Source organism: Drancourtella sp. An57, from assembly GCF_002161525.1.
GTDB lineage: Bacteria > Bacillota > Clostridia > Lachnospirales > Lachnospiraceae > Sellimonas > Sellimonas catena.
In genome coordinates this window covers 1-57,671 of the sequence record NZ_NFHY01000006.1, presented here as the reverse complement: position 1 = coordinate 57,671, position 57,671 = coordinate 1, and the positions used below count along the sequence as shown (strand labels likewise).

Sequence of the window (57,671 nt, the reverse complement as noted above, 5' to 3'; positions counted from 1 at the left end):
ATGCTCCGCTCTGGGCATACTTTTCAGGATCTACCCAGGAAAGGATTCTCTGAAGCCGGAAATTGCCGCTGGACTCCAGAAGTCTTCCAAGGATCTGGCCTGCAATCAGCCCCCCGATTACAATTACAAAAAAAGCAATCGCAATTTTCTTCGTCCTTGGATACGTTACAAAAAAGATGACTGCTGCAATTCCAAATACGATAACCGCAGTACTCAGATTCTCCGTCAGGACGAATACACCTGCTGCGGCAAGTCCTCCATACAGAAAAATCCTGAACGCCCCTTTTTTCGTATAAGCCTCTTTTCCAAGAGAGCATATGATATAAGGGATAAACAAAATCACGGCGATTTTGGTCACCTCGGACGGCTGCAGCTGCTGCCTGAAAGGAAGCTGAATCCATCTTCTCGCCCCATTTGCCTCAATTCCCAGCGGTGTCTGAACAAGCGCCATCAAAATAAAGGAAATCACATAAAGAGCCTTGGCGTATCTCGCATAAAGATGATAGTCAATCTTTGTCACCACGTACATCACGACAAGTCCCAGAGCGCTGATCATCAGCTGCCTTCTGAAATAGTACGTACCGTCCCCGTCATAGTCAATCTGCGCCGAATAATAGCTTGTACTATAAAGCATAATCAGTCCAAAACAAAGAAGAAAGATCAGCACAGCTACGAGCCCGTAATCAAAATAGGAATATTCTACTTTACCTGTCATTTTCTTCTGGCGTATCATTCGTTTTCTTTTTAGTCTTTGACGTTGATCCATATCCATTCACTCCATATTTTTCATTTATACTGCCCCGATGATTTCTTATTATATCCGTATTGACGCGGAAAAACAACCTTCTCCCGGAAATGAATTGTAACTTTCACTTTGTTTTCCCATATGATAATCTTAGAAAAAAGATTGAAAGGAGTTTCAGAATGCAGAATTATTATCAGCGCCCTCCGTTCCGCCAGCCTTATAAGAATCAGGATCACACGGGAAAGAGCATCTGCGGCGCGAAAGAAAATCTGAAAAAAGAGTTTCCTGTTGCAATGGCTTATGTCCCGTGGCAGCGCTATATGGAACCTTACCCGGTTTGCAGGGCCTTTATACGGGGGACTATTTTCGAGGAGCTCGACAAACCGTTTCTTGGCAAAGGAGGCTGCTGTTCATGAAAAACTTTCCTTCACGAAAAGAGCTTTTAAACCATATTAACACTGTCAGCTTTGCTGTAAATGACATTCAGCTGTATCTCGACACACATCCGGATGACGAAGAAGCACTCGCCTTTTTTCACAAATATAAAGAGCAGCGTATCAAGGCGCTGGAAGAATATGCAGCATGTTATGGTCCTCTCACCATTGACAGTACGGACGAATCATGCGGGGACCGCTGGAACTGGATCAACGAACCATGGCCATGGCAGGAAGGAGGATGCTGATTTATGTGGAATTATGAAAAACGTCTTCAGTTTCCGGTAAAAATTTCAAAACCGGATCCAAAAGCGGCCCAGATTATCATCAGTCAGTTCGGAGGCCCTGACGGAGAGCTTGCAGCATCCATGCGCTACCTCTCTCAACGGTATACCATGCCTTACAAAGAGGTTACCGGAATTCTGACCGATATCGGGACCGAAGAATCCGCTCCGATTTCTTATTTCTTTTTTGTCTTTCTTTGTCTTTTTCCGTCTAAAAATGTCGTATTTATATTTCCCGGCTTTTCTATATTATAATAGAACATTATGGTGTTGTCTCAGATGTAAGAGAAAGGAGAATCATGGAAAATCTTTCGCAGCTGATTCACAGGCTGGGTATCAATGCCACTTACCGCGGGTATCACTACCTCTACAGAGCAGTCATTCTTGCCCTGTCCAATGAAGAGTATCTTCTTTCCATCACAAAAAAGATGTATCTTGATATCGCTTCTTATTATCATACTCCGGTAAGTAATGTAGAACGAAACCTCCGTACAGTAATCACGATTTGCTGGGAACGTGGAAACAGAGAGTTTTTAAGTCAGATTGCATCCTATCCTCTTGGCTTTAAACCTTCTGCCGGAGAATTCATTGATATCCTTGTTGCTTATTGCCAGGAACATAACATCAGACATTGATCCGGTTACATATTGTTCATGCTTTTTTCAAATCAGAAACATATTTTTTTCATATTCTTCCTGTATATTAAAACACATAGAAAGCAAAACCTTTCTAAGTAAACAATTTTCTTTTTCATAATTCAGCCGGTACATTTTGTACCGGCACTCCTCATTTTTGGACCTCTTTTTCATATCTTCTCTTTTTTATTCATAAATTTCTACAAAACAGTTAACAGGATGATTTTTTTTGTCTTATTGCATGTATCTTAGAAAATCCCGAAAAGATCTGGAAATGGAGCGTCTTCACCCGGGAAGCACACTTCTCCGGCATGAATCCGTTCTGAGATCCCTTGCCGACTCCATGTCTCTCCCCGTCCTGAAAATCTACCGGGAAGTCGGATCCGGAGATACGATCTCCGGCCGTCCCGTAATGAAACAGCTGCTTTCCGAGGTAGAACAGGGAAAGTGGGAAGGTGTCCTGGTTATGGAAATTGAACGTCTGGCAAGAGGCGACTCTATCGATCAGGGGATCGTAACACGGACTTTTCAGTACAGCGGCACGCGGATTATAACCCCGTACAAAATCTACGAACCGGAAAATGATTTTGATCTGGAGTATTTTGAATTCAGTCTCTTCATGTCCCGCAGAGAGTATAAAACAATCAACCGGCGGATGCAGGCCGGAAGGCTCGCCAGTATCAAAGAGGGAAAATACGTCGGGAATATTGCCCCGTACGGATATGACCGTATTCGTCTTCCCGACCGGAAAGGTTTTACACTCTGCCCGAATCACGAATCTCCTGCTGTCCGTCTGATTTTTTCTCTTTACGGCGAAAAATCCTTCACTATTTCCGAAGTTGTCGGTGAACTGAACCGTTCCCGCACTTACCATCCCCGGAAAGCCCCTGCATTTACCTATTCCTCCGTTCACGATATACTGGATAATCCTGTCTATATCGGGAAACTTCGCTGGAATTACCGGAAGACTTCGCCAAAACTGAAGGATGGAATTCTTACTGCACACCGGCCAAGGCAGAACGACTATCTCATTGTCCAGGGTCTTCATCCCGCCCTGATCTCCGAAGACCTGTTTTTTACTGTTCAAAAGCGACTTCATCCTTATTCGGAGCAGAAGAACTCGCCCATATGGAAATGATCTGTGCCATTGTCCATCAGCTGACAAGAAACCTGTCCCCGGAAGAAATTGAGCGTTCCGGATTTGCCACATATTATGTGGACCATACACTGGCTCTCTGGCCTCAGGCCGCAAGCGGAATGCCATGGACCGCCACTGTATTCCAGTCCAAAGGGGATCCGATCACAGATCTTCACGAAAACCTTGCAGCAGAGCAAAAAGCCCGTACAACTTATGATAACATTCTCCGTCTGATCGATGATCCGGATATCATCGCCCCGATCCGTTTCTTAAGAGAACGCGAAATTGTTCATTATCAACGTTTCGGCGAATCACTCCGCATTGTAACCGACCATCTCGACAGTAAGAACTTCTATGCGTTCAACCCGGAATTTGACAATCCGGCCTGCCGGTCCTGACCGGGGACATGGTGCCGGAAGCATTTTTCTCTCAAAAAAACGGGAGTGTGTTGTTTACACACTCCCGTCTCCATACCAGCCGGAGGCACCTTGTTATTTCATCAGCTTTTTAATCGTCTCACACAGTTCGTCTACACATTCTACATTCCCTTCCTGGATATCCTTCACCACACAGGAATGAATATGTTCAGAAAGGAGTGTTTTATTAAATCCATTCAACGCTGCCTGAATGGCCTGAACCTGAACAAGAATATCAATACAGTACCGGTCCTCTTCCAGCATCTTTTTAACTCCACGCACCTGTCCCTCTATTCGGCTCAGGCGGTTGACCAGATCCCGGTATTCTTTTCCTTCCCTGTGTTTTTTCTTCTCTTCTTCCATCCTGTTTCCTCCGCTTCTTTTCATTCGGCCTGCTTTTTTCTTCGGATCAGTCCTGCAATTATACCCTGACCCGGTATATAATCATACTACATTGCAGATGACCGTTTGTCAAGTAGCTCTCCTTTATTTCGGACGCGAAAAAACGCCGGCATTACTCTGGCGGCGTCTCTTCCTTTTAGCTTAACTGTTCTGTCAACGTGACATCCACTTCTTTTTCGTTGTATTCTCCCTGACCTGCCGGGAACTGTACCGTCAATGTCACGGTCTCGCCAATTCTGTAGTAACTCAGCTGTTCCTGAAGGCTTTCCATATTGTTGATACCGGATCCTTCTATACCGGTGATAATACAGCCTTTGGTAATTCCTGCTTTTTCTGCTCCTCCATTTTCCATTACTCTGGAAACATAAACACCTTCCGGCATTCCAAACTGTTCCGAACTCTGAGAATCTACATTTGTACCTTCGATGCCGATATATCCTCTCTGAGCTTCCGGAACCTGCGTTCTCGTCTCTTTATTCATCAGACCGGTAATGATATCTGTCACATCGGAAATTGGAATCGCATATCCCATACCTTCTACAGCTGAGGCATTTACTTTCACCGTATTGATTCCAATTACTTCTCCCCGGATATTAAGAAGCGCGCCTCCACTGTTTCCCGGATTGATCGCGGCATTTGTCTGGATCAGTTTGCTGTCAAATCCCTCCATCTCGATCTCTCTGTCCTTGGCACTGACAATTCCGTTTGTCACGGACTGTCCATATCCAAGCGCATTTCCGATTGCAATGACTTCTTCTCCAACCTGAAGTTCATCAGAGTTTCCCAGTACGGCAACTTTAATACCATTCTTTGTTTCATCGCCGATCTGACGGATCGGAACAGCTACCACCGCCAGATCTTTTGTGGAGTCTGTCCCTTTGACACTTGCCTCCACACTTGTTTCATCATTGAACGTGACTGTCAGTGTTGTACTTCCCTCCACTACATGATTATTTGTAACAATCATCAGTTCCGAATTATTTTGACCGACAATAATACCGGAGCCGACACTTGTCTGTGTTTGTTCTCTTGTTCCTCCGAAGAAATCCTGTACCTGCTGTACACTCATATTCTGAATGGAAACAACAAACGGCATGGAATTGGCTGCGATCTGTGTGATATCAGATCCCTGCAGCTCTTCCCCCGAATCCTCCTGTGTCTGTACTGTCTGTACCTGTGCCGAATTCTGTGAACTTCCGTTTCCGGTTCCAAGTATTCTTCCCGATATATAATTTACACCCTGAAAAGTAAGACCTCCGACAACCCCAAACAGGACAGCAAGGCCCGCAACTTTCCCTACAACAGCCTTATTTACTTTCTTCTTCGGTCTTTTCGGGTTCTCGTTCGAAAACGATCCGTTCCCGGATGGTTCCGGCCCCGGATTGTAATATTCATACTCTTGATTCATAACATTTATCCCCTTTCCAACAGGTTACCCATTACTTTTTCTTTCCGATAGTCAGTCTATCGAAAAAATGTGTATAATTTGTGATCAATTCATAAAAAAAGGCTGAATTCCCATTTTGCGGAAATTCAGCCTTTTCTCTATTCGACTGTTACAGATTTTGCAAGATTTCTCGGCTTATCCACATCACAGCCCCGTCCGACTGCCACATAATAGCCAAACAGCTGCAGTGGAATGATGGCAAGAGAATTTGTAAAATACTTGTTGGTCTTCGGAATATAGACCACATAATCTGCCGCTTTTTCCACATCGCTATGCCCCTCATTGGTAACCGCCATGACAAAAGCTCCTCTTGTCTTGACTTCTTCGATGTTGCTGATCATCTTCTTGTACAGATTTTCCTGCGTCAAAAGCGCTGTGACAAGTGTTCCGTCTTCAATCAGCGAGATCGTTCCATGTTTCAGCTCGCCGGCTGCATATGCTTCGGAATGAATGTACGATACTTCTTTCAGCTTTAATGACCCTTCCATGGAAATCGCGTAGTCAATGCCTCTGCCTATGAAGAAAATACTTTTTGCCGCCAGATAACGGTTGGCAAATTTCTGAATCCTGTCTTTGTTGTTCAAAAGCATCTCAACCTGAGCCGGAAGCTTCTTCAGATCCTCAATCATCTCCGCAAGTTCGCCTTCCGAAATCGTTCCTCTTACATGCGCAAACTTCATTGCCAGAAGATAAAGCGCAATCAGCTGGCAGGAGTAAGCTTTCGTTGTTGCAACTGCAATCTCAGGTCCCGCCCATGTATACATTACGTTGTCAGCCTCCCGGGCGATGGAACTTCCTACCACATTTACAATTCCAAGTACCTTGCAGCCTTTTTCTTTTGCCTCTCTCAGTGCGGCCAGAGAATCGGCCGTCTCTCCAGACTGGCTGATTACAATAACAAGTGTCCCATCTGTCAGAATCGGATCGCGGTACCGGAACTCGGACGCCAGATCTACTTCTACCGGAATTCTTGCCATTCCTTCAAAAATGTATTTGCTTGTCATTCCCGTATGGTACGCGGATCCACATGCCACAATCACAATTTTCTTTACTGCGCGGATTGCCTCATCATCCATTCCAAGCTCTTCGATTTCGATCCTGCCATCTTTGATCCTCGGAGAAAAGGTGTCAGCGATCGCTTTCGGCTGTTCGTACATCTCCTTCAGCATGAAATGTTCGTATCCGCCTTTTTCCGCCGCGTTCGCATCCCAGTCAATATGGACCGGCTCTTTTTTCAATGGTTCTTCATCTACCGTGAAAAACTCCATATTTTGTTCGGTAAGCCTTACAATTTCCTCATTTTCAATGAAATAAACATCTCTTGTATATTTTAATACTGCCGGCACATCAGAAGCAATAATACTTCCTCCGTCCGTATGTCCGACAATCAGCGGACTGTCCTTGCGGACCGCATATAACTCATTCGGATGATCTTTAAAGATAATTCCAAGGGCATAGGAACCTTCCATCCGGTGCATAATCTTTGTCACTGCTTCCAGCGGATTTCCTCTATAGTAATAATCCAGAAGATGTGCAATGACCTCGGTATCTGTCTCTGATACAAACCGGTATCCTTTACTTTCAAGTTTCTTTTTCAGCTTCAGGTAATTCTCAATAATTCCGTTATGTACAACTACAATTGTCTCTTCACTGTTCAAATGCGGATGTGCATTTGTATCGGACGGTGACCCGTGTGTCGCCCAGCGTGTATGTCCGATCCCCAGTGTACCCGGAAGCATCCTGCCATCATGTGTCAGTTCACTCAATACCTTAAGTCTTCCTTTCGTCTTTGCAACATTGATAAATTCTCCATCAAAAACTGCAATTCCTGCAGAATCATATCCTCTGTATTCCAGCTTTGACAGTCCGTCCAGCAGAATCGGTGCAGCCTCTTCTTTTCCAATATATCCAACTATTCCACACATACTTCTCCTCCATTTTGCACAATCAACCGTTTTTTTTATACTTTTGTATCACGTGCACTATTTTATCATCTTCCGGAATAGATGTAAAGCATTATTTTTGTTCCTTCCACGTTCGAAAATTACACCAAAACACAAAACAGCAGGAAAAATCCTGCTGTTTTTGTATCTTGACAATTTCCTACAGATCAATAAAGTCTATGGAAAAATCATCGTCATCATCATTATTCTGCTCGTTGTTCTTTTTACTACGTCTGGATTTTTTAGACGGCTTTGTATCTTCATAATCCTCTTCAAAGTCATCGTAATCCGAATCATAGTCACTGTCTTCATCGGACTCTTCTTCATCCTCGTAATCGTCTTCGAAGTCCTCATAGTCGTCGTCATAATCCTCAAACTCTTCGTCTTCGGACTCGTCATACTCCTCGAAGTCTTCGTCACCGTACTGCTCAAATTCATCGAACTGCTCTTCAGGCATCTGAATCTCCGGAAGATTTTCCGCGCTCTCTCTGCTCTCGCTTCTGCGCTCCGGTCCTCCCGGTCCGTCGGAACCTTTTTTCTTTGTCAGTTCATCCAGTTCATCATACACATCATCCAGTTCCAGATTTCTGCGGTGAAGCTTCACTGCCAGAATAATAATCAAGAGAAGCAGAACAAGGAATGCAAATCCGGCTCCGATCATCACTACATCCACATGATCCTGTACAAACGTCGAAACTCTTCCGAAAATACCGCTGTCGGAATTTGTACCTGAAGCCGTTGTTGTTACATCATCACCGTAGTACTGATATGTCTGATCGGTAGAATCATAACGGTAAAGCGCACGGTCTCCGGATGCATTCAGCGCGTTCATCAGATAGTATCTACTGTTTTTGCTGTCCTGCCATGCCGGCAGTGTCTGTGTATCGGAGATATCCAGCTCTACTTCCTGATATCTTGCCGGAAGTGTCACATCTCCTCTGTCACCGAGCAGAATCAGTGTACTGCCGGAAGTCAATGTCACAATCTGAATCGGGGAAGCTGTATTATCTTCGGAATTATAAAGGAAAAACGCTCCGTCATTGTTTCCGTCAAGAAGATAGACCAGCTGTGCACTGCCGTTTTCCTGTGAAGCTCCCGTAACTGTCTCTCCGCCAACTGTAATATCTGCGGAAACAAATCCGGCCGGAAGCTCACTGTCAGGGTAGCTGCTTGCAACTGTGTATTCCGTATCATTGACTGTCAGGGTAACTCCGCTCGCCTGAGCAGTAGTAGAGGAAGATGCAGCCGTTCCGTCTCCTTCTACGATCTGAACATCTGAATATCCCGGAGGATCAAGCAGGTTCAGCGTATCGCCGTTCGCGTCCGTAACTTCCGCGCTCTCCTGTTCCAGTCTGGTCTCACCCTGGATCAAAGCCTCAAACTGCATGTCAAAATCGAGCCGGCTTCCGTCTACAGATCCGGAGTAAACAAGCGTCCCGTCTCCCTGATCTGTCACATTATCATCTCCGCCCACATACCTCATGGCTGTGCTGTCGTAACTCATCGTAAGATCGACCTGGCTGAGATTTCCGTCACGATTCACCACGCTTCCTGTTATGGTGAAAGTCTCACCGACACTGATTCCCTCCAGATCTGTAAAGAAAATCAGCCCATCCGCCGCGTTTACAGCCAGACTGGCACATGGTACTACCAAACATACTGCCAGCAGCATGGCTGCCAATCGTTTCATCAATTTCATATTTGTACCTCTTCTTTCGTCTCAGATTTTATTTACATACATAAGATTATGATACACGTTTTATTATAAAATGTCCAGAAATTCTCTTATCAATTCCCTTACATTTTCCTTAACTTTCTATTGCTCCATTCCCGCAATTAATCTTGCATACATTTCTCTGAGTCCAAACTCGGGTTTCCATCCAAGCCCGCGGAGTTTTCCTGCGTCCAGATGCATTTTCACATCAGGGGCATAGCCGAATGTTCTTGCGTCTTCCGGTATATCAAAAACAACCTTTGATTTCCCTCCTCCGAATTCTTCTGCCACCATTTTTGCCATATCTGCAATGGTAGTTGTCGTCTCCTCGTTGCAGATATTATACGCCTGACCGTTTTCCCCTTTACAGAGAAGAAGTGCGAGAGCCCTGATCACGTCTGTCGTATAACAGTAGTTTCCGTTTGATTTACCTTCTGTATGAAGTACGATATCCTCGCCCTTTACCGCGCTTCTTGCGAACTGGGCGTAGACACGGTTGTCACTTTTCAGCACACCCGCTCCGAATGTCTGGGCAAGTCTGGCAATCCGTACCGGAACTTTGTATTCATCCGCATAGGCAGCACAGAGACATTCTGAAATCCGTTTCCCTTCCGAATAGCTGCTCCGCACATTCAGAACATCAATATACCCCAGATCCTCTTCGGTCACTCTCTCAAGTGAAGGATCCGGCCTCCCGTACATTTCCATTGATGACAGATAGACCATTCCTTTGCACTGTTTCTCCTTTGCAAGTTCCAGAACATGTTTTGTTCCCCGGTAGGATGTCTCAATGGTCTCCACCGGCTGATCCACAAAAAGCTTGGAAGTTGTAACGCTTGCAGTATGGAGAATATAATCAATGTCATCCGGAACTTCAAGCGGTTTTCTTAGATCTCCTTCTACCAATTCCAGATGAGGATTCGTCAGGGCCGCCTCAAATACTTCCTCCGCTTTTTTTCTATTCCGGATCATTCCAATGACAGAAATCTTTGTATCATGCGTTTCGTTGTATCTCAAACATGCTTTTACCGTAAGCGAGCCGATCAGTCCTGTGGCTCCGGTAATCAGAATCCTGCTTCCGGCCAGTTGTTGAAAAAATGGATCTTCTGTGATCCGTTCCATATCTTCCCGAATGATCTGATTCATGATATTCCCTCCGTTTCAAACTCCAAAAAGCTGTGAATTTTCATCCGCTTCAATTAATGCCTTAAACGTATAATAATCCATCGGCGTAGTGATTTTAATATTCTCCATCGGTCCTTCTACAAGATGAAGATCGCTTCCGTAAAAGGACATCATAGATGCCGAATCAATAAATTCTCTTCCTTCTTCTTTCGCCTGTTGATGCCTTTTCAGAATTTCATCCAGATAAAAGCACTGCGGAGCTCTTGCCAGCATACAGTCTGAACGCTCAATGATCTGCTCAACTGTTTTTTTATCACTTGATCTGAAAATTGTCTCAATTGCCGGAGCTGTAGTAATCGCACTCCCGGTTTCCACAACTTTCTGTATACAGTTTGAAATCAGCTCCTTGTTGATCAAAGGTCTGACTCCATCGTGGATCAGGACAATTGCTCTGTCCCCGTCCGCAATTTCTCCGGCAGCACAAAGTCCATGGTAAATGGACTGCTGCCCGGTTTCTCCACCCGGCACAATTTTTTTCACTTTGTCAAGATGATACTTCTCTGTCAGATCTTTCAAAAAAGGAATCCAGTCTTCCACACAGGCAACCGCGATTCCGTCGATTTCACTGTGATTCTGAAAATGCTCCAGTGTATATACGATAATTTCTTTTCCATACAGCCTTAAAAACTGTTTCGGAAGGGCCTTGCTGTTCATTCTTCTGCCGATTCCTCCGGCAAACACTACTGCAATATGTTTCATCTTTCTACCGCACCTTTCCTATCTTTTTCCAAGCCGTTTTTTCAAAAATATAAATCTGACATATACTTTGGAAATACTCAGAAGCGCACTGTATCTGCCCTTTACGAACAGACGGACGACTCCTTTTTTGGTCAGCGGCAGATTCTGATCGGCTCCCTTTTTCTGCACGTCATGGAACACCTTGCTCTTTTTGAGTTTCCGCATAAATGCTGCCACTTCTTCCTGAGACATATCATTGTCTTTTCTGCTGAGCAGCATCAGAAATTCAATCAGATATTCCGCTGATCTTCTGATCCAGTCCGAATGAAAATCGTCACTTTCTTTCAGATGCTGGAACAGACCGTATTCCGCTTCTGCCGACAGCAGTCCGGAATAAAGCATGTTCCGGTTGAATTTCTTGAATGTGCTGTGTTCGAAACGCTGGAAATACCGGTAGCCTATATGCGGATTCAGCACCTGTCTCCGTGCGAGCCTGAAGATCTCATAATTGAGTACACGGTCTTCGAATCCGCATTTGATTTCTGTATTGAATTTCAGATGATGCTCCTGCCACCAGCTTCTTCTGTACATTCCATTCCAGATATAACTGAAATAGCGTTCTTTATCCGCAATGGCATAATACCTGGCAGCCTTACTCTGATCGAATACTCTTAACTTTTTGAATACATTCGCACGTTTTTCCACGTATCCGCTTTCAAAAGATTCTTCAATGCTGCATCCGTATTTCACAACATCTGCGTCATATTTTTTTGCAAGCGCATAGTTCTCCGACAGCACATGGTCTGCCAGTTCATCATCATTATCAATAAAAACCAGGTACTCTCCTCCTGCGTGCTCCACCGCGAAATTTCTCGTGGCACAGATTCCTTCATTTTCCTTATGAAATACCCGCACTCTCGGATCATCCTGATACCGGTCACAGATGTTTCCACTGTTGTCTTTTGACCCGTCGTCCACAAGAAGCAGTTCCATCTCTTCTATATCCTGATTCAAAACACTTTTGATTGCGGTCTCCAGATATTCTTCGGAGTTATACACCGGCATGATCACACTGACTTGTATTCTGCTCATTTTCTTTCCTCCAGATTATTCGTATTTGCGGACTGTCGCTCTTAATTTTCTTTCCAGCAGGGTTTTATAAAATCTGGCAATCATTGTAACCGTTCTGTCATGTCCCTTTACAAATTCATGCAGAATGACCGCTTTCTTCCGGTCCTGTGCCCAGATTCTTTTAAAGAGTTCGCGGCTCATCCCATACTGGAATGCCGGCACATCATGAAGCTTTCTGATATAGCCTGTCCTTTGTTTCATATTCCAGTTACAGTTTCTATGATACAGCTGCACAAGAACCGGAATCAAATGATGCTTGGCACTGCTCAAAAGTGCTTTGTCACTTTTCCGGTCAATTCCCATTTTTTCCAGTACTTTCTCTTCAATCACGGCCGAACGGACCAGCCCGTTCAGACTTTCAATATTAAATACACTGGATGTACTGGTAGCATATCTCTCATAGTGTTTAAAATATACACCGGTGTTAGTCGCAAAACGGTTTACACAAGCCAGGAACTCAAGACAAAAAGCAGTATCTTCCTCTCCCTGTTTGAACTCGGTTCTGAAATGAATCTGATGCTTCTGGATCACTTCCCTCCGGAACAGCCCGTCCCATACAGGGGAAAATACATTCTTATCCCTGAGTTCGAAATATGCTTTTTTCAGTTCTTCACGGTCATAAAATTTCTTCTGCAGTTCTCTGACATCCTTTTTCAGAAGATTCCCGTTTTCATCGATCGTCTCCGCAATACGGCCTGATTTTACAAGATCCGCATCGTATTCTTTTGCCACTTCATAATTGTCGCTCAGCCACCCCGGAAGACAGTCATCATCCTGATCGGCAAATGCAATATACTCTCCTCTGGCTGCATTCAGACCGGTATTCCTTGCCCCGCATATGCCCTGATTTTTCTGATGGATCACTCTGACTCTCGGATCCATCTGCGCAAATTCATCACACAGTTTCGCAGAGCCATCTTTTGATCCGTCATTAACCAGAATCAGTTCCAAATCATCCAGGGACTGATCCAATATTGTTTTTACCGTTGTTTCTAAAAATTTTTCGCCGTTGTACACCGGCATGATTACACTTACTTTCATCATCAATCTTCCTCTGGATTTACCTGTTTTGAATTCTGTTTTTAACTTCCTGAATCATCACTTTTATAAAATCCCGTTTCCAGATTACGTATATGATATACATACACAGATACAGAACGGTTGAAAGCCAGGATTCTATATTCCAGCTCAGAAGAATAAATCCTCCTGCCAGAACACATTCGGCAGTCATGTCTTTCCACAAAGAGAAACAAAGAGTTTTTGCCAGCAGGCTTTCTCCGATACAGCAGCGGATTCCCATCAGTACCGGAAGCATTGCAATCGCCAGTGTCAGATTATCCAGCACATAAACCGAAATTCCGGTTGCCACCAGTGTAATCGCCACGGAAATCCAGTTGATAATCATAAACTCTTTTTCTTTTCTCAATGCTTTTAAATATGTGCTGATCAGCAGCGTTAATTTGCTTTCAAATACACACATCGGGAACAGCAGTGCCATATACCGGAGACTTTCCGCATATTTCGGAAGCCACCAGGACAGTATGACACGCGCCGGATAATAGATAATCAGAAGTCCCAGAACGAAAATCATCAGAATATTTCTCATCTTCACATAAATTTCAACATAATGATTTTCATCCATGTTTTTCAGCATCGGATAGATTACAATGCTGACAGCACTGATAAAGGCAAGCAGCAGATTAGATGCTGTAATTGTCAGTGATACCCTTCCGAAAACTTCAACGGACCAGTGGTTCTCTATCGCAAATCTGACAATACCGACAAGGAGCTGGCCTGCAATATTGGCAATCATCAATTTAATACCGATGGACACATTATCCCATGCCTCACGGATCCCGCCTGCCCAGTCAAGCATTTTCCCCTTCACGATATCTTTACATTCTCTTGAAAGCAGAACAAGAGTCAGACCTCTTGCAAACAGATCTGCCCCTATCAGTATCTGAAAGCTTCTGACACCCGCAATAAGAAATCCGATCACCAGAAGCGCGTATACAATTTTTTCCAAAAGGTAGTTTCTGGCATAGTCTACAATTCTGTTTGTCGTCTGCAGAAGATACTGAAGAAATGTCCTCGGAATCTGAAGCACACAGCATAATGCCACTGCCAGAAGGACCATTTCCCGGTTTGAATCCTCGCTGAACAGAATTGTACAACCTGCGAAAACCGCTGCAAGCACAATTTCAAAAATTGTCAAAAGCCAGAACTGTGAGTGAAAATAGCCTTTATCCAGCTCTTCATACTTTTTCCCGCCAAACTTCAAATATACTCCGTCTGCCCATCCGAAGTGGAAGAAACCGACATAAGATGCATAAAACAGATACAGCTGCCAGTATGAATATTCTTTCACTCCAAGTATTTTCGGAACAAACAGCACCAGAATCAAAGAAACCAGAGTGTTTGTCCCGTTTGCCACTACGGAATATGATAGGTTTTTAATTAGTTTTCCTGTTTTCATATCCTACGCCCTTTTTTCGTTGTCTATATTCTTTCAGAAGCTGCGGAATTTTTAATACCACTAAATAGCTGACAATCATATAAATAAACAGATTTACAGTTCCAACCGCAACATATGCAGAAAAGAACTTTTCTTCTATGGCCTGAATAACCAGCGGATACGCAAAGATCGCATATACAATCATCGGGCCTTCCGACGACTGTTTCTTCACGAAGTTATAAAAGAATCCATAGAATACTCCCAGATAGAACTGTACAATATAAAGTCCCACATAGCCAAAATCATTAATATATCTTCTCAGCGAAGTAAATACATTCCCTTCCACACCGTTAAAACTGATAAATTCCAGTGCCATGTTCATGCTGACATCACTCATTCCCAGTTTATTCAGCACGGCATAAACTCCGTACAAAGTTTCACTTCCAACGATCTGTGAAACCGGAATATGATTTGCGATGTAATGATCCAGAGACGGAATCGAAAGTCCCGTATAAAACGCGATCGTATCCACAATAGAAGCCAGATTAAACCGGTTTGCAGCCATCCCGAGGAAAATAAACAGTACAAGGAAAAGCGCAAGCGCTCCCCCGCCAACAAGAGCAATCTTCCAGATATTAATACTTTTCCAACGGTTCTTTTTACTGCACATCAAAAGATACAGCATGAGATAGTACGCAATCCACTCGATGGCAAATCCACGGGTCACTGTTCCAACCGCATAGATGCCAAATCCCAGCACAACGGGAACGGCATAGAGACAGTCAGTCTTTTTGAATCTGCGGTACACAAAATTGTGGAGAGCCGCCCATCCGAAAATATAAGATAGCGCCTTTGAAAAAACAAGAATATGATTCAGCCCTCTGCTTCTGCTGTAGCCTTCCTGCAAGGTCATTCTTCTTGCATAGGTCATCATTGCTCCGTATCCTTCCGCATTTCCGCCCTGTACTGACAATGCATAAATTGTACGGAAGGCGTATAGAAGAAATACACACATAAGAAGAATAATGACAATCGTGAGTCCCGTCGGTATCTCAACTCTGTCCAGACGGATTTCCGGCTCTTTCTTAAACAGGCACCCGCAGACTTTTTTTGAAAAGACCTCTCCAGCCCCGAATATAAGAAGCGCGGAAATAATAATAAATACCGTCACATATGACAGGGAAAACTGCCATTTTGACATATAAACTACTGCTACTCCGGTACTGATCAAAAACATGATCGTGGAAACAGCAAACGGAGACAAAATATCCTTTCTGGATATGATCAGGGCTATGATCAGCAGGAGACATAACGCTGCCAACAATACATAACTGCTCATAAGCATCCCTTCTCCTTTGCCTATCTTGCCTTCTTATCGCTTCTGATAACCTTGATTCCGAAATACGTTGCTGATACAAGGATACCAAGAACCGCACCTACGCCCAGTTCCAAAATCGTATTGACCTTTTCTTCTCCCTGCGTAAAGATCGGCTCCTCGTTCATAATTTCCTTAGCAACATCATACTTAATATTTTCATCTGAAAGCGCCGCAATGGATCCTGCATATTCCACATAAGAGTTAATTACTTCCCTTGCAGCCTCCTTCTGGCTTTCCACACTGTCCTCTGTAACCTCTGTGTTATAAGTAATATTATACATAGTAGATGTGGCCAGTCTCTGAAGCCGGATATTTTCATTGATCCATTCCTTTTTGGATTTGGCATTTTTATTATCCCACTCAGGATCCAGCGTGCGGATTGCATCTCCCTGATCCAGAAGCTCTACACAGTCACTGAGCAGATCTTCATTCTGCCATACACTCACATAATCATAAACAGATGCTGTTCCGTCTCCAAGATATGTATATGTAGTAATATCAAATTTCAGGACAGCGCCCACTGTCAGATTTTCTCTTTGTTCTTTTACATCATTATTCTGGGCAAATCTCATTACTCCAAAGGCAACTGCTGTTACCAAAACAAAAACTATGACCATTTTCAGCCAGCATTTTTTTAATATTTTTCCTGCTGTTTTCATACTTTCTCCTTACTGTCTTTTGATAAATTGTATTATTTTCCTGCATACTATCTCAGATGCGTGTCCGCTTTCTGTGTCTCCAAGAAGTTCATGATGCTTCCGGATCTTTTCCCGGCTTTCCTCGTCGTCGTATTCCCGGATCAGCCTCTGGAGCTCCGGATTGGTCTTTGCGATCGGGAATGCCCATGTTGCCGGATCAGAATAGAAATTCCGTTCCTGCTCATATTTGTCAAAATCCGGAGCAAATAAAAATCCCGGTTTCTTTGTCAGTGAGTAATCCCATATCGTGGAAGAATAATCTGTAATAAATACATCCACTGTATACAGAAGCTCCTGCATATCCGGATAATCACCGGCATCAATGCAGCCGTCCGTTTTTACATGTTCCACAAAATGATGTTTTCTCATGAGAAAGACCCACTCACCGCCGAATCTTTCCTGCAGCGCTTTGAGGCAGCCTTCCACATCGATCTCAAGATCAAAATTGGCATTTCCTTCCACACCACGGTATGTCGGTGCAAACAATACAATTTTCTTTTCCGGATCCAGGCCGAAATACCGGTATACTTTTCCTTTGATATCTTTGTCAGTTCCATTGATAAGGAAATCATTTCTTGGCATTCCACATTCAAGAAACCGATCCGTCGGAACTGCCTTTGCAATATGCATGACCTCCGTAAATTTTTTGCATCCGGATAAAAAGACGTCCGTCTGACCGCCGCAGATCCGGTTGATCTTCACTTCCGGGTCATTCGGATCCGGAATGGTATCTCCTCCAACTCTTTTATATGCTCCTCCTCCATGCCAGGTATTAATAAAGCACTGGCTTTTCCGTTTCGGGATAAAACTTCCGATCCCGTCATTACTGATAATAATCCCTGATGTCAGCATATAGTAAATGGAGGCGGCTGTATGCGGTTTTACATACTTTACCCGGTCCATCGGTTCCGCCTCTTTGTCATATTCCCAGATGTACTCAAATATACCCGGATACTTTTCCCGCATATATTCAAATATATACCACGGGTTACAGGAAAGCGAAGTTCCTCTGTTTGCTGAAAGGTATATTCTTCTCTTTTTCACCGGTATCAAATATATCCCTTTGCAGACAAATCTCAGAATGTACACAATCCACAGTTTGATGTGTTTCATAGATTCACCCTTACTTTCTTTTGATTTTTTCAAACAGAAGAGGCCCGTATTTTCTGGCCTCATATACACCTTTTCCAAGAAGCAGACAGGATTGGATTCTTTTTTTATTCAGGCTGTTCTGCAGAAGCTTCAGTGCCGGATTTTCCACCCTGCACATTGCTGCCGTTCTCAGATACAGTTCATCCCTGGCCACGCAATGTACCCATGTCTTTTGCTGGCTTCCTTTCATCTTTGACTGCGGATCTGCGTTCCGCATCAGTCCGGAAAGAATGTATCTCAGATAAATTACTCCGAGTATATCTACTGCTTCTTCAAGAATGTCTCTCCTCTGACAGAAGCGGTACATTTCATAAACTCTCCGTCTGCTGAGTTCAAAATACTCCTTTACAAACTTTGTAGTAATGCTCCCGTTAAACCGTTTATTATAAATGTATCCTGCTGTATCGACTGCCGCCAGCGATTCTGAATGTTCCAGCATTCTTATTGTAAAAAAGAAATCTTCATAGAGCACTGCTTTCTCAAAACGGATTTCATATTTTTCCGCAGTCTCTCTTCTGTACAATTTATTCCACTGGTATCCAAGCAGTGTATTCTTTTCCAGTGTCAATGCCTCAGACGCAATCTCCCTTTTTTCTTTCCAAATCCCTTTTTCCGGCAGAATCGGGTTCTCGGAAACAACGTCGCCGTCTGAGTTGTAAAACCGCTCTGTTGCTCCCCAGACGATCATATCAACCCGGCCGTCTTCCGAAGCGTCCACCGCTTTTTTATACAGCCCTGTCTCGATGGTATCGTCCGCATCCATAAATGCAAGGTATCTGCCTGACGCCGCCTGAATTCCACGGTTTCTTGCCATTCCGGCTCCGATATTTTCTTTCAGCTGTATCAGACGTACCCGCTCGTCCTGTTCCACATATCTTTTGCAGACTTCACGGCTGTTGTCACTGGAACAGTCATCGACAACAATCAGCTCCAGATCACGAAAACTCTGATTTAAAACGCTTTCGATACTGTCAGCAAGATAGTCCTGTGCATTATACACCGGCATCACCACACTGATCCACGGTTGTCTCTTTTCCATTATCTTCCCGCCTTTAATTTTGTAAACAGTTTCGTGTTCTTTGTTTTTACAAATGTGATCACTTTCGCCTCAAGATAAGTAAGCCATGTGCTCTTCCAGCGTACCGGCAAAAGCATTACCTTCATATAGGAAGATCTTGGTCTCGCGATTCTGACCATTTTCTCTACTCTTGGATTTGCCAGCATCTTTTTGATCTCGTCCCGTTTTTCTTTTTCTGTCATATCACATTTCGGGTTGGTGACATTTTCCACGCATCCGATAAAGCGTTCAATATATCTTCTGGCGATCATCTCTTTGCTTCTCGCGTCTCCGACATGCCATTCCTTATAAAGATCCATCATCCAGCCATGTTCTTCTTCCCGTTTTTCGTACATTCCCGGGCGGTAAGCCGCTGTCTCGGATTCGGAACGTGCCCGGAGAAAATGGTAGTACTGTCTGTGAGTCACTGTCACCCGTTCTACGTTTCTTACAATGCTGACATTAAACGGGAAATCATCCCAGAATGTTTCCGGAAACCGAAGATTGTTTTCCATGATGTATCTGGATTCAAAAAGCTTGTTCCACGGTGTGTAGAGCAGGTTTTTATCGAACAGTTTGTAGGCATTGCGGCGGAAAGACTCTTTGTCCGGATATACGGCATCCTCCACCACATAGTCATCTGTCACATAATTCTCTTTATCGTAGTAGGTATCGATATAAAATCCTGCCACGACAAGCTGAGCGTTATCACGTTTTGCAAGCTTGTACATATCTTCCAGCATGGTCGGCTCTGCCCAGTCATCGGAATCCATGAAATACATGTATTCCCCTTTTGCAATATCAATTGCTGTATTTCTGGCACTTGGAGCTCCCCCGTTTTCTTTATGGATCACATGAATTCTCTCATCTTCTGCGGCATAGGCATCGCAGATTTCACCGCTCCGGTCCGGAGTTCCGTCATCCACGATTAAAAACTCCCACTCTTTTAATGTCTGGGCCTGAATACTCTCAATCGCCTTCCCCACATATTCTTCTACCTTATAAACAGGCATGATGACACTGACTTTGATTTTATTTTCTCCCATAATTACGCTCTCCTACTGTAATTCTTTTTCCACAAGCTGAAATGCGGATTCAATCACTTTGTCCATGTCATAATATTTGTACTCCGCAAGTCTTCCGCCAAGAAGCAGATGTTCCTCATCCGCAAGGTTTCTGTATTTCTGATAAAGTTCCTGATTTTTATCGTCATTAACCGGATAATACGGCTCCATACCCTCTTCCCAGTCTGTCGGATATTCTTTGGTAATCACAGTTTTCTCCTGAGTTCCAAATTCAAAATGCTTATGCTCAATAATCCGGGTATACGGAGTTTCTCTGTCGGTATAATTGACAACCGCCACACCCTGATGATTTTTCTCATCAAGCACTTCCGTCTCAAATTTCAGACTCCGGTACTCCAGCTTTCCAAAACGATATCCGTAATATGCATCAAGCATTCCGGTATAGAGTACCTTCTCACCCAGTGCATTGTATTTCTCTTTTTCCTCGTTATAGTCAACGCCAAGCTCTACATCGCATCCTTCAAACAGAGCGTTAATCAAAACATTGTACCCGCCGATCGGAATTCCCTGATAAAGATCGTTAAAATAGTTATTATCGTAGGTATATCTCACCGGAAGGCGCTTAATGATAAACGCCGGAAGATCTTTACAGTCTCTGCCCCACTGTTTTTCCGTGTATCCTTTGATGAGTTTTTTATAAATATCCTCTCCTACAAGGCTGATGGCCTGCTCCTCCAGGTTTTTCGGTTCTCCCTTGACTGCGGCCTTCTGTCTGTTGATGATTTCTTCCGCCTCTTTTGGAGTCGCAATTCCCCACATCTTACTGAAAGTATTCATATTGAACGGCATATTGTAAATTTCGCCTTTGTAGTTTGCGACAGGAGAATTCGTATAACGGTTAAACTCTACAAGAGAATTGACAAAATCCCATACTTTCCTGTTGCTTGTATGGAAAATATGGGCGCCATATTTGTGTACATGAATTCCCTCGATATCCTCACAGTAAAGATTCCCTCCGAGAGTTTCTCTTTTTTCCACAATCAGGCAGGACTTCCCTGCTTTTTTTGCAAAGTACGCAAAAGTACCTGCAAATAACCCTCCGCCTACAATCACATAATCATACTTTTTCATATCCTGTTATTCCTCCGCTTCCGTTTCTTCTGCTTCTTTAAAAATATATTGACTTGTTTCGCCTGTCCGGAACGCCTCCGTGCTGTCCGATTTCAGAAGGACAATCGCCGTTTGGAAAATCAGCTGAATATCGCGCAAAATATTGAATTCTTCAATATAGATCATGTCCATGATCAGCTTGTCTTTTGGTGATGTATTATATTTCCCCGCAATCTGCGCGTATCCGGTCAGTCCCGCCTTCACCCGGAGTCTGTAACGGAATTCCGGAAGTTCTTCCTCGTACGCCTCCACATTTTCCAGCATCTCCGGACGAGGTCCTACAAAACTCATATCCCCTTTTAAGATATTGATCAGCTGAGGCAGCTCGTCCATCCGGATTTTCCTCAGAATTCTTCCCGGTTTGGTAATCCGGTCATCGTCATCTGTTACAGAGTGATTTTCTACATTTTCTTTCATCGTCCGGAATTTGTACACTTCAAAAACACGTCCGTTTAATGTCGCACGCTTCTGCTTGAAAAAAATGTGTCCTCCATCATATGCTTTGATCGCAATTGCACTGACAATCCAGATTGGAGAAGTTACAATTCCAAGAACAATCGCAAGAGACATATCCAGAAGTTTCTTCATAACACGCTGTTCCATCGTCCAGGCTTTGACATTGGCATTCAGAACGGAAACATCGTCCAGAAGATAGTATTTGGCACTCATCTCAACAATATCCTCGATTTCCGGATTAAAATAAATATTGATCTTATACTTATAACAAAATCTTACTATTTTACTTCTGACCTCAAGCGGAACGTCATGAATAAACACGGTATCGGCTTTCTTTACCGTCTCAAGAAGATGTCTATCTCTATAGTCCATGATATAGTCTATTTTATACTGTTTTTTATATTTCAGAATTCCTCTTACAATATTATCAAGGCTTTCCTGAGAAGATGTTACGATACAGCAGCTCTCCGGCTTGTGAATCGTAAAAAACAGTCCGTTTCCGGCATACGCAAAGATGATAATAATAATGACCTGAACAATAAAACTCAAAATCAGAGACCCGATGCTGTCGAGCCGGAATGCATAAATGCTTGGAGTAATCGTATTCATAATCATCAGCTGAATATACGTCACAATATCCGTGAACAAAACAGCCAGAGAAAGTGAATAGATGATCGGTTTACTCTTTCTCCGGCCTACATCATACTTGCCGTAAATGCTGAGAAACAAAAGCCCTACAATGCAGTATGTGGAAAACGTAATTCCCATCGTTCTGGAAAGTACGCCGAGAGCCTTATTTTCTCTGGACATAATAAACATAAAGGTGCCCATCAATAAAATATATAGCAACAATTTGATGCACAGCCACATGGTTGACTCAAATTTTTTCAGTTCTCGTTTCATAAAACACCTCTCTGGTCTACAAACTTCCTATATTATATAAGATTTCCATACTTTCCGCAAGTTTTTAGACCTTAAAAATTTCTTATCTTGTAATAATTTTGTAACACTTTTTTCTCAAAATCCTTTCTAAGCCTTTATCTTTTCCAATGTATTGTCATACTTTTCTTCATTTATCAATTTTCTGAAATTTTTGTAAAAATAAAAAACAAGGAGAATCCCGTAAAAGATTACTCCTTGTTTTCCTCGTTTACTGTATTACCATTGCATTTCTGTTCATGGTCCTATACGCTTTTTCAAAACTCGAAAAGCTGTATTCTACTTTTCCCCGGATAGGATCATTGACTTTTACCACTTTTCTGTTTTTATCATAGCCGGTCAGAACGACACAGTGTGCTCTGGACGGCCAGTAAAAGGTAACACCATTTTTTCTTCCTGCCCGGAACCATGTCGTACTTCCCATATTGAGGGTTCCCCACACAACAACCGGCATTCCCTTGTCAATATACTGAAACAGTCCTTCAAGCGATGTTCCGGTAATATTTTTGGCAGATCTGTTTTTCACGTTGACCGCCTTGAAATAGTTCGCCGCCGTCTGGCAGATCACCGGGGCCCAGCATCCATAACCGCCTGTCAGTGAACCCGGATTCCCCATATAGGCCGCATATGGATTTGTGGAATGAAGCGGCCCTCTTGGAAGATATTTATTGCAGACATCATTTGTCGTCAGCATATACCCATAATACCGAAGTACCATATATAAAGAAATTGCCTCACACCCGTTCGGATACTTTGGATTCTGATAGGTCAAAGGTACATTTAATGACTTCTTCCCCGTATACTGTTTATAGTATCCTGAATTTGCCGGAGCATTTCCTCCTTTGGGAACCATCTGGATCTGGAGTGCCTCCATACGATATCCGTATCCTGTCGTTCCGGCACTCTGACCATTTTTCGCCCACCCAAGCCAGCCAAAATTCTGGACATGGGCACGGTAGTAAATATCGTAGTACTTTGCGATCTCTCCGGTCAGTTGAATCTGAACCGCCTCCATACGAAGCGCCCTGCCGGTTGTCCCCGCAAGGGCTCCATTCTGTTTCCAGCCCTGCCAGCCGATATTCTGCACATGGGCGCGGTACTGAATTCCTCCGGATCTTCCATTCATGGCTGCATTCGTCAACCGGATTTTCAAAGCTTCCATCCGAAGACTCTTCCCGATCGTACCAAGAATCTGATTATTTGTGACTTCACGGGTATTCCCGATATTCTGCACATGACCGGAATACTTCAGATTTCCCGTGCTGTACCCTTTACAAAACGCATTTCCGGCTGTTCCCGGTGCCGGATCACCTTTTTTGACCAGACAGATTTTCATTGCCTCCATCCGATAGTAAAAAGCTTCGGTTCCGGCGCTCTCACCGTTTTTCGCCCAGCCAAGCCACCCAAGCTGCTGAACATGAGCAGAATAGTATACATCATAATATCTGGCAAGTTCTCCCGTCAGCTCAATCTGGATCGCTTCCATTCTGAGCGACTTTCCTTTCGTACCTGCCAGTTCACCATTTTGTTTCCAGCCCTGCCAGCCGATATTCTGGACGTGGGCGCGGTACCGGATCCCTCCGGACGGACAACCGGATTCCCCGGCTCCTTTTATAGTCAGTCTGAGACCTTCCATCCGCTTTTTCTCTCCGGTCGTTCCAATCAACTTTCCAGAACCCGTTGTCGTCCGGTCGCCGTATGTCTGAATATGTGCTGTGGCGGATAATGCGGAAGATGGAAGTCCTTTTACAAAATATCCCTGATTTTCTCCAGGCGCTTCGCTTCCTTTCTCCACCAGGCAGATCCGAATTGCTTCGACCTGCCGTGAAAAAGCTTCTGTTCCGGAACTCTGTCCGTTTTTCGCCCAGCCGAGCCAGCCGATGTTCTGTACATAGGTTGTATAATACACGTCATACTTATCTTTTATTTCACCGGTCAGTTCAATCTGAACCGCTTCCATGCGAAGGGATTGTCCCTTTGTTCCCGCATAAGCTCCATCACTGACCCAGTCCATCCAGCCGATATTCTGCACATGAGTCCGGTACCGGATTCCTCCGGCAGGCTGTTCCTCCCCTTCTTTTGTATAAAGCTTTATGGAAATCCCCTCTATTCTCTGTCCGGATCCCGGCCGGCCCGCCACAGCACCGTCCATCACGGGTTTTTCCATATTACTCTGTCCGGATATCTGATAAAACACGCCTGCCACCGGTTCTTCCAGACTCTGTGTCAGCAGACCCTGCTCTTCCTCTGCCGCTTCTTCTGTCTGACCTTCTGCATCCATATCCGGAGTTGTTTCATCTGTGTCTTCCGGGATTTCTCCATCCGGAAGAGTCTCTGTTCCCCCGCCTGTCTTGCCAGCTTCCTCTTCACCGGCTCCGGCTTCCGGGTCCTGTTCCTCAGTGCTTCCGGCATCATCCTGGCTGCTGTCAGTATCATCCTGAACAGAATCCGGGACATCTGCGTCTTCTGCCGGATCCATATCCGGATTTTCACCGGATTCTGCCATGTCTCCCTGATCCGTCAGATCTGTCTCCTGATTTTCCTGCGTTTCTTCCACAGTACCAACTGTCTTTTCCTGTGCAGGCATCTGGTCTGTTCCGGCGGCCGATGCCGGAACAAGCTGTCCTCCTGCCAGTGTCAGAGCCAGAATACACGCTATGAACCGTTTTTTCTGCTTTCTCATTTTCCGCCTCCCTATACAAATGGTCTTGCGACCCCTGCAATCAGGGAGCGGTGTGAATTCTGAACCGGCCATACTACTACTTTATTTGGCCAGGACTCAATCACCCTGTTATTTCCGAGATAAATCGCCACATGGATAATCGTTCCATTTGCGCTCTTATAGAATATCAGATCTCCTCTCTGCCGCTGTGAATACGGAACATGTTTCATCGGGAGATTCCATAAATTCCTGCATTCATATTCGTATCCCGGTCTTGAATGGCGGATCGGACTCACCGGAGCCGGATCAATTCCTGCGGAATACAGTGCCTGCATGACAAGGCCGCTGCAGTCCAGCCCGTGATTTGGATCTCCGGAAGCTCCGATAATATATGGATTGCCAAGATACTGGTACGCTGTACTGATCATCGCCTCGATACAGTCACTGCGCGTACTTGCCGGATTGGTCTTCAAGGGACTTGCATATGCTCCAAGATGATACCATGCAGACTCGGAATATCCCATCTTTTTCCAGGTTGCCAGATCGACCACACCTGTCGCCGAAAGACCGTTCCTTCTCTGATAATTCCTTACAGCGTTGATGGTCGTGGAATCCATGATTGCCCTTCTTCCGGAAAGTCCAAGTTTTCTCTGTACATACCAGACTTTCAGGCCCATGTATCCTCTGCTCAGATTATATCCGCCGCCGCTTAACGTCTTCTGCACATGTCTGATCTGGAGGTACTGCTTTGGATTCTGATAGCGATACGTATTATAGTATGCCTTTCCTGTCTGATAGGCACTCTGACTGTCTTTTTTCGGCACCAGTTTAATCTGAATGGCTTCGATTCTCAGAGACAGGCTGCTCGTTCCGGCAGACTCTCCATCCTTAGCCCAGCCCAGCCATCCGAAATACTGTGAATGAACCCGATAATATACGTGATAGTAGGAAGCAAGTTCGCCGGTCAGTCTGATCTGAACGGCCTCCATCCGTTTTCCCTGTCCGGTTGTTCCGGCAAGAGTCCCTTCCTGTTTCCAGCCCTGCCAGCCGATATCCTGTACATGGGCACGGTACTGGATACTTCCTTTCGCCAGTCCATCTGCGGAATCATTCAGGTTGATCGAAAAACCTTCCAGCCTTCTTCCTTTTCCAACGGTTCCAAGTGTGGCACCGCCCTTTACTGCCGCTACATTTCCCACGTTCTGAACATGACCGGAATAGGTCAGATCATTGTTCGTGTAATTTTTCAGATAAGCATGCGCTGTAGAGCCCGGGGCTTTCCATCCCTTAGGAACCAGCTGAATCTGGATGGCCTCCATCCGGTAGCCGAATCCGCTTGTTCCTGATACAGCTCCATTCTTAGCCCATCCCAGCCATCCGTAATTCTGAACATGTACCCGATAATACACATCGTAAATCTGAGCGATTTCACCGTCAAGCTGAATCTGAACCGCTTCCAGGCGCAGCGCCTTTCCGGTTGTTCCGGCACTGCTTCCGTTCTGTTTCCAGCCCTGCCAGCCAATATTCTGCACATGGGCCTGATAGCGGATATTTCCCGACGCATATCCGTCCATCCCTTTCAGCCGGACAGAAAGAGCCTCCATCCGCTTATACTGTCCTACTGTTCCCAGAACGCTTCCGGATTTAACCTCTTTTACATTTCCAAGTGTCTGGACATGGCCGGAATAATAAAGCACATTTTTCAAAAAACCATATCCGACAGCCGGTGCCGTGCCTTCATCCTTTTTCACCAGTTTGACTTCGATGCCTTCCAGCCTGAGTCCAAAGGCCTCACTTCCTGCTGCCGCCCCGTTCTTTACATATGGAAGCCATCCATAATTCTGAATATGTACCCGATAGTATATATCATAATACTCCGCGATTTCCCCGGTCAGACGGATCCTGATGGCTTCCAGACGAAGTGCTCTTGCCTGGGTTCCGGACAGCTGTCCGTCCCGTTTCCAGCCCTGCCAGCCGATATTCTGTACATGGGTCTGATATTCAATGCTTCCTTCATAATCGCTTTTTGAAAGCTTCAGCTCAATTGCTTCCAGCCGCTTGTAAAGCCCGCTGGTTCCGGCCATCTCTCCGTCCTTCTTCCAACTCTGCCAGCCAATATCCTGCACATGGGTTCGATAGGTAAGCTCCGGCAGCACAGCCTCCTGCTCGTTCTCAAGCGCCGCTTTTTCCTGTACATCCGCCTCTGTCTGCTGCTGTACAGCCTCCGCCTGCGCCTCTTCCGCCGGCTGCGTCTGCTCTTCACTCTCTGCTGCCGGATTCTCTGTCTGTCCTTCTTCCTCCGACGGTGTCTGCTGTTGAGAATCTTCTTCTCCGGCTCCACCCAAAGTTTCATCCGCTTCTGTTTCCGTAGTACTTTCATTTACAGAATCCGGATTCTGTTGAGCCTGACCTGCCAGGTCATTCTGAGACTCCTGGTCCACTGCGTTTTCCTCTTCCACAACTTCATATGGTACTGTATACTCTGACTCCGGATTTCCGGTCGAATCCTCTGCATAGGACACCGGAACCGCCGTCAGTGCAACCGCAAACGCCAGTACCCACGCTGCTGCGCACTTCATCATTTTTCTCATTCCTGATCCCTCTCTCTTTCCTTTGATAACTCTTTACTCCTTAATAAATTCCTTTTTCAATCAGTTCTTTGATAGCATTCACCACACTTTCCTTGTCCTCTTTATAAGTGACTCCAAACCACTTGTCCTTTGAATTCAGCACGGTGACTTCTGCCCTGCCCTCTTTCAGAAGTCCTCCGATAATGGTCGGAAGCAGATATTCTGCTTTCAGATCATCTGCTTTTGTTGTTTCAAGGAATTCATGAAATCCCTTTTCCAGAATATCCAGAAATTCCGGCTGCAATCCCCACATATTCATGGATACTGGAACATCAAGCTCCAGCTCTTTTGCTCCGTCTTCCGCCTCAGCCTTGTCTCCTTTTCTGATAATATTGTGTGTTTCCACAATGTTTGTCAGATGTCCGTTTTCATCGACCTCACAGACACCCCTTGTCACTCCCCCGTTTTCACTCAAGGTGTTGTTCAGTACGAATCCAACCATGCAGATCGGCTCTTTTCCTGATGCTTCTTTTTTCTCTTTCAGATACTGATATGCCTCCACATATGCTTCTTTTCCGTAGAAGTCATCTGCATTGATAACAAGAAACGGCTCTGTTACCTTACCCCGGCATGCCAGAATTGCCTGCCCTGTTCCCCAAGGCTTTGTTCTTCCCTGGAATTTTTCCTGAAATTTCTGCGGAATGTCATCCAGCTCCTGAAAAGCATATTCAACCGGAATCTGTTTTTCGATTCGGTCTCCGATGACTTCTTTGAAATCTTTTTCCAGATCTTTTCGAATGACAAATACAACTTTGTCAAATCCGGCCTCTATGGCATCCCGGATTGAATAGTCCATAATGATTTCTCCATTTGGCCCTACCGGTTCCAGCTGTTTGATCCCTCCGCCAAATCTGCTGCCGATACCGGCCGCCATAATCACTAAAGCTGCTCTGCTCATCACTTTTTCTCCTTTTATAAATTAAGATTTTTCTTCATTATACTGAATTTTATAATAATTGTCTACCAGACACATCAGCCCATTTCTCATTTTTGACAACATAACAAAACAGGGCAGGATATCCTGCCCTGTATCTTAATTTTCAATCAGTCTGTCAACTGCGCTGAAGAATGCGCGGAAGCCTGCTCTCGTAATATTGGCGCTGACACCAACTCCGTATGTTTCTTTTCCGGTGCGGTTATCATGCAGACAGATATAAGCAGCTGCCTTTGCCTCGGATCCTTTGCTCAGTGCATGCTGTGAATAATCCACCAGTGTGAAATCCATGCCGGTTTCGTCTGCCATCAGCTTTTTAAGTGCGGCAAGCGGACCGTTTCCTACTGCTTTTGCACTCTTTAATTCTTCACCTGCCATGAATACTACTTCTACTTCTGTCTCATTTTCAGCCACATCTTCTGCCTTTGCCCGAATGAATTCATACGGTGTCTTTTTCCGCAGATATTCTTTTTCAAATACTTCCATGATGGTTGCCGGTGCAACTTCACCCTGTTCTTCCGCAATCTTCTGGATTACATCTGCAAACTCTTTGTGCATCCGTTTCGGAAGCTTGTAGCCGAACTCGCTGTCCATCACAAACGCTACGCCGCCTTTTCCTGACTGGCTGTTGATCCGGACAATCGGCTCATATTCTCTTCCGATGTCGGATGGATCAATCGGAAGATACGGTACTTCCCACCATTCCTGATTCTTCTCATGCATTGCCTGCATACCTTTGTTGATGGCATCCTGATGAGAACCTGAAAATGCAGTGAACACCAGCTTTCCGGCATATGGATGACGCATCGGAACATCCATCTTGCTGCATCTTTCGTAAACTTCTTTGATCTCTGTCACATTTTCGATATTCAGCTCCGGATTAATACCCTGTGAGAACATATTGTAAGCAACGGTGAGAATATCCAGGTTTCCTGTTCTCTCTCCGTTTCCAAAAAGCGTTCCCTCCACTCTGTCTGCTCCTGCGAGGAGTGCGAGCTCGGTCGCGGCAACACCGGTTCCTCTGTCATTATGCGGATGAATGCTGAGAATCACGCTTTCCCTGTCGCTGAAATGGCGGTTCATCCATTCAATCTGATCTGCATACACATTCGGTGTTGTCATTTCCACAGTAGCCGGAAGGTTAATGATGATAGGTTTCTCTTTTGTCGCTCCCCATTCTTTCTGAACAGCCTCACACACTTCCAGAGCATAATCAAGTTCTGTTCCGGTAAAGCTTTCCGGGGAATATTCCAGCCTTAAATTCCCCTCAAAGTCCTCCGCGTATTTTTTTACCATCCTTGTTCCATCAAGGGCAATTTCTTTAATTTCTTCTTTTCCCTTTTTGAATACAACTTCCCTCTGAAGGGTGGACGTAGAGTTGTAGATATGTACGATCGCATTCTTCACTCCTTTGAGAGACTCAAATGTTCTCTGCACAAGATGATCTCTGCACTGTACAAGCACCTGAATCCATACATCATCCGGAATCAGATTTTCATCCACCAGTTTCCGCAGAAAATCATACTCAATCTGGGAAGCAGACGGAAATCCTACTTCGATCTCCTTAAACCCAAGTTTGACAAGCAGGTTAAACATCTCTATTTTTTCTTCTACAACCATTGGTTCAATCAATGCCTGGTTTCCATCTCTTAAATCCACGCTGCACCATACCGGTGCTTTTTCGATCTGTTTATCCGGCCAGGTCCGTTCTGGATACGGAACAACCGGCACCCTCCTGTATCTCTGATAATTCAGCATTCCAATCACACTCCTCATTCTTCTGTCGCTATTCTCCCAGTCCGCTCTCAACAAGTGCCACCATTGTCTCAAGTGCCTGTTTTTCATCTTCTCCGTCACAGATGATCTCCAGTTCATCTCCGCATTTCACACAGGCTCCAAGAACACTGAGAACACTTTTTGCATTGCTCTCGCCTTTATTCGTACGGAACTTTACACTGCACCGAAATTCAACCGCAGTCTTACAGAACAGTCCGGCGGGCCTCAGATGAAGTCCCGTAGGATTGCTTACAACTACTTTCCGGCTAACCATAGTATTCCCTCCAGTTATTCACTTTCTTCGTTTTCAACCTGTTCCAGCCTGACCTTGATGACAACATCTTCCGCCAGTGAACATCCTTCCGGCAGTCTTACTTCCACCGGTACATCATATTCTCCCGGCTCTCGATATGTGACAAGATTAATTGACAGACTGCCTTCTCCAAGTTCCAGAGAATCCAGGAGTTCCTGATCTCCCTGAACCTTGATCTCCAGATTGTTGCCGGATACATAGGAATAGCGGAGACCTTCCTGCAGATTGTTCACGACAATGGATCCTGTCGGCATCTCCAGAGTCCTGCTTCCTTCCTCTTCAATTCCTATTGTGACGACAACCGCTCCGGCATTTTTATCAATCAGCTCCACGCCATCCGGGAGATACGGGGTAATATCAACCACAACCTCCTCTTTACTGTTCAGATTCTGAATGTTCAAAGCACTTGCAGGGATCTCAATCTTGTCAAGATCTTCAAGTACATCTGAACTTCCTGATACCTGAACCTCCGTTGGTTCTGTCGTGATACCTGTAAATATGTATCCGTCAGCCGTCCTGATGGATGATGTGTCGAACTCCAGCTGGAGTCGTTTTGTATTTCTCACCTCAACCTGAACACTTACATCGTTCTCATCTCTCAGATCCTGAAGTGTGAGCAGCGTATTATCGATTATCTTTCCTTCCGCGTCATAGAATACCAGCTTGGACTGAAGTGTCGTATCTTCTGCCAGTCCGGTTACATCTACTTCAGCAACCACCTTGTCAATCTGATCGATGATGGACTTCGGTCCATTGACTCTTACTTTCTCCGGATCTGCTTTAATTTCTCCCAGCACGTATCCATCTCTGACGCTTCCTGTTGTTGTCGGCGTAATCGGGAATGTATTCTGTGCTTCATCCTCGATCGTTACCTGCAGATTTCTCGGACTGGAATATGCCTCCACATATTCAAATCCCGGTATCGACACCTCAATCGGAACCTGTGAACCAAGAGACATCTCTTTCATATCCGCAGATGCTTTAATGTCAGAAACAGTCATGCTGTGCAGGACAGACCTCTTGGCCCTTACTGTCACCCGGACCGTATCTGTTTCATCTTCAATCTGATAGGTCTTTCCTTTACTGGTCACAACCTCCGGATGCAGTACTTCAACCGGTACATTTGAAAACTGCACGGATGTAACCGGATCGTCAACGTTTACAACGACTGCCCATAAAAATACGGCAAGTGCAAGCGACAACAGCTTCAGAGGGAGGTTTTTAGTCAGTTTCTTTTTCATGTTTCCGCCTTCCTTTCCACAGTTTCGCTATTTTCTTTTCCGTATTCTTCGTCTGAATCTTGATCAGACTCTCCTTAAGATATTCCGGAGTCACATTTCTTACAAGCTGTCCGCCCTGTGCTACAGACACGTATCCGGTCTCCTCGGATACCGCAATGATCAGCGCGTCGCTGACTTCGCTCATTCCAAGAGCAGCTCTGTGCCGTGTCCCCAGTTCCTTACTGATCTCCATGTTATCTGAGAGCGGCAGGTAACAGGTCGCGGAAACAATCCGGTTTTCCCTTACAATAATTGCACCGTCATGCAGCGGGGTATTATGCTCAAAAATATTAATCAGAACCTGGGAAGATACAATACAGTCCATATAGATTCCGGTACTTTCATACTCCGTCAGACGGATCGCCTGCTCCACTACAATCAGTGCTCCTGTCTTTACTTTTCCCATGGCGAAGCATGCTTCCACAATCGCATCGATCGTCCTGCTGCTGAACCGTTCGTTTTCTTTCCCCTTGTCAAGCGGCACAATCGCTGTGAGGAACCGTTTTTCCCCAAGCTTTTCCAGCGCCCGGCGAAGCTCCGGCTGGAAAACCACAATCGCCGCGGTCGCAAGGATCGATACACTGTTCCTTGCAATCCACAAAATGGTATTCATCTTCAATATGGCTGCAACAAGAATGAAAACAGCAAGGACCAGAATTCCCTTTAGCAGCATCCATGCCTTTGTGTTTTTGATCCAGACCATGATCTGATAGATCAGAAACGCTACAATCACAATTTCCACAATATCCGTCCAGTAAATATCCGGCAGATACCAGTCCGGAAAATATCCTCTCATAGCTTCAAAAAATCTGCTGTTCATTCCTGTCACCTCCCATCATCTTATACTCACCCATGTTATCCCCTTTTTTCTTTTGCTATTTAGATTCGTCTTTATCGTCCAATTCATTTTTCAGCAGCTTCTCAAGATCCATTTCTTCCTGAAGCTGCTTGGCCAGAAGCATCTCTTCTGTCCTCCCCGGTATGTAGGTCTTCTCTATAGTTTTTTCCGCCGGAGACGGGGAAACTTCTTCTATTTCTTCGATCCTTGTATCCCGGTTTTTGTTCTCATTCTTTTTGGAATCTGTCTTTCGTCTGCTGATCTTTTTCACCCGTTTTTCAGGAACAGCAACAGATACCTTTGGTATCGCTTTAACATAATAGTAATATTCGTCATCCTCGTACTGAAATTTTTCTGCCTTGGAATAGTCGACAGAAAAAATGAAAAACTCCAGAATCAGGGCAAGAAGAACCGAAATAATATTTCCGAAAATCAATGTCACATAATCAATCTGTACACTGAAGACGATGCTTCCTGCAACGATGACGATAATGTCGGCCACCGCTCCGGCTGCCACGCCGATTTTCCATGATTGATCGAACTCACTTGTTCTAAGTGTGTAGACAACCAGAAACGCCACAACAAATGATGCGATGTAAATCCACATTTCTTTATTCTGCAGGATCTGTGTGGCAAACAAGGTCATCTCTCCTGCCATTCCGCTTGCCCCCGTTACAGCTGTTGCCGACATTTCCAGATAATTGATCATGGAATAGATCAGTGTACCGAAAAAAATCGGAATGATACAGATTGGCGTTCCCATCAGCGCAAATGCCATCGGAACCGCAAACGGAATCTTGAAAAAGTATGCGACCATAACAAGAAGGACAATCATCGACTTTTCCGGTGTAAAACGAAAATAGAAAATGAACATTACTGCAAACAGAGCTGCCGTCACAATCATAACTCCCATCGACAGGGCATATACGTGAATTAAAATCAGCACCGCTGTCACCAGTACGGTAAGTGTCCCCGGAAGGAACGCACAGATCAGAGCCAGTATCAAAGTAACAAGCGGATTTGCCACAGCCTCCATATAACCAATCTTGGAATTAACAAGATAAAATACAATAAAAGCAAGCAGAAACTGTACGATTTTATCTACTTCTTTTGAGTATTTCGCGTAAAAGGCCTGCAGCTGCTCCTTCAGGACAAATAAATTACTCATTTTTTTTCTTCCTTTCTTTACCGTAAAATTTCTCCAGCTGAGTCAGCATACGGACATAGCGCTTTACTCTCCCCTTTGCCCTGATATGCTTCTTCTGGTAAAACCTGGAAGCAAAAAGCCCGTAAGAAACAGCAAGAATCAGATATAGCGCAACAGCCGCCAGCATAATCAGAACTATGCTTATCAAAGTTGCCTCATTCAGAAAGGATTCCATAAAAGCGGCCGCAAACACTCCAAACAGAACTACATATCCTATCGTAACCCAGATCACAGTAATAATTGTCTGATAGCTGATATAATCTTTTTTGTAATAGGAAGCAATTTTAAAATCTTCTTTTCCATATTTTTCCTCATATAGAGCCATTTTGTTCATCAGCTTTACTTTTTCTTCGTTAACCATATTCCACCTTCCTATCCTCAGAAAACTATGTTCAGTATATCAAAAATCAAATATCTTGTCCAATACTTATCGTCAAAAAGAACACCCTCCTGACTCCTGATTTCTTCAGTGTTTTTGCGGCCTCATTGACCGTATTGCCCGTCGTATAGATGTCATCAATAAGAAGTACCCGTTCCGGAAGTCCGGTTTTTCGTTCAACCCGAAAAGTTCCTTCCAGATTATGTGCTCTTCCGCGTCTGTTCAGACTTTTCTGAGCGTCTGACGTCTTCCGCTTTCGGATCAGTCCGGTTTCCACCGGAATTCCGGTAAGTTTTCCAAGTTCTTCTGCCAGAATTTCCGCCTGATTGTAACCACGTTTTCTTTTCTTCCACTTATCCATCGGAACCGGAAGGATCGCCTGTACCTTCCATTTCTGAATCTGCTTTCCCAGACGTTCTTTCATTGTTTCCGCATAATACCGGGCATATACCCTGCGGTTTTTAAACTTGAACTGATAGATGGAGCCGCTCACCGGGGGCCGGTGCGTCCAGAGACTCCTCCCTCTGTCAAACCAGCAGTTTCCATCCTCAATTCTCTCCCGGCAGTCCCTGCAGTACTCTGTCTGTTCATCCCTGACCGGTTTCCCGCATTTTTTGCACATTGGTTCTTTTATCCATGAAAGTTTTTTCAGGCAGTCTGTACACGGCCCCTTCGCGTTCACCTTTCCGCAGAACGGGCAGACATCCGGATAAAGCAGTTTCCATATATTCTTCATGCTGTTTTTGTTCTGATTTTCCCTACGATAGTTCCCGGATCCTCTCCGAGAGAGAAGTGTTCCGCTTCTGCTCTTCAACATTTCGAATCATTTCCTGAAAAACAGTATCGCTTCCTACAAGTGTAACACATTTTTTTGCTCTTGTAACTGCCGTATACAATAAATTCCTGCAATAAAGCTGTTTTGGTCCCGAGAGAAGCGGAATAATAACCGCCGGATACTCACTTCCCTGAGATTTATGGATGGTAACCGCATAGGCAAGCTCCAGTTCATCCAGCAGCTTAAATGGATATTTTACCTTACGTTTTTCGTCAAACTCCACTTCCACAGTCTCATCATATGTATGAATGGCCGTCACAATACCTATATCTCCGTTGAAAACTCCGATCCCTTTATCAACAACCAGTCCGTATTTTGTGGCAATCTCCCATTCCAGCTGATAGTTGTTTTTCGTCTGCATCACTTTATCGCCGACACGGAATATTTTTTCCCCATATTCCTTTTCCTGCTTTTTAGGGGACGGCGGATTTAAATACTGCTGCAGAATCCGGTTTAACCGTTCCACTCCCAGAAGCCCCTTCTTCATCGGCGCCAGTACCTGAATATCTGTCATTTTTGCATCCACATACCGCGGAAGTTTTTTCTGGATCAGTGTCAGGATCACGCTGATAATAACATCTGCATCCTGTCTTTTTAAAAAGAAAAAATCTCTGCTCTTATTATCAAGCCGTACTTCCAGTCCCGCGTTGATCCGATGCGCATTGACGACAATATCACTTTCCTGTGCCTGCCGGAAAATCCTGGTCAGCATCATGACAGGAAATACTTCGGAATCGATCAGATCCTTGAGCACTTTTCCCGGACCCACCGACGGGAGCTGATTGATATCTCCTACAAGAATCAGTCTTGTCCCCGGGATCACCGCAGACAAAAGCGCATGCATCAGAGGCAGATCCACCATGGACATTTCATCAATAATTACCACATCTGTTTCCAGAGGATTCTCCTGATTTCTCCCGAATCCTCCTTTCCCTGTCTCCTCAGGATTTCCACTGACTTCCAGAAGGCGGTGAATTGTCTGCGCCTCATATCCGGTCGTCTCTGTCATCCTTTTGGCGGCGCGTCCTGTCGGCGCGGCAAGACGGATATCCATCCCTTCACTCAGGAAATAGCGGATCATGGCATTGATCGTGGTTGTCTTTCCGGTTCCCGGCCCTCCTGTCAGGATAAAGATACCGTTTTTTACCGCCTCTGCCACCGCTTCTCTCTGTCTTTCATCCAGCGTGGACTCATTCTGCTTTTCCAGCTTTTCAATCCGTTTCCGGATCAGACTGTCGTCTTCCTCGTACCGGATATTCAGCTCTTTGAGCATCCGTGCCGTATTCATCTCCATGTAATAGTACTTTGCCGGATATACACGGACCTGCTCTTCATCCTGCTTCAGGACAACCTTCTTTTCCATCGCAAGATCCATCAGATACTTCTCAATATCTGTAATCTCCACTTCCAGAAGCTGTGCCGCTTTTGCTGAAAGCACCTTTTCTTCCAGATATACATGACCTTCCTGTACACTTTGAAGCAGTGTATAAAAAATCCCGCTCTGAATCCTGAAATCTGAATCCGTATGAATTCCGATTCTGAATGCTATCTCATCTGCCGTTTTAAATCCGACTCCTTCAATATCATCTGCCAGTCTGTATGGATTTTCTTCCAGAATGCTGTAAATTCCCAGTCCGTATTTCTGATAAATCTTGACTGCCAGATTGATGGAAATCCCGTATTTCTGCAGATAAATCATTGCCTGTCTGAGGTCTTTCTTTTCTTCTACCTGTACGCAGATTTCCCGGGCCTTTCTCTCACTGATTCCCTTGATTTCCGCCAGCCGCTCCGGCTCTTCCTCCATAATGCGGAATGTATCTTCTCCAAATTTCGCAACGATCTTTCCTGCAAGCGCAGGCCCGATCCCCTTCACAGCACCGGATCCAAGATACCGCTCAATGGATTCCCTGTCCTCCGGCTCCTTTACCTTGTGCTCTGTCACCTGAAGCTGCAGCCCGTAAGAAGGATGCATGACATACTCTCCTTCCAGTTCCAGAAATTCCCCATCCCCAATGTACGGAAATTTCCCGACACAGGTTACTTCCCCGTTCTCATTATGAAATTGAAATACCGTATAACCATTTTCCTCGTTTCTGAAAATAATATGGTCAATGTATCCCGTTATCTTTTCCACCTGTTTCCTCCATTTGTATTCACCTTCAATACCGCCAGCCTCTTGTCATGCAACCGGCGGAAAGCAACAGGACTGCTGCGAAAGTAATCCTCTTCCCGCAGCAGTCCTTCTGTTTTGACTTCTATACATGAAACTTTTTGTTCTCACTCATAAATTCTACGAACTGACCGGTTCCGATCGCAACAACCTGCATCGGATCCTCCGCTGTCATTGTATTGATGCCTGTCCGCTCTTCAATCAGCTCTTCCAGGCCTCTGAGCAGGGAACCGCCTCCTGTCAGAACAATTCCTCTGTCGAGAATATCTGCTGAAAGCTCCGGAGGTGTTCTCTCCAGCACACCAATTACAGCCTCCACGATCTGACTTGTCGGCTCTCTTAAAGCTTCTTCTGTCTCCGAAGAAGAAACCGTTACCGTCTTTGGAAGACCCGTAACAAGGTTACGTCCCCGCACCTCGATCGTCTCGTCCTCCACCAGCGGATAAGTCGTGCCTATCCGGATCTTGATATCTTCTGCGGTACGTTCTCCAATCAGAAGATTGTGCTTTTTCCTCATGTAACGCACAATCGCCTCATCAAAGTCATCTCCCGCAATTTTCAGTGATGTATTGACAACAGTACCGCCAAGAGAGATCACCGCAATATCCGATGTGCCTCCTCCGATATCTACAATCATATTTCCACATGCTTTGGAAATGTCGATACCGGCCCCGATTGCCGCTGCAACCGGCTCTTCGATCAGATGCACTTCTCTTGCGCCTGCCGCGAATGTCGCCTCTTCCACAGCCTTTTTCTCAACCTCTGTTACACCGCTCGGTACACAGACGCTGATACGAGGGCGTTTGAATGTACGCTTTCCAAGCGACTTCTGCACAAAATATTTGATCATCTTCTCCGTAACCGTATAATCTGAAATCACGCCCTGTCTGAGAGGACGTACCGCTACAATATTGCCCGGTGTTCTTCCAAGCATCAGTCTTGCCTCTTCCCCGATTGCGCGGATCTCATTTGTATCTCTGTCAAACGCAACTACGGACGGCTCCTTGAGCACAACGCCTTTTCCTTTCACATATACAAGGACACTCGCTGTCCCCAGGTCAATTCCAATATCTACTACCGCCATGAACTAAACCCCTTTCGCAAATCCTCTATATTCGCTCCTCTTTGGTCTATTATACTTCCTCTTTCGCATGTCAGAACTCATAAACCTCTGGTTCTACGCATACATTTGTTATTATAATCAATCTTCCTGGAAATGGAAAGAGTTTTTTCCCAGAATCTGTAACTTTCATTATTTCTTAAGGAATGGGGCGAGATAGCGTCCTGTGTAGGATTCCGGACATTCGACGATCTCTTCCGGAGTTCCTATTGCAATCACAGTTCCGCCCTTGTCTCCTCCTTCCGGCCCCATATCAATAATATAATCTGCTGTTTTGATCACATCCAGATTGTGTTCAATGACAATGACTGTATTTCCATCAGCCGCAAGTCTTCTGAGAATCTCGGTCAGCTTATGGACATCTGCAAAATGAAGTCCTGTTGTAGGCTCGTCCAGAATATAAACGGTCTTTCCGGTACTTCGTTTACTCAGCTCGGCAGCAAGCTTGATCCGCTGTGCTTCCCCTCCGGAAAGGGTGGTAGACGGCTGGCCCAGACGGATATAGGAAAGTCCCACGTCGTAGAGCGTCTCCATCTTTCTGCGGATACTCGGCACATTTTCAAAGAAGGTCAGCGCTTCTTCCACTGTCATATCCAGCACGTCGTAAATGCTCTTTCCTTTATATTTCACTTCCAATGTTTCCCGGTTATAACGCTTTCCGTGACAGACTTCACACGGTACATAGACATCCGGCAGGAAATGCATCTCAATCTTCAGGATTCCATCCCCGCTGCACGCCTCACAGCGTCCTCCTTTTACATTGAAACTGAACCGGCCCTTCTTGTAGCCTCTCGCCTTTGCATCCGGCGTTGCCGCAAACAGGTCACGGATCAGGTCAAACACTCCTGTATACGTGGCCGGATTGGACCGCGGCGTACGCCCGATCGGAGACTGGTCGATATTAATGACTTTGTCAAGCTTCTCCAGCCCTAGAATCTCTTTATGCTTTCCAGGGATCGTTCTTGCATGATTGAGCACTTTTGCAAGCTTTTTGTACAGGATTTCATTGATCAGAGAACTTTTTCCCGAACCGGAAACTCCTGTTACACAGGTCATAACGCCAAGTGGAATCTCTACATTGACATTTTTCAGGTTGTTTTCTTTTGCCCCGACAATTTTCAGATATCCGGACGGAACCGCCCGTTTCTCCGGAACAGGGATACGGATTCTTCCGCTCAGGTAATCTCCGGTGACAGAACCCGGCGTATTCATAATCTCTTCCGCTGTACCTGCAGCAACCACCTCGCCTCCGTGCTCCCCGGCTCCCGGCCCGATATCCACGATGTAATCTGCAGCAAGCATGGTATCTTCATCGTGCTCTACCACAATCAACGTATTTCCAAGATCACGAAGATGTTTGAGCGTACTGAGCAGCTTGTCATTATCTCTCTGATGGAGTCCGATACTTGGCTCATCCAGAATGTAGGCGACTCCGACAAGTCCGGATCCAATCTGTGTTGCAAGCCGGATTCTCTGTGCCTCTCCTCCGGACAGCGTTCCGGTTGCTCTGGCAAGCGTCAGATAATCCAGTCCTACATCCATCAAAAATCCTGTTCTGGACTTGATCTCTTTTAAAATCTGGCCTCCGATCATTTCCTGAACCGGTGTAAGTTCCAGATTCTCGAGAAATTTCTGGAGATTTTCAATCGACATTGCGGTAACTTCGTAAATATTTTTGTCGCCTACCGTCACTGCCAGCGCCTCTTTCTTCAGTCTCTGTCCCTTACATGCATGGCACGGGGTAATTCTCATAAAAGTTTCGTATTCGGCCTTCATCGCCTCCGATCCGGTCTCCCGGTATTTTCTTTCCACACTCTTTATGAGTCCGTCAAAAGCCACGTCATAGACACCTTCTCCCCGCTGTCCTCTGTAACGGACTTTTACCGACTTTCCGTTGGTTCCGTAAAGCAGAATGTCCTGAATTTTTTTCGGATACTCTTCAAACGGGGTATCCAGATCAAAATCATAGGCTTCTCCTAGAGCACGCAGGATGGCATTGGTAAAACTGGACGGATCCATGCAGGACTGCCATCCAAGCACTGCAATCGCGCCCTGATTGATACTCAGTCCTTTATCCGGAATCATCAGGTCTGCATCAAACTCCATCTTATATCCAAGTCCAAAACATTCCGGGCAGGCGCCGAACGGATTGTTGAACGAAAAACTTCTTGGTTCAATTTCATCAATGCTGATGCCGCAGTCCGGACAGGAAAAGCTCTGGCTGAAGTTGATCGGCTCGCCTCCGATCACGTCGACTGTCATCAGTCCTTCCGCCAGATTCAGCACGGTCTCAATAGAATCCGTCAGCCGCTTTTCGATTCCCGGCTTTACCACGAGCCGGTCGACTACGATCTCGATATAGTGTTTAATATTTTTTTCCAGACTGATCTCTTCTGTCAGCTCGTACATATTTCCATCGATACGTACCCGGACATACCCGCTTTTTTTCGCTTTATCCAGAAGCTTGGCATGAGTTCCCTTTCTGCCTCTTACCACCGGTGCAAGAAGCTGGATTTTGGTACGCTCCGGCAGGCTCATGATCTGATCCGTCATCTGATCCACCGTCTGCTTTTTGATTTCCTTTCCGCAGTTCGGACAGTGCGGAATTCCAATCCTCGCATAGAGGAGACGGAAATAATCATAGATCTCCGTAACGGTTCCTACCGTTGATCTTGGATTCCGGTTAGTCGACTTCTGGTCAATGGAAATCGCAGGGGAAAGTCCCTCGATGCTCTCTACATTCGGCTTTTCCATCTGCCCCAGAAACTGTCTCGCATAGGAAGACAATGACTCCATATATCGTCTCTGCCCCTCTGCATAAATCGTATCAAAGGCAAGAGATGACTTTCCGGAACCACTCAATCCCGTCAGTACGACAAGTTCATTTCTCGGTATGTCCAGATCAATATTTTTCAGATTGTGTTCATTTGCTCCGCGTATACGGATATACTGTTTGTTGTCCATCTTTTTTCCCTTCTTATTACCCATCTATCTCCTGCAGATGCTTTTTGATTTCAATCATCTTGTCACGCAGCTCTGCCGCAGTCTCGAAATCCAGATCGGCTGCTGCCTTTTTCATCTGCTTGTTCAAGTCTTTTACAAGTTTTTCCAGTTCTTCCCTGCTCATGGATTCTGGATCTTTTTCCAGCATCTTCTCCTGTTTTGCCACCTTCTTGGAAATACTGATCAGATCGCGGACTGCCTTTTGAATCGTCTTCGGCGTGATGCCGTGTTCCTCATTATACTGCATCTGAATCTCCCGGCGCCGTCTCGTCTCGTCAATGGCAGCTTTCATGGAATCCGTCACAGTGTCCGCATACATGATGACATGACCTTCTGCATTTCGTGCGGCACGTCCGATCGTCTGAATCAGCGAAGTCTCCGAACGCAGGAATCCTTCCTTGTCCGCATCCAGAATCGCCACCAGTGTAATCTCAGGTATATCAAGACCTTCCCTCAACAGGTTGATTCCCACAAGCACGTCAAATACATCCAGACGCATGTCACGGATAATCTCTGTCCGTTCCAGCGTATCAATATCAGAATGAAGATACCGTACCCGGATTCCCAATTCCCGCATATAATCCGTCAGATCTTCTGCCATCCGCTTGGTCAGTGTTGTGATCAGAATCTTGTTTTTCCTGGCCACTTCTTTGTTGACTTCACCGATAAGGTCGTCAATCTGGCCCTCCACAGGACGCACTTCCACTTCCGGATCCAGAAGTCCCGTCGGGCGGATCACCTGCTCTGCCCGCAGAAGCTCATGCTCCTCCTCGTAAGTGCCAGGCGTTGCTGACACAAACATCACCTGGCTGATCTTGCTTTCAAATTCTTCAAAGTTAAGTGGACGGTTGTCCTTTGCTGACGGCAGACGGAATCCATAATCCACAAGCGTCGTCTTTCTGGACTGGTCTCCATGATACATTCCGCCAATCTGCGGAATCGTCTTGTGAGACTCGTCGATAATCATCAGGAAATCATCCGGGAAATAGTCCAGAAGCGTATGCGGCGGTTCGCCCTCTTTCAGACCTGTCAGATGTCTGGAATAGTTCTCAATTCCGGAACAGAATCCCGTCTCCCGCAGCATCTCAATGTCAAAATTTGTCCGCTCCGAGATCCGCTGCGCCTCTAAAAGCTTGTCTTCACTTTTGAAAAAGCGGATCTGCTGTTCCAGCTCCTCCTCAATCTGCCCGAGCGCCCGGTCCATGTTTTCCTTTGATACCACGTAGTGGGACGCCGGGAAAATCGCGATGTGATTCAGCTCATTTTTAATCTCTCCGGTCAGAGAATCCACTTCTGTGATCCGGTCGATCTCATCGCCAAAAAACTCTATCCGGATAATATTTTCTCCAGATCCCGCCGGAAATACTTCCAGCACATCGCCGTGTACCCGGAAAGTTCCCCGCTTAAAGTCAATATCATTTCTGTCATACTGAATATCAATCAGTTTCCCGATCACTTCATCCCGGTCCTTAATCATACCCGGCCGCAGGGAAATCACCATGTTCTGATAATCGATCGGGCTACCAAGTCCATAGATACAGGAAACACTCGCTACAATAATAACGTCCTTTCTCTCAGACAACGCCGCAGTGGCCGAATGCCGCAGCTTGTCGATCTCATCATTGATCGCTGAATCCTTGGCAATGTAGGTGTCTGAGGACGGAACGTATGCCTCCGGCTGGTAGTAATCGTAATAGGAGACAAAGTACTCTACGGCGTTATGAGGAAAGAATTCCTTGAATTCACCGTAGAGCTGCGCGGCAAGTGTCTTATTGTGGGCGATAATAATCGTTGGTTTATTTAACTGCTGGATGACGTTTGCCATCGTAAATGTTTTTCCGGAACCGGTGACACCAAGAAGGGTCTCACACTGGTTTCCCTCCTTGAAACCTTGAACCAGCTGCTCGATCGCCTGAGGCTGGTCGCCGGTCGGCTTGTATTCTGATACTAATTCAAAATGATCCATGATTTATCCTTGCTCCTCTACCTGACGGATTTTCTTCTCATAATTCCCTTGTTTGATATCTTTCCGAACATCCATCAAAATCTTTCCCAACAGATTTTGTCCGTTCCATCTCTCTACGCAAAACCTGTCCTCATCTTTCATAGATAGTCCAATCCCCCAGATTCTATCCTTTACCGCACATTCTGCAATTATCTCTTCTCCTGTTCTTTCCAACCTTTTCCTAAGTTCAGGATTTTGGCGAAACTTCTCCAAGACTCCTTTGTAAACAATTTCTTCTCTTGATTTTACCCAGACTGTATCATCAAAATTTTGTACTATTCTTCCCAAAGCCTTGATCTCCGCCACGTTATCCTTCTGTAATATTTTTTTCGCTGTCTCCTGATCATGAAACAGAATTGCCTTTTCGTACATCATATACTGTTCCATTGACGAGAATGTAATATCATCAACAGTAAATTCAGACAAATACCAATTACTCAGATATCCATTCTCCTCGTCCGGATTATGAAAACATATCACTGCTTATTCCTCCCGTAATCATTTATACCTATTTTTGTGTCCCAAGTCCACACTGTTCTCCTACCTTACAGACAGCCACTTGCAAATCAAGATCATGAAGTCCTGGATACCCTTCAAACATAAATTCAACTGGAAGCAATTTGACGACTTCTTTGCTTGACATCTTATATAACCATTGAAACAATGCATAAAACTGACCAATCCAGTTCGGCGCAAATCCCTTTGCCACTTTTCCATGTTTCGGTTCATACTTATCATTTTCCAGAAAATAATTGAATAAAGATTCGGCATCCATAGTTGAAACATACGCCTGCCCTTCATCTATCAGTGCTCTTGTACGGCTTTTCATATAAGCTTCTATAAAATCCGCCACATCTATACCAGGGCAATGCTCTTCTGCATACTCAAATAATTTTCCTTGATTTTCAATCACTTCTTCCAAATAGGCTTCGCTGAATACATCCATTTTTCTACCTCTTATATCAATTTACTAAACACATTTTCAATCTTGTTTTTCTCAGAGTTGATCAAAGTATACATCGCTTCTCTTGCAGTTCTGTCACGCTGTGTATATTGCGGGTTCACTTTATTATACTCGATTTCATTTAAAGCGGAATAATCCTCTTTGAGACATTGAAATGCTTTTTCTGTTTTTAAACAATACTGAACTCCCAGATCTCCCAATTTTAATAAATCTGGTAAAATATCAAGATCCACTTCGTCCCTTACAAAACATTTAGCAATATAAAAATATGACGCATTCGCCCGCCATCCTTTAATTACATCATAATCTTCTGTAGATATCTGATATTTCTCAATAAATTTCGGTGCCAGTACTTTATACCTTCGACCAGTGTCCGCGTCGCGATGTTTCATCAACTCTGCCAGCCAGGAAAGTATATCATATTTTTGAAAATCCAATGTTTTCAACTCACTGGTATCCAACATGAACTTATGTACCCACCCGTTCTCATTTGTAGGATTGCAAACAGACCATTCTGAGGCTAATGCCGGACTTTCCGTCAGGTAAAATCCCTTTCCATAATCATGCTTATCATTTCCCAGACCATAGGTCGGTATAATTTCTTTATTAGGGCTTCCATGATATAGAATAAGTGTATTTTTCTCACCCTGCATTCCTATATCTCCTCCTTATTTTCTTCCTCAGTTATTCAAATATTTCAAATAACTGAATTCTTATTAAAATCCATTTAAATAGAATCCCTCTCCGCCATTGCATCCATTGCCTTTTCGCACATTATAACAAATCTTTCCGCAAAAGTATATAGGACAAGTCCTAAAAATAGAACAAACATTCGATCGTGTGCCTTATATCCATTCTTTCCCCTTTTCTTCTCTATCAAAAAACCCCACCGAAATCGATGAGATTTGAGCTTTTTGTTTCCTGTATATATATTTTCTCACCTGTAACTGTACTTTTCATTTTCGGAAAATATCGTTGCAGTGTCTGGTCAGGGAAACCCAGAAATACTCTCATTGCGGTGCCCGGCCCTGTCAGAACCGGAGTTTCCAGTTTTCTCCTTTCGGAAACGTAAGAATAATCTTCAGTCCGTCTTCATTTTCGGCTTTTGCAGATCCGCCATGCTGTTTCATAATATAGTCTGTCACATAAAGCCCTACTCCGCTTCCTTTTTTCTGTCTGGACTCATCGCACCGGTAAAACCGCTCGAAAATCCGTCCGAGTTTTTCCTCCGGTACGCCGTTTCCGTTGTCTTTCCACTCCAGCTTGATCTCTGATTCTGTCTCAGATATCGTAATATCAATTTCCACCGGCTCCACCATAGCATACTTCATGCTGTTTTCCAGAAGATTATCCAGTATTCTCCTTACCTGTTCAATATCAAACCGGACTTCCGCTATCAGCTCTTCTTTTTTATGGAAATGAAATTTCAATTTCCGAGGATCAGCAGTCACTTCTTTTTGCGCCACATAAGACGCCGCATATTCCGCCAGATCTGCTTTTATCATATGGAACGGCATCTGTCCGCTTTCCATACGTGAAAAGTCAAAGAGTTTCCGGAGCAGCTGATTCATTTCTTCTGTAGATTCGTACGCCGTTTCCAGATACCGTTTCCTCTTTTCTTCCGTATCCGCCACGCCGTCGAGCACTCCTTTGATGTATCCCCGAATGGAAGTCAGCGGGGTCCTCAGATAATGTGAAATTCCTGTAATCATGTCTGTTCTCGCTTTTTCTGTCTTTTCCCGCTGCCTTTGGTCTTCCAGAATTGTGTGCTGCATCTCATTGAACGTCTCGCAAACATGTTCAAACTCCGCTTCTCCCTGATACCTGATGTTCTCTTTTAAATTTCCACTTTTGATCCGTTCCGCTCCTTCTACCAGCTGTTCCAGCGGCTCCATGACAACCCGGTTCATTCTGCGTGTAAAGAAGGATGCCAGAAGAAGCAGAACCGCAATTGCAGCAATGCCGGCCAGGAAGACCACGCCCAGGAACATATAAAAAGCACTGTTCAGGGACAACGCTTTTCCTCCCCAATCTGCGGAATGAACCGCGGCAATATAAATCTCCTCATTCGCAAAATATTTTCCTACAATCGTTGCGTTCAGAAATGTAAAGACTTCTGTCTGTCCATCATGGTATTCTTCCGATTGAAAAAACTCAGCCAGATCTTCCATATGCTCGTCATCAGCTCCGCCCACGACACGACCATTCCGAAAAAGCGCTGTCCGGTATTTCAGATTTTCTGCCTCTTTTATAAACTCCTGTGTTTTTGCCGGATCTGTCTCTTCGATCAGCTGTGCCACCTTCCATGCATTGGAATCCACCTGGTTCTGGCTTATGGAATGAAGCTGCCTTTCAAGGGAATCCTCAAACAAAACCAGCACTCCCAAAATAATCAGCATGAAAGAAATCAAAGCTGTAAACAGTATCATCATATTGGAACGAAACACTCTCTTTTTTAATGACATGGTTTTTCCTCTTTTCCTTTTTTCTGATCTTAATCATAACGCAGACGTCTGCTTTTTCCAGATGTCTCTGCAAGCCTCTTCTGTCTGGTTTTCTTTCCTAAAGCGTACCACGGACGGCTAAAAATTCTTCTATCATTTCTTAAACAATTTCTAAACAGTAAAAGCCGGATGGCATTCAACTGTTGAAAACCATCCGGCTCAAAAACTTCCGTCTTTCTCTTATCCTCTTTTTCCCGGTATTCTGCTCTCACACGGCACTTTTGTCTGGCATTTTCCGCATCCGTACCGGGGTGCATACTTTTTCTTTGTCTCTTCCAGAAACTGGTCGCACGGCAGATGTTCTTTTCCGTTTTCCAGCGAAATCGCTCCCGCCGGGCATCGTCTGATACATGCGCCGCAACGGGTACAGTACTCATAAATGTCTGTATATTCCCGTTTTCTCGGTTCAAATCTTTCACTGACAATCAGACTTCCGAGTCTCCCCGCAATTCCTTTTTCTGTAATCAGCCCTTTGGACAGGCCAAAGGTTCCGAGTCCGCACACAAAGGCAACATGACGTTCCGACCAGTTGCTTGTATAAGAGACACCCTGCCATTTTTCTCCCCGTTCTGGATCTGGTTTTGTCACACTTTCAAACCTTGGGTCTGATGCCGGAATCACACTTATGATCCCCTCTTCCTTGAGAATTCTCTGGATCTCATCACAGACTGCAATGACAAACCGCTGCCCTTCAATCCTGGCGTGCAGCCACTGGGCAGACGGCTCCGCCGCATCAGTCCAGTTACTTTTTTTGACCTCATCCGTAAACGGAATAAAGAAACTGATGACACTTTTGGCGTCCGGGAGCCATGCATCCGGCAGGAGAAACTGTTCTCCCACCGCCTCTTTCTTTTTCAGCTCCTCAAACATCGGATCATTTGCATCCCCATATCCCCAGACAGGAGGATCGTACATACGAAGTCCTGCATATTCAGGCGCAATCGCTTCCTCCTCAGACACGTAATTCAGTCTGCTCTCCATGACAAACTGCTCAATCTGCTTTTCCAGCATTGTTTTCTCCATCTTTTCCGCCCCTTTCTGCCACATCCGGCAATTAGAGATACAATTCACATTCCTTTCTGACAGAGCATACTTCTTTTAACTTTTCACTGACCTCGGCCACAGCATCCGGGTGCAGTGCCCGTGCCCCATGCGGGCATACCGCCGTACATCCCATACAGGAAATACATACTTCCTCCTGGATGTCTGCCGGATCCTCCGGATCAATCGCATGCACCGGACATTTTGCCGCACAGATTCCACACTTCACACAGGTGTCTGATGGACGAGGGATCATTCCACCGCCTCCGGCTTCCCGGTACGGGCGGTTCCCCGGAATCGTTTCCGTTAAAGCCCGTTCTCCTCTCTGAATCTTCTGCCAGATCTGTTCTCCGAAAGCATGCAGATTCTCCGTATCCGTTTCATCCGGGCGGCCGGCCGCATATTGATGTGCGATCGAATGTTCCGCAATCGCAGCCACAGCCGCAGTCACCTGAAAGCCGCAGTCCTTTGCCAGATCTTCCATTTCTGCCAGTGTATCATCGTAGGCACGGTTGCCGTAAACACAGAGCAGGACGCATGCTGCTCCATTTCCCTTGATTCTGGAAAACCGTTCTGCGGCTGCCGACGGAACACGGCCCCCGAAAGATGGCACAGCAAATACCACCACATCCTCTTGTGTAAATTTCTCTCCGGAAAAATCGGCTCCATACGTCATCAGATCCATCGTTTCCGGTCCCCAGATCTCCGTCAGTTTTTCTGCTGCCTTTCTCGTTCCGCCTGTCGGGCTGAACAGTATGTTTACAATTCGCATCCTTTTTTTCTCCTTTAATCCTTTAGTTCTTCCTTGCTCTGCTTTCAAAATAAATAAACCGGTCAATGGAATCGAGAATATCCTTGAAATCCTCCCTTGGCGCCAGGTCAATATATTGCTTCAAAAGCTCGGTTTCCTGCTTTTTGTATCTTCCATAGAAGATATCAAACAGGTTGTGGCCCCGGAGATGAATCCGGATCTCCTCCATATGGGCCTTCACATCCTCTGCCGTCTCCAGATCTTTCCCAAGTACCTCCTGAAGCTTTCTCCCACTTCGGATTTTATGCAGATACTCCTTCCATTTTTCCAGAAAAATCTCATAGAACTCTTCTTCGGACGGTACGACTCCAAGCTGAGCCATAATCTTCGGGTTCAAAAAATAATTTTCAAACGAATAATACTTCAAAATCAGTACATTTTTCTCCGTCACCCGCGGAAGTTTATCCACGTCTTCCAGATTTCGCTCTTCATAGTACCGGCAGAGCTGCCGTTTCAGTTCCCCCGGATCTTTCCCGTCCCCATCCCGGATCATCAGAAAATTATCCCTGAGATAGATCTGGTTCATGTATTTCAGGTTCGCATAGGTTTTGATGTTCGTGCAGCTGTTGGTCGTAATAATAGCAATCCTGGAAAGTGTCCCGTCCTCTTCATAGGTTTCGTCATAATACTTCCGGATCAGAAGCGGCAGCCTGTTTTTATCCTGCTTCCCTTCCACGATGAAAACAAAATTTACATTCATAAGATCATTGGCGGAATATCCGAGATCATCCAGCACTTCACTGATATCCGTCTTTTCCCGGACTTCGGAGGAGCCGTCCTTTCCGGTCAGCACCTGGCGGATCTGTCTGCTGTTAAAGTTTGCCAAGAGATTAGGCGCATGGGTGGAAAAGATCACCTGACTCTTTCTGGAAAGCCGGTAAAGGATATCTCCTGTCACCTTCTGCAGCTTTGGATGAAGGAAAATCTCCGGATCTTCCACGAGGATCAGGTCTGTCCCCGCTACTTTTGTCTCCTCACAGGTCTCCAGAAGGGAAAGCATGTAAATACTCCGCATGCCCTTTCCCATGCTGTCGATACTTCGGATGCCATTCTGATCATCCCTGCTGATTTCCGTTGTAACCGAAAGCATCTTCTCCATATCCCGGTTCATCGAATAACGGATTGTCTCTTTCCCTCCGTTTTTACGGAAATTTGCATTGACACGCTGGGAAAAGCTGTCAAGATTCAGATGATACAGCTTATATTCCAACAGTTTTGCGGCCTCAAACGCATTCAGTTCGGCTGTTGTCTTTTTATGAATCAGTCCGATACAGGAAAAACAGTGATTACACATTTTGGCCATATCAAACATGCAGCTTCCGGATCTCATCCTTTTTACCAGATCATCCTCCTGCATCATCCAGAGATCTTCCTCAAAATTTTCCAGATCTCTTTGCGCGTCAATATAATAAATTTTCGGAAAGAGCATCGGAATATGGCGGTTGTTTTTTGTGAAACCATCACCGTAGCGCACCTTCCCGTCTTTGTTCACTGTACATTCAAATGTCACCTCTCCGTCATGAAATGACGGAATCTTTCTGCAGAAGTCCCGGTACCAGGATTCGTACCGTCTGTAGGAACTGACAATCCCGCACTGATGCAGTCTTTTTAAGTCTTCCTCTTCTACCGACAATGTCAGCATGATTTCAATATTGGGAAAATCTTCCCTGAAATCTTCCGGCTGAACCTGATAGATTCCTCCCGCGGTCCGGAGCGCATCCAGAATGGCCGTCTTTCCCGTACTGTTCTGTCCGACCAGGATCAATGCCTGCTCAATATCCGGGATATGAATCTCCCGGATCGACTTGAAATTTCGGATACGGATATCCTTGATACGCATGGAAACACCTTCTTTCCTTCCTTTTAGAATTATTGTAACAGGATCGCTCTCATGCTTCCAGTCATAATCCGTTTTCCATACAAAAAACCGGACAGATTGGAAAGTTTTTCTTCCCTTTCTGTCCGGCTTTTATTTATACGTCTTTTTCTTTTATTCGGAAACCGTTTCTCCTGCCTCTACTGCATTGATCTTTTCCTGAATCGAAGCTACGGAAGAATCATCCGGCACGATGACCGAAAGCGGTCCTCCTGAATAGGAATAGCAGTACTCCGTGGAAGAAGTTCCTTCTGCTGCGACAGATACGACATCCCAGCCATTCATCCCTGCCAGCTGGACTCTGACAAGCTCCTGGAGCTGGCTTGTAGACATATTGGTCTCGGTATTTCCGCTGACCTGATCAATCAGACGAGGTCCTTTAATCAGGATCGATGGAGACATTGCCTTTTTCAGCATGGCCTCAATGACAGCCTGCTGGTTCTTCCCTCTCTGATTATCTCCCTCCGCAAGCGCGTGACGTTCACGGCAGAATGCCAGTGCTTCCTGGCCGTTGAAATGATTGGTTCCTTCTTTGACCTCAACGACAAGTCCTGACTCCTCTCCCGTCGTAAACGCAATGTCCGACTCAACATCAATGCCTCCAAGAGTATCCACCATCTCTATCAGAGATGTAAAGTTTACTCTTACATAGAATGGGATATCCACATCATACAGCTCTTCCAGAGTTGCCATGGAAGTCGCGATTCCATAAGTACCTGCATGAGTCAGCTTGTCCGGGTAACCTTCCGACACACCGGGGATCGGTACGTAATAGTCCCTCGGTGTCGTAACAAGTAAAATCTGCTTTGTCTTCGGATTCACAGTTGCGATGATGTTGACATCACTTCTGCTCTGCTGCGTAATGTCTCCATACACATCAATTCCGCTGATATAAACGCTGAACGGATCTTCGGAAACATTGACACCCGCGGCGGCTTCACTTAACTCCGGTGCTTCATTGCCGTCCGTAATATCATTTAATGCGGAACGCACTTCAAACATATAGAATGCCGCCACGAGAAGTACTGCACTGATCAGGAGTCCAAGCAACGCTCCCAGAAAACGCTTCTTCCGGAATCCGTTCTGCATCCGGTAAACCAGAAGAACGAGAATCAAAAGGACAATTGCTACTGCACCAAGATAAAGCCACGGAATCATTCCCAGATAAACTGCTGATGCCAGAAACAACGCCGTAGCAATCAGCTGAATCAAAAGGATCAGCTTCCCATTTTGCTTCCGGCTCCTTTTGCCTGACACAGGATAGGAGTCTTCCGGCCTTCTCCTTTTTGAGGAGCTTTTCTCTCTCCGGTATCCAAACCCAAGATCTTCCGGCATCCGGGTTCTCCCCGGTCTTTCCTCGTAATCATAATCATCATCATAGTCGTCATAGTCATCGTAATCATAGTCATCATACCCGCTATAACGATCATATGTATCATAGCCTGTGTATCTGCTGTTTCTTCTATTATTAATGTAACTTTCGTCAATCTCATTTCCATCATAGTCCGTATAGCGGCTTCTGGATCGCCCTGCGGTACTGCTTTTGGAAGTTCTGGAGTAAGCCGTCCGCTGTCTTTTCCCCGGACTGCTCTGCTTTTTTCGTCTCTTCAATGCCTGCTCATAGGCCTGCCTGTCCTGACGACTCATTTTCGACATAGTTCATCTTCCCTTTTCTCTTATTTATTCCCATTCATTCCCTCGTTAGATTATATCCCGTATTCCAAAAGGAAGTCAAGCAGGACCCTTGGAAAAAAGACATCAAAACAGAGCCGGACCCCCGACAAATCCCGTATTTGCGCAGGTTCCCGGCTCTTTATGATTTTGGTTTTCACAAAAAATTAAGAAATCTGTCAGGTTTTTATCCCTGCTTGACATTGGATTCCCACTTTCTGTAAATCGCTTCAAGCGCATCTGTCACTCCTTCAATCCCCAGAAGGCTTACATTAAAAAGCATTCCATGCGCCTCAATACTTCCCCATTCTCTTCCGGTATGAGCTTCGTAATAAGTCTTTCTCTCCCGGTCCATCTTCTTAATTTTTTCCCATGCCTGTTTGGAATCCAGTCCATAAATCTTCATGATACGGCGGATCCGATCCTCCTTATAGGCATAGATAAAAGTGTGAATGCAGTTGCTGTAATCTCCCAGAATATAGTCAGCGCATCTTCCGACGAAAATGCATGGTCCTCTCTCGGAAAGGCGGTTGATAATACTCGTCTGGACTTCATAAACCTTGTCGCTTAGCGGCACAGATTCATTGCTGTCATTGATAAAGACTGTATAATCACGCATATTTACTACATAGGCCGAGAGAAACTTTCCAAGGATTGTCTCATCCACCTTCTCTGCCGCCTCCTGACTGATCGACAGTTCATGCGCTGCCATTGAAATCAGATTGTTATCATACAGCGGAATGTTCAATCTCTCGGAAAGACGGTTTCCTACCTCATGCCCTCCGCTTCCAAACTGTCTGCCAATGGTAATAATAGTATGATTCGTCATATGCACACACTCCTTTTCGTTTATAAGTGAAACATGGAATCAGTTTTTCTTTTTCCGGATCTGGAGCTGTAGATTGACCGTCATCGGGTTGATAGTCACACCCTTTGTCTCCGGTGCAAGAAGATCCGGAATCTTTTCCGCCGGAATTACGGCTGTCCGGAAACGATTTTCTCTGTTGAATTTCTGAAATTCCATAATATCCGTAAATACCGGCTGATATGTGTCATCTTTCTTGTCTTTTAAAAGAGGAATTCCCTTATCCGCCTCAAAAGCTACGATATAACGTCCTCTGGAAAAATGCGCCATTACTTCATCCTGAAGATCTTTGATCTCCTGCTCACCTTCTCTTAACCGGAGTCTCTGGGTTTTCTGCATCAGATATAATGCCGTAAGAACCAGTTCCGGATTTTCCACCCGTACCTTTCCATCCGGTAATTCTTTTACCTCTGCCCTATGTACAATCTCCTGAAGCTGAAGGCGCTCTTCCTTGTCGGAATTCTGATCCACAACAACACAGTTGACTCCAATTGTGTAAAGATTGGAAAAAAAATGCAGAAGCTGCTTGTTCTCTACTTTTACAAGACTTACCGGCTCCTTTTCCTCAGCAAGTGCTTTCGCCGCTGTCTGTGCATCCTCAAGCTTCAAAAATACAAAAACTTCATCGTCAAATGTCTCCGGATCGCAGAAAACATATGGCATCTTTGTACATACGGATGCAATGGTATAGATCTCTGCCGCCCTCTGGATTGACTGAATTACTTCTTTTTTTCTGTCTGTCAGTGTCTCATTCTTCTTTTCGTCACTCATAATCTATATCTTTCCTTTCTGTGTCATTCCTGCATAGATATAGTATATACGATTTCTCCAAAACCTACAATTTATTTCTTTTCCTTTATTTTCGGATATGGATATGACTTAAAAAAATATAAAGAGCCATGCAAAGAGCCAGAATATATCCGATTGCGCCAAGCGCCGGAATTCCCCAAATTTTAGGTTTCATATCCGTCGTACAAATGATACTTGAGCTGATCAGAAGAGCCATCGCCAGAAATCCCATGATGATCCGCTTCACAAGTCTGGTCAGCATTTCATTCAGGTCATCTGTAGAATGCAGATCCAGATTGATCCGGTTCTGTCCTTTCAGAAAACCATGAAGAATATCTGCCGTCAAAGCAGGTATGTCAAGTGCCTTATGCAAAGACCGGTACACGCTTCTTGCATTATGCTTTAACGCATTCTTCCAGTCTTTTTCCAGGAAAATGCTTCCAGACATTCTCGCTGCTGCTATGCCGACCATATTGATCTCAGGAGCCAGATCTGCAAGAACCCCCTCCATATGTGTCAGTCCCCTTGCCAGCATTGTTAATCCGTGCGGCATCCGGATTTTATTTTTCTTCATCACTTCCATCAGATCCTGGATCACTTCGGCCAGATCGATATCCCCCATATCAACAGTTCCATATTTAGAAAGCAGATCCCCGATATCTCTGTACAGCTCGCTCTGATCCGGATGTCCCTGAAATTCTCCAAGAGCCATGACCACTTCCAGAATCAGCGCCACATCATTGGCGGCCACCCCTTTTACTGCTTCAGCAATCAGATCTTTATCTCTTTCAGTCAGCCTGCCCATCATTCCCATATCAATCCAGATGATTTTGCCGTCCCGGATTCTTACATTACCCGGATGCGGATCTGCATGGAAAAAGCCGTCATCCATAACCTGTTTAATATAGTTATCCACAAGCTTGGTCCCGATCTCTTTCAGATCGTACCCGTTTTCCAGCAGTTTCTCCTTTTCATCTATTCCAAGTCCGTCAATATACTCCATTACAAGAACATGGGTTGTCGTATATTCCTTGAAAAGCGCCGGAGTTCCCACAAAAGCCACATCTTCATTTTTTTTGGCAAATTCTTCCATGTTGGACGCTTCAATCAGAAAGTTCATTTCTTCCTGAGTGACTGCCCAGAGCTCGTCCAGCACCATATCCAGATCCACCAGACCTTTCATGCTGATGGGCGGAAGCAGCCGGACCGCCTTGTGAAGAAGCCCGATGTCGCGGGACATAATATCATAAATTCCCTTCCGCTGTACTTTTACCACTACTTTTTCCCCGGTCTTCAGTACCGCCTTATGTACCTGTGCAATGGATGCAGACCCCAGGGGAACCGGATCCACCTCTGCAAAAACCTCCGTATACGGACATCCGTAGGCTTCTTCCAGTACTTCCTGTACCTGTTCAAAAGGCATCGGAGCCACGTCAGAACGGAGCCGCATCAACTCGTCACAGTATTTTTTCGGAAGAATATCGGAATGCATGGAGGCAATCTGCCCCAGTTTGATATAGGTAGGACCAAGTTCCTCCAGAATCAGGCGGAGCTTTTCCGGTGTCACTCCACGTGAAATTGCATGTTTATGGAGCACTGAGGTTATTTCTTTTAAACGTTTTCCATATTTTTCCGATGATTGCTCGCTCATTAAAACTATTCTGTCTCTCCTTTATCCTCTTCTGATGTCTCTTCCGGTTCTTCTGCTTTTCCCTCCGGATCTGTCCCGGATTCCTCCTGTGCCTTCGGCTCTTCTTCCATCTTCTCGATCGCCGCTTTTAAATCAGCAAGCTGTTCCGGCGTCATCTTTCCTACCAGTTCCTGAAGTTCCTCCGGAGACGACGGTTTGATGGAGACATTGACCTTTTCCTTCATAGTCTTCCTGATATTATGTTTCAATTCTTCGTTGAGTACCTTTCCCTGTTCTACCGTGATCTCGCCTTTTTTTACCATCTCATCAAGAAGATCTTTTGACTTTTCTGCCGTAACCGCTACGGCCCCTACCCCGGCAAGAAGTACTTTCTTTAAATTTTCACCTAATCCATCCATATGTATTCTCCTCTCTTTTTACGACTGTATGAACCATCCGGCTATATGCGGGACAAAAATCAGAAGTCCTATTATGACAGAAGCAATCGCTGCGATCAGAACCGCGCCTGCCGCCGTATCTTTTGCAGTTTTTGCCAGGGGCTTTTTCTCCTCCGTCACCAGATCCACTACCGCTTCCACTGCTGTATTGACAAGCTCCAGCGACATGACAAGCGCACAAAGGACAATGCAGATACACCATTCTGAAACGGTAATCCGGAAGGCAATCCCCGCAATCACAACCATCAGAAGTGCCGTGCAGTGAATTTTCATATTCCTCTCTTTCCGGATTCCTGTCCAGATTCCGGCAAAAGCATATCCAAAACTCCTCCACAGCGGATTCTTCTTTTTCCCCGGCATTCTTATCATCCCCCATCTTTCTCCGGTCTTTGTATCCCGCTAATTTATTATTATTTTATCAAATCTCGAGCAAATTAACCAGTCTTTCTCATTATTTTTTTATTATTTTCAGAATTTTTCCACTTGCGAATATTAATCCACTCGGTTTTTAAATCATATCACTTCTTCTTTTTTTCAGGATTCTATTGATAAAAACGCAAAAATAGTACAAAATGAAAACAGATACAAGAAATTACACAATAGGAGAGAAAATATGAGATTATATGTAGCTTATGGAAGTAATCTTCACAAAAAACAGATGGAAGAACGGTGCCCGGGCGCAGTTCCTTACGCAGTCGGAACGCTGGAAGGATGGGAACTGATTTACCGTGGACTTGAACCGGAAAAAATCTATGCAACCATCCAGAAAAAAGAAGGTGCTGCCACCCCGGTCGCACTGTGGGATATTACTCCGGAAAATGAAAAAAGCCTTGACGAGTACGAAGTGTACCCGACCCTTTACTACAAAGAGGATGTTCCGGTTACGCTTCAGGACGGACAGACAATCACAGCCATGGTCTATATCATGGCCGAAGAAGCAAAACCGGGCCGCCCGTCAGACACCTACATCCAGACAATCCGGGAAGGCTATGGAGACTTTGGACTGGAGCTGTCTGTCTTTGAAGCATCCCTGGAACATGGCTGCTGTTAAAATCTGACCTTGGTGTAAACCATCTAACGCAGCATCATAAATTAAAAAGAATCTTATTCCTATTTCTTTATGTTTTAGCGTTATAATGTTGCAACAAATGGAGGTTTACGGTTGAGACTCTCCCTACCGTGATCTTAACCGTACAACATGCCCGAATTTTGCGGTTAGAATTCCCATTACTAAGATATTAACCGTACAGAATACCGAAAATTTACGGTTATGAATCTTATTTCCGTGATATTAACCGTACAACACGCCATAAAATGAGCCCTATAAAGAGGACACGGGTAAAATCCTTTTTGTACGTATTTTGAGATTTAATCCTATATTGTGGACACAGATTTGACTGCTGTTATTATGTTGATAGCTTTGAAAAC

At 45.0% G+C, this 57,671-nt stretch carries 49 protein-coding genes and 2 pseudogenes (1 of these 51 running past the window's edge); 7 read left to right on the top strand and 44 right to left on the bottom strand.

The features are described 5' to 3' along the window. Nucleotides 1–766: the 5' portion of a putative peptidoglycan glycosyltransferase FtsW gene (locus B5G11_RS06180; protein ID WP_087252551.1), read on the bottom strand. Its footprint begins 422 nt before the window's first position; the window shows 766 of its 1,188 coding nt (coding positions 1–766); the start codon lies at nucleotides 764–766; its stop codon lies off the left edge, out of view. A 158-nt stretch (nucleotides 767–924) separates the two neighbouring features. Here B5G11_RS06180 and B5G11_RS06175 point away from each other — a divergent pair, with 158 nt between their 5' ends. The 6 genes and pseudogenes from B5G11_RS06175 to B5G11_RS06150 all read left to right on the top strand — a co-directional run. Further along, entirely contained in the window at nucleotides 925–1,161 is a 237-nt protein-coding gene (locus tag B5G11_RS06175) for a spore coat associated protein CotJA (RefSeq protein WP_087168336.1), read from the top strand. Beyond that, nucleotides 1,158–1,427 (top strand): spore coat protein CotJB, encoded by a 270-nt coding sequence (locus B5G11_RS06170; protein WP_087252550.1) that lies wholly within the window; start codon nucleotides 1,158–1,160, stop codon nucleotides 1,425–1,427. Before B5G11_RS06175 ends, B5G11_RS06170 begins: the two co-directional genes overlap by 4 nt. Nucleotides 1,428–1,430: 3 nt before the next feature. Further along, nucleotides 1,431–1,637, top strand: a pseudogene (locus B5G11_RS06165) (manganese catalase family protein); the annotation flags it as partial. Nucleotides 1,638–1,762: 125 nt separating this feature from the next. Further along, complete coding sequence (locus B5G11_RS06160) at nucleotides 1,763–2,098, top strand: sporulation initiation factor Spo0A C-terminal domain-containing protein (protein ID WP_087252549.1); 336 nt, start codon at nucleotides 1,763–1,765, stop codon at nucleotides 2,096–2,098. Nucleotides 2,099–2,339: 241 nt separating this feature from the next. Continuing rightward, nucleotides 2,340–3,236, top strand: a complete 897-nt coding sequence (locus B5G11_RS06155) for a recombinase family protein (RefSeq protein WP_255396395.1) — start codon at nucleotides 2,340–2,342, stop codon at nucleotides 3,234–3,236. Beyond that, nucleotides 3,206–3,634: pseudogene (locus tag B5G11_RS06150) on the top strand (manganese catalase family protein); the annotation flags it as partial. The gene B5G11_RS06155 and the pseudogene B5G11_RS06150, both read left to right, overlap by 31 nt. A 93-nt stretch (nucleotides 3,635–3,727) precedes the next feature. On the opposite strand, the gene B5G11_RS06145 reads toward B5G11_RS06150, so the two are convergent. The 43 genes from B5G11_RS06145 to B5G11_RS05930 form a co-directional block, all read right to left on the bottom strand. Then, a complete protein-coding gene (locus tag B5G11_RS06145; RefSeq protein WP_330677524.1) occupies nucleotides 3,728–4,039 on the bottom strand; it encodes a metal-sensing transcriptional repressor in 312 nt (103 codons plus the stop codon). A gap of 151 nt (nucleotides 4,040–4,190) precedes the next feature. Beyond that, nucleotides 4,191–5,462 carry a trypsin-like peptidase domain-containing protein gene (locus B5G11_RS06140; RefSeq protein ID WP_087252547.1) on the bottom strand — a complete coding sequence of 424 codons (1,272 nt, stop codon included), beginning with the start codon at nucleotides 5,460–5,462 and terminating at the stop codon, nucleotides 4,191–4,193. Between the two features lie 137 nt (nucleotides 5,463–5,599). Further along, nucleotides 5,600–7,426 carry a glutamine--fructose-6-phosphate transaminase (isomerizing) gene (glmS, locus tag B5G11_RS06135; RefSeq protein WP_087252546.1) on the bottom strand — a complete coding sequence of 609 codons (1,827 nt, stop codon included), beginning with the start codon at nucleotides 7,424–7,426 and terminating at the stop codon, nucleotides 5,600–5,602. A gap of 178 nt (nucleotides 7,427–7,604) precedes the next feature. After that, nucleotides 7,605–9,134 (bottom strand): cohesin domain-containing protein, encoded by a 1,530-nt coding sequence (locus B5G11_RS06130; RefSeq protein ID WP_158099227.1) that lies wholly within the window; start codon nucleotides 9,132–9,134, stop codon nucleotides 7,605–7,607. Nucleotides 9,135–9,260: 126 nt separating this feature from the next. Then, the gene (locus B5G11_RS06125) at nucleotides 9,261–10,304 is read right to left on the bottom strand and encodes an NAD-dependent epimerase/dehydratase family protein (RefSeq protein ID WP_087252545.1); all 1,044 of its coding nucleotides are present in this window, start codon (nucleotides 10,302–10,304) and stop codon (nucleotides 9,261–9,263) included. Between the two features lie 15 nt (nucleotides 10,305–10,319). Beyond that, on the bottom strand, nucleotides 10,320–11,042 hold the full coding sequence (locus B5G11_RS06120) for an IspD/TarI family cytidylyltransferase (RefSeq protein WP_087252544.1): 723 nt from the start codon (nucleotides 11,040–11,042) through the stop codon (nucleotides 10,320–10,322). A gap of 18 nt (nucleotides 11,043–11,060) precedes the next feature. Beyond that, nucleotides 11,061–12,113 carry a glycosyltransferase family 2 protein gene (locus tag B5G11_RS06115; protein WP_087252543.1) on the bottom strand — a complete coding sequence of 351 codons (1,053 nt, stop codon included), beginning with the start codon at nucleotides 12,111–12,113 and terminating at the stop codon, nucleotides 11,061–11,063. 15 nt (nucleotides 12,114–12,128) lie between these two features. Beyond that, on the bottom strand, nucleotides 12,129–13,193 hold the full coding sequence (locus B5G11_RS06110; RefSeq protein ID WP_158099226.1) for a glycosyltransferase: 1,065 nt from the start codon (nucleotides 13,191–13,193) through the stop codon (nucleotides 12,129–12,131). Nucleotides 13,194–13,212: 19 nt separating this feature from the next. Beyond that, a complete protein-coding gene (locus B5G11_RS06105) occupies nucleotides 13,213–14,586 on the bottom strand; it encodes a hypothetical protein (protein ID WP_204229573.1) in 1,374 nt (457 codons plus the stop codon). Nucleotides 14,587–14,605: 19 nt separating this feature from the next. Next, a complete protein-coding gene (locus B5G11_RS06100) occupies nucleotides 14,606–15,946 on the bottom strand; it encodes an O-antigen polymerase (protein WP_158099225.1) in 1,341 nt (446 codons plus the stop codon). Between the two features lie 20 nt (nucleotides 15,947–15,966). Continuing rightward, nucleotides 15,967–16,602, bottom strand: a complete 636-nt coding sequence (locus tag B5G11_RS06095; RefSeq protein WP_158099224.1) for a hypothetical protein — start codon at nucleotides 16,600–16,602, stop codon at nucleotides 15,967–15,969. Between the two features lie 51 nt (nucleotides 16,603–16,653). Beyond that, a complete protein-coding gene (locus B5G11_RS06090) occupies nucleotides 16,654–17,796 on the bottom strand; it encodes a CDP-glycerol glycerophosphotransferase family protein (protein ID WP_158099223.1) in 1,143 nt (380 codons plus the stop codon). 10 nt (nucleotides 17,797–17,806) lie between these two features. Beyond that, complete coding sequence (locus B5G11_RS06085) at nucleotides 17,807–18,874, bottom strand: glycosyltransferase family 2 protein (protein ID WP_087252537.1); 1,068 nt, start codon at nucleotides 18,872–18,874, stop codon at nucleotides 17,807–17,809. Next, the gene (locus tag B5G11_RS06080; protein WP_087252536.1) at nucleotides 18,874–19,938 is read right to left on the bottom strand and encodes a glycosyltransferase family 2 protein; all 1,065 of its coding nucleotides are present in this window, start codon (nucleotides 19,936–19,938) and stop codon (nucleotides 18,874–18,876) included. Before B5G11_RS06080 ends, B5G11_RS06085 begins: the two co-directional genes overlap by 1 nt. A gap of 12 nt (nucleotides 19,939–19,950) precedes the next feature. Further along, a complete protein-coding gene (gene glf / locus B5G11_RS06075; RefSeq protein WP_087168354.1) occupies nucleotides 19,951–21,048 on the bottom strand; it encodes a UDP-galactopyranose mutase in 1,098 nt (365 codons plus the stop codon). A gap of 6 nt (nucleotides 21,049–21,054) precedes the next feature. Then, on the bottom strand, nucleotides 21,055–22,446 hold the full coding sequence (locus tag B5G11_RS06070; RefSeq protein WP_087168355.1) for a sugar transferase: 1,392 nt from the start codon (nucleotides 22,444–22,446) through the stop codon (nucleotides 21,055–21,057). A gap of 247 nt (nucleotides 22,447–22,693) precedes the next feature. Beyond that, nucleotides 22,694–25,165 (bottom strand): C39 family peptidase, encoded by a 2,472-nt coding sequence (locus B5G11_RS06065; RefSeq protein ID WP_158099222.1) that lies wholly within the window; start codon nucleotides 25,163–25,165, stop codon nucleotides 22,694–22,696. An 11-nt stretch (nucleotides 25,166–25,176) separates the two neighbouring features. Continuing rightward, nucleotides 25,177–27,735 carry an NlpC/P60 family protein gene (locus B5G11_RS06060; RefSeq protein WP_087252534.1) on the bottom strand — a complete coding sequence of 853 codons (2,559 nt, stop codon included), beginning with the start codon at nucleotides 27,733–27,735 and terminating at the stop codon, nucleotides 25,177–25,179. Nucleotides 27,736–27,775: 40 nt separating this feature from the next. Further along, entirely contained in the window at nucleotides 27,776–28,672 is an 897-nt protein-coding gene (locus B5G11_RS06055) for a sugar phosphate nucleotidyltransferase (protein ID WP_087252533.1), read from the bottom strand. A 135-nt stretch (nucleotides 28,673–28,807) separates the two neighbouring features. Then, entirely contained in the window at nucleotides 28,808–30,466 is a 1,659-nt protein-coding gene (gene leuA, locus B5G11_RS06050) for a 2-isopropylmalate synthase (protein WP_087252532.1), read from the bottom strand. Nucleotides 30,467–30,494: 28 nt separating this feature from the next. After that, a complete protein-coding gene (locus B5G11_RS06045) occupies nucleotides 30,495–30,758 on the bottom strand; it encodes an HPr family phosphocarrier protein (protein ID WP_087168360.1) in 264 nt (87 codons plus the stop codon). A 14-nt stretch (nucleotides 30,759–30,772) separates the two neighbouring features. Continuing rightward, nucleotides 30,773–32,038: a CdaR family protein gene (locus tag B5G11_RS06040; protein WP_087252531.1), complete on the bottom strand. Its 1,266-nt coding sequence runs from the start codon at nucleotides 32,036–32,038 to the stop codon at nucleotides 30,773–30,775. Then, entirely contained in the window at nucleotides 32,019–32,897 is an 879-nt protein-coding gene (gene cdaA, locus B5G11_RS06035) for a diadenylate cyclase CdaA (protein ID WP_087168362.1), read from the bottom strand. The genes B5G11_RS06040 and cdaA overlap by 20 nt, the downstream gene beginning before the upstream one ends. A 55-nt stretch (nucleotides 32,898–32,952) precedes the next feature. Then, a complete protein-coding gene (locus tag B5G11_RS06030; protein ID WP_087252530.1) occupies nucleotides 32,953–34,083 on the bottom strand; it encodes a hypothetical protein in 1,131 nt (376 codons plus the stop codon). After that, nucleotides 34,076–34,483 (bottom strand): hypothetical protein, encoded by a 408-nt coding sequence (locus B5G11_RS06025; RefSeq protein ID WP_087168364.1) that lies wholly within the window; start codon nucleotides 34,481–34,483, stop codon nucleotides 34,076–34,078. The genes B5G11_RS06030 and B5G11_RS06025 overlap by 8 nt, the downstream gene beginning before the upstream one ends. Nucleotides 34,484–34,529: 46 nt before the next feature. Further along, nucleotides 34,530–35,237 (bottom strand): ComF family protein, encoded by a 708-nt coding sequence (locus B5G11_RS06020; RefSeq protein WP_087252529.1) that lies wholly within the window; start codon nucleotides 35,235–35,237, stop codon nucleotides 34,530–34,532. A 22-nt stretch (nucleotides 35,238–35,259) separates the two neighbouring features. After that, nucleotides 35,260–37,470 (bottom strand): ATP-dependent RecD-like DNA helicase, encoded by a 2,211-nt coding sequence (locus tag B5G11_RS06015; protein ID WP_087252528.1) that lies wholly within the window; start codon nucleotides 37,468–37,470, stop codon nucleotides 35,260–35,262. A gap of 121 nt (nucleotides 37,471–37,591) precedes the next feature. Next, nucleotides 37,592–38,590 carry a rod shape-determining protein gene (locus B5G11_RS06010; protein WP_087168366.1) on the bottom strand — a complete coding sequence of 333 codons (999 nt, stop codon included), beginning with the start codon at nucleotides 38,588–38,590 and terminating at the stop codon, nucleotides 37,592–37,594. A 168-nt stretch (nucleotides 38,591–38,758) separates the two neighbouring features. Further along, nucleotides 38,759–41,614 carry an excinuclease ABC subunit UvrA gene (gene uvrA, locus B5G11_RS06005; protein WP_204229572.1) on the bottom strand — a complete coding sequence of 952 codons (2,856 nt, stop codon included), beginning with the start codon at nucleotides 41,612–41,614 and terminating at the stop codon, nucleotides 38,759–38,761. Next, nucleotides 41,607–43,595: an excinuclease ABC subunit UvrB gene (gene uvrB / locus B5G11_RS06000; RefSeq protein WP_087252527.1), complete on the bottom strand. Its 1,989-nt coding sequence runs from the start codon at nucleotides 43,593–43,595 to the stop codon at nucleotides 41,607–41,609. Before uvrB ends, uvrA begins: the two co-directional genes overlap by 8 nt. A gap of 3 nt (nucleotides 43,596–43,598) precedes the next feature. Then, entirely contained in the window at nucleotides 43,599–44,114 is a 516-nt protein-coding gene (locus B5G11_RS05995; RefSeq protein ID WP_087252526.1) for an NADAR family protein, read from the bottom strand. Between the two features lie 28 nt (nucleotides 44,115–44,142). Then, complete coding sequence (locus B5G11_RS05990) at nucleotides 44,143–44,580, bottom strand: hypothetical protein (RefSeq protein WP_087252525.1); 438 nt, start codon at nucleotides 44,578–44,580, stop codon at nucleotides 44,143–44,145. A gap of 11 nt (nucleotides 44,581–44,591) precedes the next feature. Further along, the gene (locus B5G11_RS05985; protein WP_087252524.1) at nucleotides 44,592–45,251 is read right to left on the bottom strand and encodes a DUF3990 domain-containing protein; all 660 of its coding nucleotides are present in this window, start codon (nucleotides 45,249–45,251) and stop codon (nucleotides 44,592–44,594) included. A 378-nt stretch (nucleotides 45,252–45,629) separates the two neighbouring features. Further along, nucleotides 45,630–47,063 carry a HAMP domain-containing sensor histidine kinase gene (locus B5G11_RS05980; RefSeq protein WP_087252523.1) on the bottom strand — a complete coding sequence of 478 codons (1,434 nt, stop codon included), beginning with the start codon at nucleotides 47,061–47,063 and terminating at the stop codon, nucleotides 45,630–45,632. 219 nt (nucleotides 47,064–47,282) lie between these two features. After that, a complete protein-coding gene (locus B5G11_RS05970; RefSeq protein ID WP_087252627.1) occupies nucleotides 47,283–48,125 on the bottom strand; it encodes a 4Fe-4S binding protein in 843 nt (280 codons plus the stop codon). Nucleotides 48,126–48,156: 31 nt separating this feature from the next. Then, nucleotides 48,157–48,915, bottom strand: coding sequence for a 4Fe-4S dicluster domain-containing protein (locus B5G11_RS05965; RefSeq protein WP_087252521.1), 759 nt, complete (start codon nucleotides 48,913–48,915; stop codon nucleotides 48,157–48,159). Between the two features lie 22 nt (nucleotides 48,916–48,937). Continuing rightward, nucleotides 48,938–50,794 carry an AAA family ATPase gene (locus tag B5G11_RS05960; protein ID WP_087252520.1) on the bottom strand — a complete coding sequence of 619 codons (1,857 nt, stop codon included), beginning with the start codon at nucleotides 50,792–50,794 and terminating at the stop codon, nucleotides 48,938–48,940. A gap of 150 nt (nucleotides 50,795–50,944) precedes the next feature. Then, entirely contained in the window at nucleotides 50,945–52,486 is a 1,542-nt protein-coding gene (locus B5G11_RS05955) for an LCP family protein (protein WP_242958948.1), read from the bottom strand. 202 nt (nucleotides 52,487–52,688) lie between these two features. Further along, entirely contained in the window at nucleotides 52,689–53,330 is a 642-nt protein-coding gene (locus B5G11_RS05950) for a cytidylate kinase-like family protein (RefSeq protein ID WP_087168875.1), read from the bottom strand. Between the two features lie 39 nt (nucleotides 53,331–53,369). Continuing rightward, on the bottom strand, nucleotides 53,370–54,137 hold the full coding sequence (locus B5G11_RS05945) for an SseB family protein (RefSeq protein WP_087252519.1): 768 nt from the start codon (nucleotides 54,135–54,137) through the stop codon (nucleotides 53,370–53,372). A gap of 85 nt (nucleotides 54,138–54,222) precedes the next feature. Then, on the bottom strand, nucleotides 54,223–55,806 hold the full coding sequence (locus tag B5G11_RS05940; protein ID WP_087168873.1) for an AarF/UbiB family protein: 1,584 nt from the start codon (nucleotides 55,804–55,806) through the stop codon (nucleotides 54,223–54,225). A 5-nt stretch (nucleotides 55,807–55,811) separates the two neighbouring features. Beyond that, complete coding sequence (locus tag B5G11_RS05935; RefSeq protein ID WP_087252518.1) at nucleotides 55,812–56,204, bottom strand: hypothetical protein; 393 nt, start codon at nucleotides 56,202–56,204, stop codon at nucleotides 55,812–55,814. Between the two features lie 18 nt (nucleotides 56,205–56,222). Continuing rightward, nucleotides 56,223–56,603, bottom strand: coding sequence for a diacylglycerol kinase family protein (locus B5G11_RS05930; protein ID WP_087168871.1), 381 nt, complete (start codon nucleotides 56,601–56,603; stop codon nucleotides 56,223–56,225). Between the two features lie 253 nt (nucleotides 56,604–56,856). On the opposite strand from B5G11_RS05930, the gene B5G11_RS05925 reads away from it, so the two are divergent. Further along, nucleotides 56,857–57,294 (top strand): gamma-glutamylcyclotransferase family protein, encoded by a 438-nt coding sequence (locus B5G11_RS05925; RefSeq protein WP_087252517.1) that lies wholly within the window; start codon nucleotides 56,857–56,859, stop codon nucleotides 57,292–57,294. Nucleotides 57,295–57,671: the final 377 nt, after the last annotated feature.

What these genes read in the sequence shown, in the direction of transcription:
- B5G11_RS06175 (WP_087168336.1), top strand. Translation starts at nt 925, where the DNA reads ATGCAGAATTATTATCAGCGCCCTCCGTTCCGCCAGCCTTATAAGAAT.
- B5G11_RS06170 (WP_087252550.1), top strand. Translation starts at nt 1,158, where the DNA reads ATGAAAAACTTTCCTTCACGAAAAGAGCTTTTAAACCATATTAACACT.
- B5G11_RS06160 (WP_087252549.1), top strand. Translation starts at nt 1,763, where the DNA reads ATGGAAAATCTTTCGCAGCTGATTCACAGGCTGGGTATCAATGCCACT.
- B5G11_RS06155 (WP_255396395.1), top strand. Translation starts at nt 2,340, where the DNA reads ATGTATCTTAGAAAATCCCGAAAAGATCTGGAAATGGAGCGTCTTCAC.
- B5G11_RS06145 (WP_330677524.1), bottom strand. Translation starts at nt 4,039, where the DNA reads ATGAAAAGAAGCGGAGGAAACAGGATGGAAGAAGAGAAGAAAAAACAC.
- B5G11_RS06140 (WP_087252547.1), bottom strand. Translation starts at nt 5,462, where the DNA reads ATGAATCAAGAGTATGAATATTACAATCCGGGGCCGGAACCATCCGGG.
- glmS (WP_087252546.1), bottom strand. Translation starts at nt 7,426, where the DNA reads ATGTGTGGAATAGTTGGATATATTGGAAAAGAAGAGGCTGCACCGATT.
- B5G11_RS06130 (WP_158099227.1), bottom strand. Translation starts at nt 9,134, where the DNA reads ATGAAACGATTGGCAGCCATGCTGCTGGCAGTATGTTTGGTAGTACCA.
- B5G11_RS06125 (WP_087252545.1), bottom strand. Translation starts at nt 10,304, where the DNA reads ATGAATCAGATCATTCGGGAAGATATGGAACGGATCACAGAAGATCCA.
- B5G11_RS06120 (WP_087252544.1), bottom strand. Translation starts at nt 11,042, where the DNA reads ATGAAACATATTGCAGTAGTGTTTGCCGGAGGAATCGGCAGAAGAATG.
- B5G11_RS06115 (WP_087252543.1), bottom strand. Translation starts at nt 12,113, where the DNA reads ATGAGCAGAATACAAGTCAGTGTGATCATGCCGGTGTATAACTCCGAA.
- B5G11_RS06110 (WP_158099226.1), bottom strand. Translation starts at nt 13,193, where the DNA reads ATGAAAGTAAGTGTAATCATGCCGGTGTACAACGGCGAAAAATTTTTA.
- B5G11_RS06100 (WP_158099225.1), bottom strand. Translation starts at nt 15,946, where the DNA reads ATGAGCAGTTATGTATTGTTGGCAGCGTTATGTCTCCTGCTGATCATA.
- B5G11_RS06095 (WP_158099224.1), bottom strand. Translation starts at nt 16,602, where the DNA reads ATGGTCATAGTTTTTGTTTTGGTAACAGCAGTTGCCTTTGGAGTAATG.
- B5G11_RS06090 (WP_158099223.1), bottom strand. Translation starts at nt 17,796, where the DNA reads ATGAAACACATCAAACTGTGGATTGTGTACATTCTGAGATTTGTCTGC.
- B5G11_RS06085 (WP_087252537.1), bottom strand. Translation starts at nt 18,874, where the DNA reads ATGGAAAAGAGACAACCGTGGATCAGTGTGGTGATGCCGGTGTATAAT.
- B5G11_RS06080 (WP_087252536.1), bottom strand. Translation starts at nt 19,938, where the DNA reads ATGGGAGAAAATAAAATCAAAGTCAGTGTCATCATGCCTGTTTATAAG.
- glf (WP_087168354.1), bottom strand. Translation starts at nt 21,048, where the DNA reads ATGAAAAAGTATGATTATGTGATTGTAGGCGGAGGGTTATTTGCAGGT.
- B5G11_RS06070 (WP_087168355.1), bottom strand. Translation starts at nt 22,446, where the DNA reads ATGAAACGAGAACTGAAAAAATTTGAGTCAACCATGTGGCTGTGCATC.
- B5G11_RS06065 (WP_158099222.1), bottom strand. Translation starts at nt 25,165, where the DNA reads ATGAGAAAGCAGAAAAAACGGTTCATAGCGTGTATTCTGGCTCTGACA.
- B5G11_RS06060 (WP_087252534.1), bottom strand. Translation starts at nt 27,735, where the DNA reads ATGAGAAAAATGATGAAGTGCGCAGCAGCGTGGGTACTGGCGTTTGCG.
- B5G11_RS06055 (WP_087252533.1), bottom strand. Translation starts at nt 28,672, where the DNA reads ATGAGCAGAGCAGCTTTAGTGATTATGGCGGCCGGTATCGGCAGCAGA.
- leuA (WP_087252532.1), bottom strand. Translation starts at nt 30,466, where the DNA reads ATGCTGAATTATCAGAGATACAGGAGGGTGCCGGTTGTTCCGTATCCA.
- B5G11_RS06045 (WP_087168360.1), bottom strand. Translation starts at nt 30,758, where the DNA reads ATGGTTAGCCGGAAAGTAGTTGTAAGCAATCCTACGGGACTTCATCTG.
- B5G11_RS06040 (WP_087252531.1), bottom strand. Translation starts at nt 32,038, where the DNA reads ATGAAAAAGAAACTGACTAAAAACCTCCCTCTGAAGCTGTTGTCGCTT.
- cdaA (WP_087168362.1), bottom strand. Translation starts at nt 32,897, where the DNA reads ATGAACAGCAGATTTTTTGAAGCTATGAGAGGATATTTTCCGGACTGG.
- B5G11_RS06030 (WP_087252530.1), bottom strand. Translation starts at nt 34,083, where the DNA reads ATGAGTAATTTATTTGTCCTGAAGGAGCAGCTGCAGGCCTTTTACGCG.
- B5G11_RS06025 (WP_087168364.1), bottom strand. Translation starts at nt 34,483, where the DNA reads ATGGTTAACGAAGAAAAAGTAAAGCTGATGAACAAAATGGCTCTATAT.
- B5G11_RS06020 (WP_087252529.1), bottom strand. Translation starts at nt 35,237, where the DNA reads ATGAAGAATATATGGAAACTGCTTTATCCGGATGTCTGCCCGTTCTGC.
- B5G11_RS06010 (WP_087168366.1), bottom strand. Translation starts at nt 38,590, where the DNA reads ATGGCGGTAGTAGATATTGGAATTGACCTGGGGACAGCGAGTGTCCTT.
- uvrA (WP_204229572.1), bottom strand. Translation starts at nt 41,614, where the DNA reads ATGGGTAATAAGAAGGGAAAAAAGATGGACAACAAACAGTATATCCGT.
- uvrB (WP_087252527.1), bottom strand. Translation starts at nt 43,595, where the DNA reads ATGGATCATTTTGAATTAGTATCAGAATACAAGCCGACCGGCGACCAG.
- B5G11_RS05990 (WP_087252525.1), bottom strand. Translation starts at nt 44,580, where the DNA reads ATGGATGTATTCAGCGAAGCCTATTTGGAAGAAGTGATTGAAAATCAA.
- B5G11_RS05985 (WP_087252524.1), bottom strand. Translation starts at nt 45,251, where the DNA reads ATGCAGGGTGAGAAAAATACACTTATTCTATATCATGGAAGCCCTAAT.
- B5G11_RS05980 (WP_087252523.1), bottom strand. Translation starts at nt 47,063, where the DNA reads ATGTCATTAAAAAAGAGAGTGTTTCGTTCCAATATGATGATACTGTTT.
- B5G11_RS05970 (WP_087252627.1), bottom strand. Translation starts at nt 48,125, where the DNA reads ATGGAGAAAACAATGCTGGAAAAGCAGATTGAGCAGTTTGTCATGGAG.
- B5G11_RS05965 (WP_087252521.1), bottom strand. Translation starts at nt 48,915, where the DNA reads ATGCGAATTGTAAACATACTGTTCAGCCCGACAGGCGGAACGAGAAAG.
- B5G11_RS05960 (WP_087252520.1), bottom strand. Translation starts at nt 50,794, where the DNA reads ATGCGTATCAAGGATATCCGTATCCGAAATTTCAAGTCGATCCGGGAG.
- B5G11_RS05955 (WP_242958948.1), bottom strand. Translation starts at nt 52,486, where the DNA reads ATGTCGAAAATGAGTCGTCAGGACAGGCAGGCCTATGAGCAGGCATTG.
- B5G11_RS05950 (WP_087168875.1), bottom strand. Translation starts at nt 53,330, where the DNA reads ATGACGAATCATACTATTATTACCATTGGCAGACAGTTTGGAAGCGGA.
- B5G11_RS05945 (WP_087252519.1), bottom strand. Translation starts at nt 54,137, where the DNA reads ATGAGTGACGAAAAGAAGAATGAGACACTGACAGACAGAAAAAAAGAA.
- B5G11_RS05940 (WP_087168873.1), bottom strand. Translation starts at nt 55,806, where the DNA reads ATGAGCGAGCAATCATCGGAAAAATATGGAAAACGTTTAAAAGAAATA.
- B5G11_RS05935 (WP_087252518.1), bottom strand. Translation starts at nt 56,204, where the DNA reads ATGGATGGATTAGGTGAAAATTTAAAGAAAGTACTTCTTGCCGGGGTA.
- B5G11_RS05930 (WP_087168871.1), bottom strand. Translation starts at nt 56,603, where the DNA reads ATGCCGGGGAAAAAGAAGAATCCGCTGTGGAGGAGTTTTGGATATGCT.
- B5G11_RS05925 (WP_087252517.1), top strand. Translation starts at nt 56,857, where the DNA reads ATGAGATTATATGTAGCTTATGGAAGTAATCTTCACAAAAAACAGATG.